This is a genomic window from Azospirillum sp., from assembly GCF_050789165.1.
This window is the reverse complement of record NZ_JBOZRT010000034.1, coordinates 54,913-96,813: the sequence shown is the minus strand read 5'-3', so window position 1 is coordinate 96,813 and position 41,901 is coordinate 54,913. Positions and strand designations below refer to the sequence as shown.

General features: G+C 70.8%; 44 protein-coding genes (1 of these 44 only partly in view). 24 read left to right on the top strand and 20 right to left on the bottom strand.

The annotated features are described in order from the left end of the window. Nucleotides 1-169: FAD-dependent oxidoreductase (locus ACRWK7_RS07905; protein WP_431855662.1), on the bottom strand; the 169-nt coding region annotated here is incomplete at its 3' end. A 275-nt stretch (nucleotides 170-444) separates the two neighbouring features. On the opposite strand from ACRWK7_RS07905, the gene ACRWK7_RS07900 reads away from it, so the two are divergent. Continuing rightward, on the top strand, nucleotides 445-1,035 hold the full coding sequence (locus tag ACRWK7_RS07900) for a hypothetical protein (protein WP_431855660.1): 591 nt from the start codon (nucleotides 445-447) through the stop codon (nucleotides 1,033-1,035). Between the two features lie 18 nt (nucleotides 1,036-1,053). Here ACRWK7_RS07900 and ACRWK7_RS07895 read toward each other — a convergent pair whose 3' ends face one another. The 3 genes from ACRWK7_RS07895 to ACRWK7_RS07885 are packed head-to-tail and all read right to left on the bottom strand — an operon-like array spanning nucleotide 1,054 to nucleotide 2,380. Beyond that, nucleotides 1,054-1,257, bottom strand: coding sequence for a hypothetical protein (locus ACRWK7_RS07895; protein WP_431855659.1), 204 nt, complete (start codon nucleotides 1,255-1,257; stop codon nucleotides 1,054-1,056). A 51-nt stretch (nucleotides 1,258-1,308) separates the two neighbouring features. Then, nucleotides 1,309-1,599, bottom strand: a complete 291-nt coding sequence (locus tag ACRWK7_RS07890) for a DUF1858 domain-containing protein (RefSeq protein WP_431855658.1) — start codon at nucleotides 1,597-1,599, stop codon at nucleotides 1,309-1,311. A 55-nt stretch (nucleotides 1,600-1,654) separates the two neighbouring features. After that, complete coding sequence (locus ACRWK7_RS07885) at nucleotides 1,655-2,380, bottom strand: Crp/Fnr family transcriptional regulator (protein WP_431855657.1); 726 nt, start codon at nucleotides 2,378-2,380, stop codon at nucleotides 1,655-1,657. A 108-nt stretch (nucleotides 2,381-2,488) separates the two neighbouring features. Here ACRWK7_RS07885 and ACRWK7_RS07880 point away from each other — a divergent pair, with 108 nt between their 5' ends. After that, nucleotides 2,489-2,986: a DUF2249 domain-containing protein gene (locus ACRWK7_RS07880; protein WP_431855656.1), complete on the top strand. Its 498-nt coding sequence runs from the start codon at nucleotides 2,489-2,491 to the stop codon at nucleotides 2,984-2,986. A 17-nt stretch (nucleotides 2,987-3,003) separates the two neighbouring features. Further along, entirely contained in the window at nucleotides 3,004-4,209 is a 1,206-nt protein-coding gene (locus tag ACRWK7_RS07875; RefSeq protein ID WP_431855655.1) for an NnrS family protein, read from the top strand. Between the two features lie 201 nt (nucleotides 4,210-4,410). Here ACRWK7_RS07875 and gabT read toward each other — a convergent pair whose 3' ends face one another. After that, on the bottom strand, nucleotides 4,411-5,697 hold the full coding sequence (gene gabT / locus ACRWK7_RS07870; RefSeq protein WP_431855654.1) for a 4-aminobutyrate--2-oxoglutarate transaminase: 1,287 nt from the start codon (nucleotides 5,695-5,697) through the stop codon (nucleotides 4,411-4,413). A gap of 151 nt (nucleotides 5,698-5,848) precedes the next feature. Then, nucleotides 5,849-7,303: an NAD-dependent succinate-semialdehyde dehydrogenase gene (locus ACRWK7_RS07865; RefSeq protein WP_431855653.1), complete on the bottom strand. Its 1,455-nt coding sequence runs from the start codon at nucleotides 7,301-7,303 to the stop codon at nucleotides 5,849-5,851. A gap of 172 nt (nucleotides 7,304-7,475) precedes the next feature. On the opposite strand from ACRWK7_RS07865, the gene ACRWK7_RS07860 reads away from it, so the two are divergent. The 3 genes from ACRWK7_RS07860 to ACRWK7_RS07850 all read left to right on the top strand — a co-directional run bounded on the left by ACRWK7_RS07860 (nucleotide 7,476) and on the right by ACRWK7_RS07850 (nucleotide 8,838). Next, nucleotides 7,476-8,039 carry a cupin domain-containing protein gene (locus ACRWK7_RS07860; protein WP_109120559.1) on the top strand — a complete coding sequence of 188 codons (564 nt, stop codon included), beginning with the start codon at nucleotides 7,476-7,478 and terminating at the stop codon, nucleotides 8,037-8,039. 103 nt (nucleotides 8,040-8,142) lie between these two features. Beyond that, nucleotides 8,143-8,352 carry a hypothetical protein gene (locus ACRWK7_RS07855; protein ID WP_431855652.1) on the top strand — a complete coding sequence of 70 codons (210 nt, stop codon included), beginning with the start codon at nucleotides 8,143-8,145 and terminating at the stop codon, nucleotides 8,350-8,352. Between the two features lie 123 nt (nucleotides 8,353-8,475). Then, on the top strand, nucleotides 8,476-8,838 hold the full coding sequence (locus ACRWK7_RS07850; protein WP_431855651.1) for a hypothetical protein: 363 nt from the start codon (nucleotides 8,476-8,478) through the stop codon (nucleotides 8,836-8,838). Here the strand turns inward: ACRWK7_RS07850 and ACRWK7_RS07845 are convergent. From ACRWK7_RS07845 to ACRWK7_RS07820, 6 genes are all read right to left on the bottom strand, one after another. Next, on the bottom strand, nucleotides 8,835-9,464 hold the full coding sequence (locus ACRWK7_RS07845) for a glutathione S-transferase family protein (RefSeq protein ID WP_431855650.1): 630 nt from the start codon (nucleotides 9,462-9,464) through the stop codon (nucleotides 8,835-8,837). The two genes, ACRWK7_RS07850 and ACRWK7_RS07845, sit on opposite strands and share 4 nt — an antisense overlap. Before the next feature lie 14 nt (nucleotides 9,465-9,478). Next, a complete protein-coding gene (locus tag ACRWK7_RS07840) occupies nucleotides 9,479-10,309 on the bottom strand; it encodes an ABC transporter permease (RefSeq protein WP_431855649.1) in 831 nt (276 codons plus the stop codon). Continuing rightward, on the bottom strand, nucleotides 10,306-11,556 hold the full coding sequence (locus tag ACRWK7_RS07835) for an ABC transporter permease (protein WP_431855648.1): 1,251 nt from the start codon (nucleotides 11,554-11,556) through the stop codon (nucleotides 10,306-10,308). Before ACRWK7_RS07835 ends, ACRWK7_RS07840 begins: the two co-directional genes overlap by 4 nt. 126 nt (nucleotides 11,557-11,682) lie before the next feature. Further along, nucleotides 11,683-12,729: an ABC transporter substrate-binding protein gene (locus tag ACRWK7_RS07830; RefSeq protein ID WP_431855647.1), complete on the bottom strand. Its 1,047-nt coding sequence runs from the start codon at nucleotides 12,727-12,729 to the stop codon at nucleotides 11,683-11,685. A gap of 35 nt (nucleotides 12,730-12,764) precedes the next feature. Further along, complete coding sequence (locus tag ACRWK7_RS07825; RefSeq protein WP_431855646.1) at nucleotides 12,765-13,865, bottom strand: ABC transporter ATP-binding protein; 1,101 nt, start codon at nucleotides 13,863-13,865, stop codon at nucleotides 12,765-12,767. A gap of 284 nt (nucleotides 13,866-14,149) precedes the next feature. Next, nucleotides 14,150-15,244 (bottom strand): TRAP transporter substrate-binding protein, encoded by a 1,095-nt coding sequence (locus tag ACRWK7_RS07820; protein ID WP_431855645.1) that lies wholly within the window; start codon nucleotides 15,242-15,244, stop codon nucleotides 14,150-14,152. A 296-nt stretch (nucleotides 15,245-15,540) separates the two neighbouring features. Between ACRWK7_RS07820 and ACRWK7_RS07815 the strand changes: the two genes are divergently transcribed. From ACRWK7_RS07815 to ACRWK7_RS07795, 5 genes are all read left to right on the top strand, one after another. Then, nucleotides 15,541-16,530: an aliphatic sulfonate ABC transporter substrate-binding protein gene (locus tag ACRWK7_RS07815; protein WP_431855644.1), complete on the top strand. Its 990-nt coding sequence runs from the start codon at nucleotides 15,541-15,543 to the stop codon at nucleotides 16,528-16,530. 12 nt (nucleotides 16,531-16,542) lie between these two features. After that, on the top strand, nucleotides 16,543-17,433 hold the full coding sequence (locus ACRWK7_RS07810) for an ABC transporter permease (protein WP_431855643.1): 891 nt from the start codon (nucleotides 16,543-16,545) through the stop codon (nucleotides 17,431-17,433). A 1-nt stretch (nucleotide 17,434) separates the two neighbouring features. Next, nucleotides 17,435-18,208: an ABC transporter ATP-binding protein gene (locus tag ACRWK7_RS07805; RefSeq protein WP_431855642.1), complete on the top strand. Its 774-nt coding sequence runs from the start codon at nucleotides 17,435-17,437 to the stop codon at nucleotides 18,206-18,208. Between the two features lie 61 nt (nucleotides 18,209-18,269). Beyond that, on the top strand, nucleotides 18,270-18,782 hold the full coding sequence (locus ACRWK7_RS07800; protein ID WP_431855641.1) for an OsmC family protein: 513 nt from the start codon (nucleotides 18,270-18,272) through the stop codon (nucleotides 18,780-18,782). Between the two features lie 96 nt (nucleotides 18,783-18,878). After that, nucleotides 18,879-19,592, top strand: a complete 714-nt coding sequence (locus ACRWK7_RS07795) for a phosphatase PAP2 family protein (RefSeq protein WP_431855640.1) — start codon at nucleotides 18,879-18,881, stop codon at nucleotides 19,590-19,592. A gap of 15 nt (nucleotides 19,593-19,607) precedes the next feature. On the opposite strand, the gene ACRWK7_RS07790 is transcribed toward ACRWK7_RS07795, so the two are convergent. Further along, entirely contained in the window at nucleotides 19,608-21,281 is a 1,674-nt protein-coding gene (locus ACRWK7_RS07790; RefSeq protein WP_431855639.1) for a Na/Pi cotransporter family protein, read from the bottom strand. A 508-nt stretch (nucleotides 21,282-21,789) separates the two neighbouring features. Continuing rightward, the gene (locus tag ACRWK7_RS07785) at nucleotides 21,790-22,737 is read right to left on the bottom strand and encodes a replication protein RepA (protein WP_431855638.1); all 948 of its coding nucleotides are present in this window, start codon (nucleotides 22,735-22,737) and stop codon (nucleotides 21,790-21,792) included. A gap of 568 nt (nucleotides 22,738-23,305) precedes the next feature. On the opposite strand from ACRWK7_RS07785, the gene ACRWK7_RS07780 reads away from it, so the two are divergent. Together ACRWK7_RS07780 and ACRWK7_RS07775 are read left to right on the top strand one after the other, a co-directional pair. After that, complete coding sequence (locus tag ACRWK7_RS07780) at nucleotides 23,306-24,286, top strand: AAA family ATPase (protein ID WP_431855637.1); 981 nt, start codon at nucleotides 23,306-23,308, stop codon at nucleotides 24,284-24,286. Further along, complete coding sequence (locus tag ACRWK7_RS07775; RefSeq protein ID WP_431855636.1) at nucleotides 24,273-25,115, top strand: ParB/RepB/Spo0J family partition protein; 843 nt, start codon at nucleotides 24,273-24,275, stop codon at nucleotides 25,113-25,115. The genes ACRWK7_RS07780 and ACRWK7_RS07775 overlap by 14 nt, the downstream gene beginning before the upstream one ends. A gap of 3 nt (nucleotides 25,116-25,118) precedes the next feature. Here ACRWK7_RS07775 and ACRWK7_RS07770 read toward each other — a convergent pair whose 3' ends face one another. The 4 genes from ACRWK7_RS07770 to ACRWK7_RS07755 form a co-directional block, all read right to left on the bottom strand. After that, on the bottom strand, nucleotides 25,119-25,685 hold the full coding sequence (locus ACRWK7_RS07770; protein WP_431855635.1) for a hypothetical protein: 567 nt from the start codon (nucleotides 25,683-25,685) through the stop codon (nucleotides 25,119-25,121). A 1-nt stretch (nucleotide 25,686) separates the two neighbouring features. Next, on the bottom strand, nucleotides 25,687-26,319 hold the full coding sequence (locus ACRWK7_RS07765) for an MBL fold metallo-hydrolase (RefSeq protein ID WP_431855634.1): 633 nt from the start codon (nucleotides 26,317-26,319) through the stop codon (nucleotides 25,687-25,689). A gap of 66 nt (nucleotides 26,320-26,385) precedes the next feature. Continuing rightward, nucleotides 26,386-27,528 carry a hypothetical protein gene (locus ACRWK7_RS07760; protein WP_431855633.1) on the bottom strand — a complete coding sequence of 381 codons (1,143 nt, stop codon included), beginning with the start codon at nucleotides 27,526-27,528 and terminating at the stop codon, nucleotides 26,386-26,388. Nucleotides 27,529-27,597: 69 nt separating this feature from the next. After that, nucleotides 27,598-28,005 (bottom strand): cupin domain-containing protein, encoded by a 408-nt coding sequence (locus ACRWK7_RS07755; RefSeq protein WP_431855632.1) that lies wholly within the window; start codon nucleotides 28,003-28,005, stop codon nucleotides 27,598-27,600. 326 nt (nucleotides 28,006-28,331) lie between these two features. Here ACRWK7_RS07755 and ACRWK7_RS07750 point away from each other — a divergent pair, with 326 nt between their 5' ends. The 8 genes from ACRWK7_RS07750 (at nucleotide 28,332) to ACRWK7_RS07715 (ending at nucleotide 37,603) form a co-directional block, all read left to right on the top strand. Then, a complete protein-coding gene (locus ACRWK7_RS07750; RefSeq protein ID WP_431855631.1) occupies nucleotides 28,332-28,583 on the top strand; it encodes an acyl carrier protein in 252 nt (83 codons plus the stop codon). Beyond that, the gene (locus ACRWK7_RS07745; protein ID WP_431855630.1) at nucleotides 28,580-29,755 is read left to right on the top strand and encodes an acyl-CoA dehydrogenase family protein; all 1,176 of its coding nucleotides are present in this window, start codon (nucleotides 28,580-28,582) and stop codon (nucleotides 29,753-29,755) included. Before ACRWK7_RS07750 ends, ACRWK7_RS07745 begins: the two co-directional genes overlap by 4 nt. Further along, nucleotides 29,752-30,666, top strand: coding sequence for an amino acid--[acyl-carrier-protein] ligase (locus ACRWK7_RS07740; RefSeq protein ID WP_431855629.1), 915 nt, complete (start codon nucleotides 29,752-29,754; stop codon nucleotides 30,664-30,666). The genes ACRWK7_RS07745 and ACRWK7_RS07740 overlap by 4 nt, the downstream gene beginning before the upstream one ends. Nucleotides 30,667-30,669: 3 nt before the next feature. Beyond that, nucleotides 30,670-31,608: a DUF1839 family protein gene (locus tag ACRWK7_RS07735; protein WP_431855628.1), complete on the top strand. Its 939-nt coding sequence runs from the start codon at nucleotides 30,670-30,672 to the stop codon at nucleotides 31,606-31,608. A 4-nt stretch (nucleotides 31,609-31,612) separates the two neighbouring features. Beyond that, a complete protein-coding gene (locus tag ACRWK7_RS07730; protein WP_431855627.1) occupies nucleotides 31,613-34,066 on the top strand; it encodes a glycoside hydrolase family 2 protein in 2,454 nt (817 codons plus the stop codon). Continuing rightward, nucleotides 34,063-35,814, top strand: coding sequence for an alpha/beta fold hydrolase (locus ACRWK7_RS07725; protein WP_431855626.1), 1,752 nt, complete (start codon nucleotides 34,063-34,065; stop codon nucleotides 35,812-35,814). Before ACRWK7_RS07730 ends, ACRWK7_RS07725 begins: the two co-directional genes overlap by 4 nt. A gap of 168 nt (nucleotides 35,815-35,982) precedes the next feature. Further along, complete coding sequence (locus ACRWK7_RS07720) at nucleotides 35,983-36,411, top strand: hypothetical protein (protein WP_431855625.1); 429 nt, start codon at nucleotides 35,983-35,985, stop codon at nucleotides 36,409-36,411. A 4-nt stretch (nucleotides 36,412-36,415) separates the two neighbouring features. Continuing rightward, nucleotides 36,416-37,603, top strand: a complete 1,188-nt coding sequence (locus tag ACRWK7_RS07715) for a DNA polymerase IV (protein ID WP_431855624.1) — start codon at nucleotides 36,416-36,418, stop codon at nucleotides 37,601-37,603. A 111-nt stretch (nucleotides 37,604-37,714) separates the two neighbouring features. Here the strand turns inward: ACRWK7_RS07715 and ACRWK7_RS07710 are convergent, their stop codons facing one another. After that, entirely contained in the window at nucleotides 37,715-38,137 is a 423-nt protein-coding gene (locus tag ACRWK7_RS07710; RefSeq protein WP_431855623.1) for an organic hydroperoxide resistance protein, read from the bottom strand. Nucleotides 38,138-38,322: 185 nt separating this feature from the next. Here ACRWK7_RS07710 and ACRWK7_RS07705 point away from each other — a divergent pair, with 185 nt between their 5' ends. Next, entirely contained in the window at nucleotides 38,323-38,772 is a 450-nt protein-coding gene (locus ACRWK7_RS07705; protein ID WP_431855622.1) for a MarR family winged helix-turn-helix transcriptional regulator, read from the top strand. A 151-nt stretch (nucleotides 38,773-38,923) separates the two neighbouring features. On the opposite strand, the gene ACRWK7_RS07700 is transcribed toward ACRWK7_RS07705, so the two are convergent. Continuing rightward, nucleotides 38,924-39,811, bottom strand: a complete 888-nt coding sequence (locus ACRWK7_RS07700; RefSeq protein ID WP_431855621.1) for a LysR substrate-binding domain-containing protein — start codon at nucleotides 39,809-39,811, stop codon at nucleotides 38,924-38,926. A gap of 221 nt (nucleotides 39,812-40,032) precedes the next feature. On the opposite strand from ACRWK7_RS07700, the gene ACRWK7_RS07695 reads away from it, so the two are divergent. Together ACRWK7_RS07695 and ACRWK7_RS07690 are read left to right on the top strand one after the other, a co-directional pair. Continuing rightward, the gene (locus ACRWK7_RS07695) at nucleotides 40,033-41,226 is read left to right on the top strand and encodes an acyl-CoA dehydrogenase (protein ID WP_431855620.1); all 1,194 of its coding nucleotides are present in this window, start codon (nucleotides 40,033-40,035) and stop codon (nucleotides 41,224-41,226) included. Between the two features lie 6 nt (nucleotides 41,227-41,232). Next, on the top strand, nucleotides 41,233-41,901 hold the 5' portion of the coding sequence (locus ACRWK7_RS07690) for a CaiB/BaiF CoA transferase family protein (protein WP_431855619.1). It continues 546 nt past the right edge of the window; only the first 669 of its 1,215 coding nucleotides appear in the window; the start codon lies at nucleotides 41,233-41,235; its stop codon lies beyond the right edge, outside the window.

The window sequence follows — 41,901 nt, the reverse complement described above, 5'->3', positions numbered from 1 at the left end:
GGTAGCGCAGGCCGCCGTGGATCAGCTTCGTCGAGGCCGACGAGGTCGCCGAGGCGAGATCCCCCTGTTCGCACAGGAAGACCGAGGCGCCCCGCCCTGCCGCGTCGCGCGCGATGCCGCAGCCGTTGATGCCGCCGCCGATGACGGCCAGGTCGTAGACGGGCGCCATGGACGCCGCTCCCGTTGGTTCGATTTCGCATGAATGTATACACGCGCGAAACGCGCTTCAATGTGACAAAATCGAATGCGAAACGAAAATTGGGGGCGCCACTTAGGGATCTGACGAGCATCACGCAATCATCCGGTCCGCGCGGTCCGTCCCACACGCCCAGGGCCGCCAAGTCGTGGACATTGGGCCGCCGCGACCGTCGATATGATCGCAGTCATATGGCGGCGGCCGGCGCTCGGCTACCGTGTGGGGGCATCATTCGACAGGAGGACGCCATGCCGATCCGCACCACAGCCGCTGCCCTGACGCTCGCCGCGACCCTTGGGGTGACGGGCGTCCCCGCCCAGGTTCGCGCCCAGACCGCCGCGCCCATGGACCACGCCGCGCATCATGCCGCGATGATGGCGGCGCCGTCCGGCGCGGTGCCCACCATGCCCGGCCAGGATGCCTTCGGCACGATCCAGGAGATCGTCCGCATGCTGGAGGCCGACCCGAACACGGACTGGTCCAAGGTGGACATCGAAGCCCTGCGTCAGCACCTCATCGACATGAACGAGGTCACGCTGCACGCGAACGCCGCAGCGACGCCGGTGGAGGGTGGCGCGCGCTACGACGTCACCGGCACGGGACGCACGCTGGAGGCGATCCAGCGGATGGTCGTCGCGCACGCCCACGAGGTCGACGGCGTGAACGGATGGACGGCCAAGGCGGAGCCGACGCCGACCGGAGCCGTGCTGACCGTCACCGCGGCGGACCCGCAGCAGACCGCACGCATCCGGGGCCTGGGCTTCATCGGCATCATGGTGCAGGGCAGCCACCATCAGGCACACCACCTCGCCATGGCCAGGGGCGGGTTCAGCCACTGAGGCCGGACCGGTGTCCGGTCACCCCCTCCCCTCCCCGCACGCCGCCACCGCGGCCTTCGCCAGCTCGGCCAGCTTGCCGTCCACCTCTTCCGGGCCGAAGCCCGGCAGGTCGGCCAGCAGGTCGCGCAGGCGCATGGCGATCAGCTCGCCGGTGTGGTGCTTCTCGTACAACCGCACGTCGCCCAGCGCGTCGGCGACGCGCGTCACCAGGTCCCGGTCCATGCACCCCTCCCTATGGTCACGGGAACGGCAACAGGGCAGCGGGACGCTTCGTCACTCCGCGGGAACGGCGCGGCGGTGCGGCAGCGGCGGCGCGAAGGGGCCGGCGGGGGTCTCCTCGCCGTCGATGGCGCGGTGGAGCTCGGCCAGCAGCTCGGCGGGCGGCACGCCGTAGCAGGCGGCGGCCTCGGCCACCGTCATGAAGGGGGCCATGGCGCAGCCGGGGCAGGCCATGCGCCGGCGCAGGAAGACGGCGAGCGTCCGGGGCCAGCGCTCCAGGACGTCGCCGATGGGCACGTCGGCGCTCGGGTGCGTCGCGGCGGGGTCGTGCGGGTCGGTCATCATGGCCCGAGCCTAATCCGCACCCTGGATCCGGTCTTTGCGCGGGCGCAAATTCCGCTCAGGCCGACTCCTCGTCCGGCGCCGGCATGTCCTCGGCGATGGCGACGAGGCGGTGCGGCTGGCGGATCACCACCTGCTGGCGGCTGCTCTCGACGAGACCCTGCGCCTCCCAGGCGCTGAGGATGCGGCTGACGGTGTGCAGCGTGGTGCCGGTCATCTCGGCCACGTCCTGGCGGGTCAGCGGGAAAGAGATCTCCACCCCGCCCTCCACCCGCCGCCCGGCCTGCCGCACGAGGCGCAGCAGCGCGTGCGCGACGCGGCGCTCGACACGCTCGGTGGAGACCTCGCGCAGGCGGTTCTGCACCTCCTGCAGCCGCGCGCCGACGATGCCCAGCGCGTTCAGCGCGATGCGCGGGTAGCGCTGCATCAGGTCGGTCATGACGGCGTTCGTCCAGGTGATCTCGACGCAGTCGGCCATGGCGACGGCGTCCACCGGAAAGTTCGCGCTGGTGAAGGTGGCGACGGTGCCGAAGGTCTCGCCGGGGCCAATGAAGCGCACCACCACCTGCTGCCCGTCGGCGCCGGTCTGCACCATCTTGATGCGGCCGTCGATCAGCGCGTGGCAGGTGTCGGCGGGATCGCCCTGCTTGAAGGCGGTGGCGCCCTTCGGCACGCGGCGGGTCTGCGCGAAGCGGATCACCTCGGCGAGGTCGGCCGCCTCCAGCCCGGCGAACAGCCGCATGCCGTGCAGCACGGCTGGATCGGGGGCGCGTGGTCCGGCCATGGTGACTCCGGCGGTTGGCGGCGAGTTTGTGCTGGAACAAAGACGCCTCGACGGCGCCACGGTACCCCTGGGGCATCCTTCCCGCAACCGAGAGCGCAGCGGCCCCCAATGCAGACCACCGCCGAGATCGTCATCGACGTCCAGTCCATCCCGCCCTACGAGCGCCACCCGCTGATCTTCCAGGCGGTGCAGCGGCTGAACGCCGGCCAGTCCTTCACGCTGGTCAACGACCACGACCCGCGCCCGCTGCACATGCAGCTGCAGATGCACTTCGGCGACGGTTTCGACTGGGAGTACCTGGAGCGCGGCCCGGAAGAGTGGCGCGTGCGCATCTCCAAGCCGGCCGGCGCCGCCGATGCGACGTCGCATAGCGTCCGCATCGAGCGCGGCGGCGCCGTCGCCATCGCCCCGGCCGGTTCCGAGCCCGGCCCGACGCCGGAAGGCGCCCTGGTCGTCGAGGTCACCGACTGCCCGCCGGGCACCACCCGGGACGAGGTGCTGGACCTGATGCAGGGCGTGGTGCCGCCGCCGGGCATGTACCGCCTCGCCTTCGAGCGCCTGCTGGCCCGCCGCGGCGGCTCGTGCTGCGGCGGCATGTGCGGCTGAGTTCCAGGAGAGTCCCCATGAGCACGAACGTCTTCGATGAGCAGCGGGTGAAGGCACCGCCGGTGCTGTTCTCCTACGGGTTCCGTCCCTTCTTCCTGCTGGCGGGCCTGTCCGCCGCGGCGCTGGTCCCGCTGTGGGTGTGCGTCGCCACCGGGGCGTTCGGCCTGGGCGGCAGCATTCCGCCCTCGGGTTGGCACGCGCACGAGATGCTCTTCGGCTTCGCCGTCGCGGCCATCGCCGGCTTCCTGCTGACCGCGATCCCCAGCTGGACCGGCTCGGTCGCGATCAAGGGCAAGCCGCTGATGGCGCTGGTGGCGCTCTACCTCGCCGGCCGCGTCGCGTCGCTGCCGGCGCTGGCGGATTCAGGGTGGGCGGCGCTGATCGACCTCGCCTTCCTGCCGGCGCTGGGGGCGTTTGTGGCCGCCCCGCTGATCAAGGCGGGCAAGGCGCGCAACACCGCCTTCCTGCTGCTGCTGGGGCTGCTCACGCTCGCCAACGCGCTGTTCCGGCTGGAGTGGCTGGGCGTCACCCAGGCGACCGCGCAGCTCGGCATCGCCCTGGCGATCGGCATCGTTCTGCAGATGGTCACGGTGGTCGCCGGCCGCATTGTGCCGAGCTTCACGCAGAACGCGCTGCGCCAGAAAGAACCGACCCTCGTCATCACCCCCCTGCCCCACCTGGACCGCGCGGTGCTGGTGCTGACCGCGCTGCTGATCCCGGCCGACCTGCTGCTGCCGGGCAGCGTCGCCACCGGCGCCCTGGCGCTGGCGGCGGCGGTGGCGCACGGCGTGCGGCTGTCGCGCTGGAAGGGGCTGCACACGCTGTCGCAGCCGGTGCTGTGGATCCTGCACGTCGGCTACGTCTGGATCCCGGTGGCGCTGGCGCTGAAGGGCCTGGAGTACGCCTTCGGGCTGCCGCTGGGCCGGGCGTGGCTGCACGCGCTGACCGCCGGCGCCTTCACCACCATGATCCTGGCGGTGATGAGCCGCGCCGCGCTCGGCCACACCGGCCGCATGATCGTGGTGTCGCGCACCACGGTGGCGGCCTACGTGCTGGTGCTGCTGGGCGCCACGGCGCGGACGCTGCTGCCCATGGTGCCGGACGGCGCCTGGACGCCGGTGCTGCATTCCGCCGGCGCGCTGTGGACGCTGGGCTTCGCGCTGTTCCTCTGGGTCTATGTGCCGGTCCTGACCGGGCCGCGCGCCGACGGCCGGCCGGGCTGACCGACGCGGCACGGTCAAAAAAATGCGGGCCGCCGGATTGCCCTCCGGCGGCCCGTCAGTCGTGCCTGACAAGGTCCTGAAGCGTGCCCGCGCGGACGCGGGCTGCCGTCAAGACACTGAACGATTAGCGCGGCCTTTGCATTAAGCTCTTTTGCGTATGACAAGAGGACAAAGTGTCGCGCGTCAGGAGGTCGCTCCTCTTCAGGCGGCGACCAGCTCCTCCAGCGCCTTCTCGATGATGTCCAGGCCCTCGTCCACCAGCGCGTCCGACGCGGTGAGCGGCACCAGGATGCGGATGACGTTGCCGTAGGTGCCGCAGGACAGCAGCACGAGGCCCTTGTCCGCCGCCTTCATCACCAGGGCCTTGGTCAGCTCCGGCGCCGGCTCCTTGGTGCCGCGGTCCTTGACCAGCTCCATGGCCACCATGGCGCCCAGGCCGCGGATGTCGCCGATGACGTTCAGCGTGTTGCGCTTGGCCATCGCCTCGAAGCGGTCGGTGATGCGCTTGCCCAGCGTGACCGAGCGCTCCACCAGCTTCTCCTCCTCGATGACGTCCAGCACGGCGAGCGCCGCGGTGGTCGCCAGCGGGTTGCCGGCGTAGGTGCCGCCCAGGCCGCCGACCACCGGCGCGTCCATCATCTCGGCGCGGCCGGTCAGCGCCGACAGCGGGAAGCCGCCGGCCAGGCTCTTGGCCATGGTCATCAGGTCGGGGACGACGCCGGCGTGCTCGACCGCGAACATCTTGCCGGTGCGGGCGAAGCCGGTCTGGATCTCGTCCACCACCAGCAGGATGCCGTGCTGGTCGCAGATCCGGCGCAGTTCGGCCAGCAGCTCCGGCGGGGCGACGTTGAAGCCGCCCTCGCCCTGCACCGGCTCGATGAAGATGGCGGCGACGCGGCTGGGCTCGACGTCCGACTTGAACAGGGTGTCCAGCGCCTTGAGGCTGTCGGCCACCGAGATGCCGCGGTACGCGTTGGGGAACGGCACGTGGTAGACGTCGCTGGGGAACGGCCCGAAGCCGGTCTTGTACGGCGCCACCTTGCCGGTCAGCGCCATCGCCATCAGCGTGCGGCCGTGGAAGCCGCCGGCGAACGCGATCACCGCCGGGCGGCCGGTGTAGGCGCGCGCGACCTTGACGGCGTTCTCCACCGCCTCGGCGCCGGTGGTGAAGAAGGCGGTCTTCTTGGCGTGGTCGCCCGGGGTCAGGGTGTTCAGCCGCTCGGCCAGCGCCACGAAGGACTCGTAGGGCGTGACCATGGCGCAGGTGTGGGTGAAGCTGTCGAGCTGCTTCTTCACCGCCTCGACCACCTTCGGGTGGCGGTGGCCGGTGTTCAGCACGGCGATGCCGCCGGCGAAGTCGATGAAGCGGCGGCCCTCGACGTCCCACATCTCGGCGTTCTCGGCGCGCTCGACGTAGACCGGCAGCATCGCCGAGATGCCGCGCGGAACGGCGGCGTCGCGGCGGGCGTGAAGCGACTGGTTGCTCATTTCCCCTGAACCCCTTCAAGCGGATTGGATGTCTTGAACGTGCGCGCGGCGGGCCCCCGTCCTAACCTCCCCCCATCTTCGACGGGAGGAGGAATGAAGCCCTCCCCCGCGTCAGTGGGGGAGGGTTGGGTGGGGGCCCGATGCCGGCGCCTCACAGCCCCATGCACAGGTACTTGATCTCGAGGAAGTCCTCGATGCCGTACTTGGAGCCTTCGCGGCCGATGCCGCTTTCCTTGACGCCGCCGAACGGCGCCACCTCGTTGGAGATGATGCCCTCGTTGATGCCGACGATGCCGTACTCCAGCCCCTCGGCGACGCGCCAGACGCGGCCGATGTCGCGGCTGTAGAAGTAGGCGGCGAGGCCGAACTCGGTGTCGTTTGCCATGCGGATCGCGTCGGCCTCGGTCTCGAAGCGGAACAGCGGCGCCACCGGGCCGAAGATCTCCTCGCGGGCGACGCGCATGTCCGTGGTGATGCCGGTCAGCACGGTCGGCTCGAAGAACAGCTCGCCCGCCGCGTGGCGCTTGCCGCCGGTCAGAACCTTGGCCCCCTTGGCCAGCGCGTCGCCCAGCAGTTCCTCGACCTTCGCCACGCCGGCGGCGTTGATCATCGGGCCCTGGGTGATGCCGGCCTCCAGGCCGTTGCCGACCTTGATGCCCTGCGCCGCCTTGGCGAGCTTCTCGGCGAAGGCGTCGTAGACGCTGCTCTGCACAAGAATACGATTTGCGCAGACGCAGGTCTGGCCGGAGTTGCGGTACTTCGACGCCATGGCGCCGGTCACCGCCGCGTCCAGGTCGGCGTCGTCGAAGACGATGAACGGCGCGTTGCCGCCCAGCTCCAGCGACACCTTCTTCACGGTGTCGGCCGACTGCCGCATCAGGATCTTGCCGACCTCGGTCGAGCCGGTGAAGGACAGCTTGCGCACCAGCGGGCTGCCGGTCAGCTCGCCGCCGATGGCGACGGGGTCGGAGCCGGTGACGATGTTCAGGATGCCCGCCGGGATGCCGGCGCGCTCCGCCAGCTCGGCCAACGCCAGGGCGGACAGCGGCGTGTCCTCGGCCGGCTTGATCACCACCGGGCAGCCGGCGGCCAGCGCCGGGGCGACCTTGCGGGTGATCATGGCGTTCGGGAAGTTCCACGGCGTGATGGCGGCCACCACGCCGATCGGCTCCTTCAGCACGACGAGGCGGGTGCCGTGCTTGTGCGTCGGGATGACGTCGCCGTAGACGCGCTTGCCCTCCTCGGCGAACCACTCGATGAAGGAGGCGCCGTAGGCGACCTCGCCGCGCGCTTCGGTCAGCGGCTTGCCCTGCTCGGCCGTCATCAGGACGGCCAGGTCCTCCTGGTTCGCCATGATCAGCTCGAACCAGCGGCGCAGGATCGCGGCGCGCTCCTTGGCGGTCTTGCCACGCCACGCCGGCCAGGCATCGGCGGCGGCGCGGATCGCGGCCCGCGTCTCCTCGGCGCCCAGGTCGGCCACCTGGGCCAGTTCGGCGCCGGTCGCCGGGTTGTACACGGGGAAGGTCTTGCGGGCGTGGCCGTCGGTCCAGGCGCCGTTGATGTAGGCCTGGGTGCGCAGCAGGGACGCGTCTTTCAAGGCGAGCATGGGGCGGACCGTGCGAATGGTTGGGGTGTCGGACGAAGCCTACCCGTGTTTAAGAAGTTAAACAACCCCACACCGCGTGTCGAGTTTCTGATGACAGTTTCTGGTGACGCGGTGCGCCGATTCCGCTATCTCCTAAGATGGAGAGTTGTGGCTAAGCCGGGAGCCGGCCTTGATGGATTTCGACGTCGGCGCGCGCCTGAAGCAGGTGCGCGAGCTGAACGGGCTGTCGCAGCGCCAGCTGGCGCAGCGCGCCGGGGTGACCAACGGCACCATTTCCCTGATCGAGCAGAACCGCTGCAGCCCATCGATCTCCTCGATGCGCAAGGTGCTGCAAGGCATCCCGATGACGCTGGCGGAGTTCTTCTCCACCGACCTGCCGCCGCAGGAGCAGATCTTCTTCAAGAAGGAGGAGTTGATCGAGCTGTCGAGCATGCTGAGCGGCCGCATCGGCCAGGTGTCGTTCCGGCAGGTCGGCGACCTGCGCGGCCGGAACCTGCAGGTGCTGCATGAGCGCTATGCGCCGGGCGCCGACACCGGGCGCAGCATGCTCCAGCACGAGTCCGAGGAGGGCGGCATCGTGCTGCGCGGCCAGATCGAGCTGACCGTCGGCGAGCGCAAGGAAATCCTTGGTCCCGGCGACGCCTACCTGTTCGACAGCCGGATCCCGCACCGCTTTCGCAACCTCGGCGACGAGGAATGCGAGATCGTCAGCGCCTGCACCCCGCCCTACCTGTAATTGAGCACCGGCAATTGTTCATATGACTTACGGTTAATGTCTTGTTAGCAATGTGAGCGCAGGGTGCGCCGCACTGCAACAACCGCATGTGCAAGGCGCCGCAATGGCCAACGTCACCGTTATGCTGTCGGACAAGGGCTCGTACCGCGAGGTCGAGATGGACACTCTGCCGCGCAACGTCCGCGCCGCGATCACCGACCTGACCGCCAAGTCGCCGCAGACCTCCGTCACCGTGGACCAGCTGGGCGCGCTCTACCGCATCCGCCTGCCCGCGCCGGCCAACGTCTGCCTGGACGTGCTGTCCGTCGCCTGACGCGGCAACGCACCAGCCGACAGGCAATCGGGGCCACGCCGCACGGCGTGGCCTTTTTGCTGTGTGCGAACAACGCATGTGGCATGCTTGGGCGCAACGGTCCCGACAGCGGCAGGCATCGACATGGGCAGGGTTCTTCGGTTCGGCGCGATCATTCTGGTGTGCGGCGCGCTCGCCGTGGCGGCGCCGGCCCGCGCGCAGGCCGATGAGCCGATGACCGACGCGGAGATGGCCAGCGTCGGGTGCGTGACGGCCGCCGCCTCCGCGGGCTTCGCCACGATCACCGCCGGCGGCGTCGCGCTGGCGGCGAACGGGGTGGGAGCGGCCAGCACCGCCGTGGTCGTTCCGGTCCTGGTGGCGACCATGGCCGGCGCCTGCACCCTGGGTTCCATGGCCGCGCCGGCCGTCGTCTGGGCGAAGCGGCACGGCCACACCGTCACCAGCAGCCTGACGGCGCTCCTGCCGAGCTTCGCGAGCCGGCCTTAGCCGCCCGGCGGCGCGAACGCCTGCTGGATCTCCCGGAACGGCTCCAGCGCCTCGCAGCGCGCGGAATGGGCCGACAGGGCCGGCCAGCGCGCCGCGTCGAACACGCTCGGGTGCGCCTCGCCGGTGAAGCGCAGCGCGCAGCCGACGGCGATGTCGGCGTGGTTGATCGTCTCGCCGAACCACCAGGGCGTGGCGCGGGCGGCACGGTCGGCCTCCAGCGCGTCGAGGACGCCGGCGATCTGGGTGGCGCAGCGCTCCGTCCAGGTCTGCGACGTCTCGCTGTGCAGGGCGCGCTCGTAGAACAGGCTGACCGCCTTGTCGCCCAGCCCGGTGCCCAGCGCGCAGACCTTCAGCGCCCGACGCCGCTCCGGCCCGCCGCGGGCGATCAGCGCCTTCTCCGGGCCGACCAGCTCGTCGAGATGGTCGAGGATCGCGCCGCTCTCGATCAGCGCCTCGCCGTCGTCGAGCACCAGCGTCGGCACCCGGCGCAGCGGGTTGTATCGCGCCACCTTGTCGGCGTCGGCGAAGGTCGACCAGGGGCGGTGCTCGAACGGCAGCCCGTACAGCCGCAGCGCCACGCCGACCCGGCGCACGAAGGGGGAATCGTACTGGCCGATCAGGATCACCGCGCGACCTCCCGTCAGTGCACCGCCGCCTTCAGCTTCTCGCCGCGCCGCCGCAGCCACTCCAGGCAGGACAGCAGCGCCACCGAGAAGATGGTGAGGATCACCGCCGCGGCGGTGATGGTGGGCGAGATGTTCTCGCGGATGCCGGCGAACATCTCGCGCGGCAGTGTACGCTGTTCCGGCCCGGCGAGGAACAGCACCGTCACCACCTCGTCGAACGAGGTCGCGAAGGCGAACAGCGCGCCCGACGCAACGCCCGGCAGGATCAGCGGCAGCACCACCTTGAAGAAGGTCAGGAGCGGCGGCGCGCCCAGCGAGGCGGCGGCGCGCGACAGGTTGGTGTCGAAGCTCTGCAGCGTCGCGCTGACGGTGATGACGACGAAGGGCGTGGCCAGCGCCGTGTGCGACAGGATCAGGCCGGCGTAGTTGCCGGTCAGGCCCAGCGGCGCGAAGAAGAAGTAGACGCCGACCGCGGTGATCACCACCGGCACCACCATCGGCGACAGCACGATGGCCATGACCAGCGATTTCCAGCGGCTCTTCCACGACGCCAGCCCCAGCGCCGCCAGCGTGCCGAGGATCATCGACAGCACGGTGGAGGCGATGCCGATGATGAAGCTGTTCTTCAGGGACAGCATCCACTTGTCCGAGGTGAACAGGTCCTGGTACCAGCGCATCGACACGCCCGGCAGCGGGTAGGTCAGGTAGGTGGACGAGCTGAAGGACAGCGGCACGATGGCGAGGATGGGCGCCATCAGGAAGACGAACACCAGCGTCGCGGCGACGATGGTTCCGGTCCAGCCCAGCCGTTGGCTGAGCGTGCGGGGGGCGTGGTTGTCGCTCAATTCTTGACCCCTCCGGTGGTCGCGGTGCCGTGCACCAGCTTTCCGTAGACGACGGCCAGCACCAGCGTGGCGGACAGCAGGACCGCGCCCAGCGCCGACGCCAGGCCCCAGTTCACCGTCTCGGTGGTGTAGAAGGCGATGAAGTAGCTGATCATCTGGTCGCCGGCCCCGCCGACCAGCGCCGGCGTGATGTAGTAGCCGATGGCCAGGATGAAGACGAGCAACCCGCCCGCGCCGATGCCCGGCAGCGTCTGCGGCAGGTAGATCCGCACGAACGCCACCGCCGGCGGCGCCCCCAGGCTGGCCGCCGCGCGCATGTAGGCCGGCGAGATCGCCTTCATGACGCTGTACAGCGGCAGGATCATGAAGGGCAGCAGCACGTGCGTCATGGCGATGAAGACGCCGGTGCGGTTGAAGATCAGCCGCACCGGGTGGTCGAGGATGCCCAGCCAGCGCAGCCCGTCGTTGATCAGCCCCTGGTCCTGGAGCAGCACGATCCAGGCGCAGGTGCGCACCAGCAGCGACGTCCAGAACGGCAGCAGCACGAAGATCATCAGGAGGTTCGACTGCTTCGGCGGCAGCGACGCCAGCAGGTAGGCGACCGGGAAGCCGAGGAGCAGGCAGGTCAGCGTCACGCCCAGGCCGATGCCGAAGGTGCGCAGGAAGATGCCCTGGTAGATCGACTGCTCCTCCGGCGCCGAGACGATGGAGCCGTCGAGGTTGCGCTGCAGATCGAGCGCCGCCAGCAGGTAATAGTCGGTGACCGGCCCGCCGGCGCCCTTGATGGCCGACCAGGTGGCGCGCTCGCCCCAGGCCGGGTCGATGCCGGTCAGGGCGGCCTTCGCCTCGCCGGCGGCGGGCTGCTCCTTCAGCGCGCGGCCGGTCTTGGTCAGCAGCGTGCGGTAGCCGTTGACCACGTAGTTCAGCCGCTTCGCCGCCACCGCCAGCGTGCGGTCGGCGGTGGCGCGGCGGATGTCGGAGGCGAGCGCGGCGTAGGCCGTCTCGCCCGGCAGATCCTTGCCGTCCCAGGTCTTCAGCGCGGCGACGGTCTGCGGCAGGGTCTTGCCGACCTCCCAGTCATCGACGCTGCGCCACAGCATGCCGCCGAGGGGCACCAGGAAGGTGAACAGCAGGAAGACGAGCAAGGGCACCACGAGGCCCAGCGCCTTCAGCTGCCGCGCCCGCTCCGCCCGGCGGAGCCGGCGCTTCAACGGGATCTCCGCCCCGGTGGCGACAAATGCGGCCATGTCTCTCATCCCTCGGGAAGTGGTGCCCCCTCCCTAACCCTCCCCCGCTTCGCGGTGGAGGGGATAGAGGCACCCTCTCCCGCGCAGCGGGGGAGGGATGGGGAGGGGGCCCGCGTTAGCGCGTCGTTACTTCGCCGCCCACTTGTTGAAGCGCTCGGTCAGGCGGTCGATGTTCTCCAGCCAGAAGCTGGTGTTGATCTCGATCGCGTTGGCGAGGTTCTGCGGCGCGGTCGGCAGGTCGGTCAGCAGCGCCTTGTCCACCTTGGCGGCGGCGCCCTTGTTCGACGTGCCGTAGGCGATGTGCTGCGGCAGCTTGGCCTGGTTCTCGGCCTTGCCGACGAAGTCGAGGAACTTGTAGGCGGCGTCCTGGTTCGGGCTGCCCTTCAGGATCACCCAGCTGTCGATGGTGTACAGCGCGCCGTTCCACACCATGCCGAAGTTCTTCTTCTCGGCCTTGTTGGCGGCGTCGATGCGGCCGTTGTAGACCGAGGTCATCGCCACCTCGCCCGAGGCCAGCAACTGCGGCGGCTGCGCGCCGGCCTTCCACCAGACGATGTCGTTCTTGATGCTGTCCAGCTTCTTGAAGGCGCGCTCGACGCCCTGGTCGGTGCCCAGCACCTTGTAGACGTCCTTCGGCGCCACGCCGTCGGCCATCAGCGCGATCTCCAGCGTGGTCTTCGGGCCCTGGCGCAGGCCGCGCTTGCCCGCATACTTCTTGGTGTCGAAGAAGTCGGCCCAGCTCTTCGGCGTGTCCTTGATCTTGTCCTTGTCGTAGCCGAGCACGAAGTCATAGACGATCGCGCCGACGCCGCAGGGGTTGACGGTCTCCGGCAGGTAGGACTGCTCGCCGCCGATCTTGCCGTACTGGATCTGCTCGAACAGGCCTTCCTCGCAGCCGAGCGCCAGCTCCTCGCTCTCCACCTGCACGACGTCCCAGGTGGCGTTGCCGCCCTGCACCTTGGCGCGCAGCACGCCGATGCCGCCGTCCCAGGACTCGTCGTTCATCTTGACGCCGGTGGCCTGGGTGAACGGCCCGAAATAGACCTTCTTCTGCGCCTCCTGGTAGGCGCCGCCCCAGGACACGACGGTGAGGTCGCGGGCGCTGGCCGCCGAGGCCAGCGCGATGCCGGCGGTCAACGTGGCGACAAAGCCGAAGGACTTCCACATGCGCATCTTCCCTGTTCCTCTTCTCTGGTTGGACCGGTGGTTCACGCTGGGTCGAGGGCGCGCGCGTCCTCGGGGCGGAAGGCGATGGTGACCGGCAGGCCGGGGGTCAGCCCGGCGTGGTTGCCGCCGCTGAGCTTCACCATGAATTCCTCGTTGTCGGCGACCGTCAGCACGGTCAGCGCGTGGTCGCCGAGATAGATCGTGTGCTGCACGGTGGCCGGCAGGTGGTTGGGGTGGCCGGCGTCCTCGTTGCCCTTGAGGATGTGCACGCGCTCCGGCCGGATCGAGACGGAGGTGCGCTCGCCGGGCTGCGCGACGCCCACCGCGGACGCCACCACCCGATCGCCGGTGGCGAGGCGGACGCTGGCGAAGCCCTGTTCGATATTCTCAACGGTACCGTGCAGCATGTTGTTCTCGCCGATGAAATTGGCGACGAAGCTGTTCACCGGCCGTTCGTACAGCGCGTCGGGCTTGTCGATCTGCTGGATGACGCCGTCGTTGAACACGGCGATGCGGTCGGACATGGTCAGCGCCTCGCTCTGGTCGTGCGTGACGTAGACCACGGTGATCCCGGTCGATTCGTGGATCTGCTTGATCTCCAGCTGCATGTGCTCGCGCAGCCGCTTGTCGAGCGCCCCCAGCGGCTCGTCCATCAGCACCAGCTGCGGGCTGAACACCAGCGCGCGCGCCAGCGCCACGCGCTGCTGCTGGCCGCCGGACAGCTGGCCGGGCCGGCGCTTCGCCAGGCTCTCCAGCTTGATCATCGACAGCGCCCTGGAAACCCGCGCCTTCTGCTCGTCCTTCGGCATCTTGCGCACGGACAGCGGGAAGGCGAGGTTCTCCTCCACCGTCATGTGCGGGAACAGCGCGTAGTTCTGGAACACCATGCCGATGTCGCGCTGGTGCGGCGGCACGTTCTTAATCGGGCGGCCGTCCAGCACGATCTCGCCGTGCGTCGGCACCTCGAACCCGGCCAGCATCATCAGCGTGGTCGTCTTGCCCGAGCCCGACGGGCCCAGCAGCGTCACGAACTCGCCCCGCTTGATGTCGAGGTCGAGGCTCTTCACCACGAGGTGCTCACCGTCGTAGGTCTTCTGCACCCCGGTGAAGCGGACCAGCGTGTCCTTCTTCGTGTCGACCATGCCGCCGTCCATCGCTTCCTGTCCTCCCCTGGTCCCCCGAAGCGCCCGGCGGCGCCGTGGGGTCTCGAACCTGGGCTGGACCGTACCACGTGTTTAAGAAATTAGACAAGCCGTTGCGCACACCATCATATCTATGACCGGATTGCTGCGCCCGTGTGCAGAAATCCCGGTCGTGACCACCGCGTGGGCGGCCCTTTGCCCAATCGGCGGTCCGTCCGCTCCGCCGACCATCGGACCGGCGCCGCTTTCCCCGCGCGCCGCGCGCCCGACTCGGGGTTCCCGAGTCACACCTTGCGCCGCGCCGCCGCACCGTAGACGAAGCTGTCGAAGCTGCTCTCGGCGACGCGGAACCACAGGTACTCCTCGTCGCGGAACGACGCCCAGGCGTCGTAGACGCGCTTGAAGCGCGGATTCCTGGCGGCGATCTCGTCGTACAGCGCGAAGGCGGCCTCGTAGCAGGCCTCCATCACCTCGCGCGGGAAGGGCTTGAGCACCGCGCCCGCCGCCACCAGCCGGCGCAGCGCCGCGGCGTTCAGCGCGTCGTACTTGCCCAGCATCCAGCCCTGCGCCTCAGCGCACGCCTGCTCCAGCGCCGCCTGGAACGGCCGCGGCAGCGCCGCCCAGGCGTCGAGGTTGACGAACAGCGCGATCTGCGCCGCCCCCTCCCACCAGCCGGGATAATAATAGTACTTCGCCACCCGGTGCAGGCCGAGCCGCTCGTCGTCGTACGGCCCGACGAACTCCGCCGCGTCGATGGCGCCCAGTTCCAGCGCCGCCCGGATGTCGCCGCCGCCCATGGCCACCGGCTGCACGCCCAGCGTCGCGAGGATCCGCCCGGCCAGGCCGCCGATGCGCATGCGGATGCCCTTCAGGTCCTCGACGGTGCGGATCTCCTTGCGGAACCAGCCGCCCATCTGCGCGCCGGTGCTGCCGGCCGGCAGCATGGTGACGTTGTAACCACGGTAGAAGTCGCGCATCAGCTCCAGCCCGCCGCCGTGCGTCATCCACGCCGCCTGCTGGCGCGTGTTCAGCCCGAACGGCATGCCGGTGTCGAAGCAGAAGGTCGGGTCCTTGTCGATGTAGAAGTAGGCGGCCGACTGCCCGCAGGGCACGGCGCCGCCCTGCACGGCGTCCAGCACCTGGAGCGCCGGCACGACGGCGTTCGGCGGAGAGGGCTGGATGCGGAAGCGGCCCTCGGTCACCTCGGCGACGCGCGCCGCGATCCTCTCGACGGCGCCGTACACGGTGTCGAGGCTGCGGGGATAGCTGGAGGCGAGCTGCCATTCGACCTCGGGCAACCCCTGCGCCATGGCCGGCGCCGCGAGCGCCGCCGCGCCCAGCCCAGTCCCGGCCGCCGTCAGGAAGCTGCGCCTCTTCATGCCCCCTCCCCCGCCTTGTTCCCGCGGTTTCGAACCATTAAGCGGCCGGCCGGAGGGGGTGCGCAAGGCGAATTTTGCGCACCGTCCTGTTTCACATAATTTATAAGTTTAACAGTCCGTATTGACGAAATACCGTGCCGTCGGCTACAAGGGAATCACGCGCCGATTTGAGCCAACAGCTTGCGGGCGCGCTACAAATGCAGCTAAAGCGCGTGGGCCACCCGCCCCGGTCGCCAAAGGCTGCGGCGGGTGAAATTTTGCCCGCCTCCATAAAAACGAATGAATGGAGGTCGCACGTGCTTCAGTCCCTGTCCCGCCGCCGCATCCTCACCGCGGGCCTCGCCGCCGGCCTCGCCGCGGCGCTGCTCCCGGCCGCGGCGCGCGCCGCCGACACGGTCCGCGAGATCCGCCTCGACTACGCCTACTACAACCCGGTCAGCCTGGTGCTGAAGGAGAAGGGCATCCTGGAGGAGGAGCTGAAGAAGGACGGCATTTCCGTCCGCTGGGTGCTCAGCCTCGGCTCCAACAAGGCGCTGGAGTTCCTCAACGCCGGCAGCCTGGATTTCGGCTCCACCGCGGGCGCGGCGGCGCTGATCGCCAAGATCAACGGCAACCCCATCAAGTCGGTCTACGTCTATTCGAAGCCGGAGTGGACGGCGCTGGTCACCGGCCCGAACACCGGCATCGCCAAGGTCGCCGACCTGAAGGGCAAGCGCGTCGCCGTCACCCGCGGCACCGACCCGCACATCTTCCTGGTGCGCACCCTGGCCGAGCACGGGCTGACCGACAAGGACGTGAAGCTGGTTCTGCTGCAGCACCAGGACGGCCGCCTGGCGCTGGAGAAGGGCGACGTCGACGCCTGGGCCGGCCTCGACCCGATGATGGCGCAGGCCGAGCTGGACCAGGGGGCCAAGCTGTTCTTCCGCAACCCCGACGCCAACACCTGGGGCGTGCTGAACGTCCGCGAGGAGTTCGCCAGGGCCAACCCGGAGCTGGTCGGCCGCGTGCTGCGCGCCTACGAGAAGGCCCGCGCCATCGCGCTGAAGGACGCGGGCGCCCTGAAGGCGGCCATCGCGGCCGCCGCCAAGCTGTCCGAGCCGGTCGCGGCGCGGCAGCTGGAACGCACCGACCTCACCCACTCCGCCATCGGCGAGCCGCAGGCCAAGACCATCCTGGAGGCGGGCCTCGCGTTGCAGCAGGCCGGCGTGCTGGGCGCCGACGTGGACGTGAAGGGCGCGGTCGCCGCGCTGATCGACCCGTCCTTCGCCAAGGCGCTGACGCAGTAAGGGGTGCGGGACGTGACCCTGGCTTCCGAAGCGGACCGCGTCGGGCCCCCACCCACCCCTCCCCCATCTTCGACGGGGGAGGGCTCATACTCCCTCCCCCGTGCGCAGGGAGGGCTGGGGTGGGGGCCCGGGGCCCGACGCCTCTCCAACGCCGTCCTCGGCCTCCTCGTCCCCCTCGCCCTGGCGCTCGGCTGGGAACTCGCCGTCGCGCAGGGCTGGGGCAACGGCCGCCTGCTGCCGCCACCCAGCCGCATCCTCGCCACCCTGTGGAGCCTCGCCAAGTCGGGCGAGCTGACCACCCACGTGCTCGCCACGCTGGGCCGCGTCGCGCTGGGGTTCCTGTTCGGCGTGCTGGCGGGGACGGTGCTGGGCGCGCTGACCGGCTACCTGAGCTGGGCGCGCCGGCTGCTCGACCCGATGCTGCAGGCGCTGCGCTCGATCCCGTCGATCGCCTGGGTGCCGCTGTTCATCCTGTGGTTCGGCATCTTCGAGACGTCGAAGGTGATCCTGATCGCGGTGGGCGTCTTCTTCCCGATCTACCTCGCCCTGTCCGGCGCCATCCTCGATGTCGACCGCAAGCTGGTGGAGGTCGGCCGCATCTTCCGCCTGTCCGGCGTCGAGCTGGTCTGGCGCGTGCTGCTGCCCGCCACGCTGCCCAGCTACGTGCTGGCGCTGCGCGCCGGCCTGGGCTTGGGCTGGATGTTCGTGGTCGCCGCCGAGTTCATGGGGGCCAGCGAGGGGCTGGGCTTCCTGCTGACCGACGGGCAGATGACCGGGCAGCCGCAGACCATCCTCGCCTCCATCGTCGCCTTCGCGGTGCTCGGCAAGCTCTCCGACGGGCTGCTGGCGTCGCTGTCCCGCCCGCTGCTGCGCTGGCAGGATTCCTTCAAGCCGGGGGCCTGAGATGCTGCGCATCGACAACCTGAGCAAACGCTACCCGAACGGCACCCTGGCGCTCGACGGCATCGGACTGGAGGTGGCGCCCGGCGAGATCGTCGGCGTGGTCGGCGGCTCCGGCTGCGGCAAGAGCACGCTGCTGCGCCTGATCGCCGGGCTGGAGGATGCCTCGGCCGGCGGCGTGTCCCTCAACGGCACGCCCATCGCCGCCCCGCGCGAGGAGATCGGCTTCGTCTTCCAGGAGCCGCGGCTGATGCCCTGGCTCTCGATCCACGCCAACGTCGCCTTCGGCATCCGCCACCTGCCGAAGGCCGAGCAGCAGGCCCGCGCGCAAGAGGCGCTGGCCCGCGTCGGCCTCGCCGACTTCGCCAACGCCTGGCCGCGCGAGCTGTCCGGCGGCATGGCGCAGCGGGCGGCGCTGGCGCGCGCCCTGGTCGGCCGCCCGTCGGTGCTGCTGCTGGACGAGCCGTTCTCGGCGCTCGACGCGCTGACCCGCTACGATTTGCAGGAACACCTGCTGGAGCTGTGGTCCTACGACCGCCCGACCATGATCCTGGTGACGCACGACATCGAGGAGGCGCTGATGCTCTCCGACCGAATCGTCGTCATGCAGCCGCGGCCGGGGCGGGTGCTGACCGTCGCCACCCCGCCCCTGCCCCGCCCGCGCGAGCGCACCGACCCGCTGTTCGAGGACTGGAAGCACCGCCTGCTCGCCGAGCTGAGCCGCGCCTTCCGCCACCGGCGCCAGGGCGAGGAGGCCTTCCCCGCCGCAGCCATATGAGGGATGCGACGTCGCATAGACGCCGCTACAGTACGCCGACCAAAAACACCGAGGAAACGCCATGGACGCCGATTCCCTGCGCGCGCTGCAAGCGCCGCTCAAGGACAAGTACAAGCAGGATCCGAACGCCGCCGTCGTCACCCTGAAGGCCAACGGCGACCTGTCGGGCGACGGCATCGCCTGCAAGGTCGACACCGGCCGCGCGCTGGTGGAGGCCGGCCTGCACCCCGCCACCGGCGGCCCGGGCACGCAGGCGTGCTCCGGCGACATGCTGCTGGAGGCGCTGGTCGCCTGCGCCGGCGTGACGCTGAAGGCGGTGGCCACCGCGCTCGCCTTCAACCTGCGCGGCGGCACCGTGTCGGCCGAGGGCGACCTGGACTTCCGCGGCACGCTGGGCGTCGCCAAGGACGCGCCGGTCGGCTTCCGCGAGATCCGCCTGCGCTTCGACCTCGACACCGACGAGCCGCAGGAGCGCATCGACGCGCTCACCAAGCTGACCGAGCGCTACTGCGTCGTCTACCAGACGCTGGCCAACCCGCCGCCGCTGGCGCTCAAGATTACGAACGCAGGCTAAGCATTTCGGGGGATGGGCCGCCGCCGGGCGGAGTAACGCCCATCCCCCACCCGTTCTTCCGCGCTTCTCTCTGTTGCAAGGCCGTGACACCAGCGGTTGAGCGGGGACGCCGTGGCCTTCGACCTGACGATCATCCATGCCCTGAACGGGTTCGCGGGCGCCAGCCCGACCATCGACCGGGCCATCTACGTGGTGGCCTCCAGCCACCTGCTGAAGGGCGGCGTGCTGCTGGCGCTGCTGTGGTGGTGCTGGGCGCGGCGCACCGGCCAGCCGCTGGGATCCGACCTCTACGCCGTGCGCACGCTGGCCGGTGCGCTGGTCGCCATCGCCGTCGGCCGGCTGATGCAGAACGAGCTGCCGATGCGCCTGCGCCCGGCGCACGACCCGGCGGTCGACATGTACGTCCCGCCCTACGTGAAGATCGAGACGCTGGACGGCTGGAGTTCCTTCCCCAGCGACCACGCGGTGCTGTTCTTCGCGCTGGCCACCGCGGTGTGGTGGAGCAGCCGGCCGCTCGGCCTGCTCGCCTATCTGTGGACGCTGGTGGTGATCTGCCTGCCGCGGGTCTACCTCGGCCTGCACTTCCCGACCGACATCCTGGGCGGTGCCGTGGTGGGCGTGCTGGTTATGGTCGCGGCGCTGCGGGTGCCGCTGCCGGCCTTCCTGCCCGCCTGGATGGGGCGCCTGCAGGCGGCGCGGCCGGGGCTGGTGTACTCCGCCACCTTCCTGGTGACGTTGCAGATGGCGACGCTGTTCGAGGATTCACGCCGGCTGCTCAGCGGCGTGGCGCAGGTGCTGCTGGGGAAGTGAGGGGGGAACCCCCATTCACGCGTCCTTCTCCACCGGCATCAGCCCGCCTTCCTTCAGGCGGGTCTCGCTCAGCTCGCCGGCGCGCTTGAGGATGGGGTAGGCGACCGACGCGGCGTGCGCGTTGATGCGCTTCAGATCGCGCAGCAGGTCAAGGGTCAGCGCGCTGGTTTCGATGCTGGCGGTCCGCCCCTCGCGCACGCGGGTCAGGTGGGCCTCGGCCGAGGCGCGTTCCTGGGAGCGGATGGCGTCCTTCTCGGCGATGAGCTGCCGGGCCAGCCGCAGGTCCTCCGACAGGAAGATTCCCAGCGCGGTGCGCAGGTTGCCCAGCGTGCGCCGGTGCAGCGCCTCGATGGCCTGGAAATCCTCCGGCGGGAAGCGCAGGCCCAGGCGCGTCTTCTTCGCCGCCATCTCGACCAGGCTCTTGTCGACGATGTCGCCGATGTGCTCGAGGTTGATGGCGAAGGCCATGATCTCGCCGACGCGCCGGCTGTCCTCCTCCTCCAGCTGCCCGCGGCCGACCTTGATGAGGTAGAGCTTGATGGCGGTGTGCAGCGCGTCGACCGCGTCGTCGGTGCGGCTGACCTGGGCGATCAGGCGCTCGTCGTCGTGGCGCAGCACGTCCAGCGTCCGCCGCAGCATTCCCTCCACAAGATCCCCCAGCCGCAGCGTCTCGCGCACCGCGCAGGCGATCGCCACGGTCGGGGCCTCCAGAACGGACTCGTCCAGGTGGCGCGGCCGGCCGGGGTCCTCGGCGTCGGTACGGTCGGGCAGCATCCGCCCGGTCAGCCGCGCCACCGGCCCGACCAGCGGGATGAACAGCGCCGCCAGCGCCCCGTTGAACCCGGCGTGCAGCAGCACCGCGGCGTGGGCGTTCGCCGCGCCGGGCAGCAGCTCCACGAAGGGCAGCGCCGCAAGCGCCCCGCCGGCCCGCATCAGCAGGTTGCCGAGCGGCACCCGCCGTCCCGCCGGCGTCTCGCGCGCCGTGGCCACCAGCGGCGGCGCGGCCCCGCCCAGGTTGGCGCCCAGCACCAACGCCGCCGTGCCCGCCATGTCCAGCAGCCCGCCGCCGGCCAGCGAGGCGATCAGCAGCACCACCGCGAGGCTGGAGTGCAGCAGCGCCGTCAGCCCCGCCGCCACCAGCAGCGCCAGCGCCGGTTCTCCGGTCAGTGCGCCGAGCACGGCGTGGATCAGTTCGGACTCGCGCACCGGCACCGTCGCCTCGCCCAGCAGGCGCAGGGCGAGCAGCATCAACCCCAACCCGACCAGCGTCCGCCCGGCGGCGCGGCGTTGCCGGCTGCCCTCCCCCACCGCGAACAGCGCCGAGCCCAACAGCAGCAGCGCCGGGGCCAGCCAGCGCACGTCCAGCCACAGCAGCCCGGCCACCACGCTGGTGCCGACGTCGGCGCCGAGCATGACGGCCAGCGCCATGGCGGTGGTCATCAGCCCCTGCCCGCTCATGGCCGAGGCCATCAGGGCGGTCGCCGTGCTGCTCTGCAGGCCCAGCGTCACGCCGAAGCCGGCCAGGAAGGCGACGGCGCGGTTGCGCGTCCCCTGCCCCACCCAGCGCCGCAGCGAGGCGCCGCACGCGCGGAACACGCCGGTGCGCACCAGCCGCAGTCCCCACAGCAGCAGGGCCACGGCTCCCAGGATGTCGATGAGGACGAGCGTCGGAGAGTGCGGAGTCATCATTCTGTAACAATGGCCCCGGCGGCCGGATCCCCCAAGCCCGGATGAGGGCGGACACGTATTCTTGTGGCAGGAGTCGGAGGAGCGGAACCCCTGGCGCGTAATCTTGTGGAAGCCGAGTCGCCCTGGATCCCCGGACAACGTCAACCACGTGGTTGGGGTGAGTCGAAGGCGAAGCCCAACATGTTGGCGGTCCTAGGCCGGCTGGGCTTCGCTGCGCTCAACCCGACCCCCGCCCCTCCGCCGGATTCCGATTCGTAGTCTTGTGGCAGTGCGTAGTCTTGTGGAGCGGCAGGTGGCCTGCCGAGAGCCTCCCGCTGTGCGTACTCTTGTGGAACCCCTTGATGGCGACTCGCTTTTTTGCACTTTCCACCAGACAGCGCACCGTCCGCCCGGCCCCATAAACGACAACGGCGGCCTGGGAGGGTGTCCCTGGGCCGCCGTGCGTATTCTTGTAGAAGTGACTGATCTTGAAGCGTTTTTGCCCGCGTAATCTGGTGGCAGCCCGCCCTTACATGCCGATCAGGGCCGCCTGACGGCGATCCGAGGCCACCGGCGGCAGCGACGGGTGCATCGTCAGGCCCTCGCGGCCGACCTCCACCTTGGCTTCCGGATAGACGTTCAGCGCCACACGCAGCGTCTCCGGGAAGCGGGTCTTGAAGTGCCGCAGCTCGTCGTAGCCGGCGCCGAACTGCGCGTACAGCGACTGCCAGGAGATCCGCGTCGCCTCGTTCAGCGAATGCAGGCGGTAGGCGAGCCAGATATAGACGTCGATGGCCATGGACTTGCTGGAAATCTCGCGAATCGCCGACTCCAGGACCGGCACCGGATGCTCGCGCAGCGACTTGAAGAAGCTTTCCGAGAGCAGCACGCGCTCTTCCCACAGCGAGCCCTGGCGGTCGTCGTCGGCGGTGAAGGTCAGGCCGCCCACGACGATGGAATCCTTGGCGAATTTGCTGCCGCGTCCCTTGGTTTCCAGGTCGTCCCAGAAGAAGGTCAGGTGGCAGGCGGACAGCCGGTTGCACTGTTCCTTGACGTCCCGGTAGGATTGCCCGCCGGTCGAGACGTTCATGCGGCTCATCCAGTCGCGCATGGAGGCGCCCAGCTCCACCTCGCGGCTGCTGGACTGCAACGCCTTGGTCTGCAGGTACAGGAGGATCAGCCGCGCCCGCGAGCCGTACGGCACGCCGTACATCTTCTCCTTGCCGCCGAGCAGCAGGACGCCCGGCTGAACCACCAGCGTCACCCGGTGGCCGTCGCGCCGCCACGTCTGGTCGTCGGCCAAGCGTTTGTGCGGCAACGCGGTCAGGCAGAAGCCGCTGTAGGTGATGCCCATCGCTCGCGATTCATCGGCCAGCACCGACGCGGCGGCATCCACCAGGGGACGCTGTTCGCGGGGCACGAGTTCGCGGGCACGGTCCTTGCCGTGCTGGATGATGAGCTGGTGGATTTCGGCCATAGGACTCTCCAGACCGTTACGCAGGCTGAACGATCGAGCAACAATCTGGGTCTGTTGACGGATCCCGTCAACACGTATTCTTGTGGAGGGGTCTAGTTGGTATTAGTTGATTCTAACTATTTGTATGTGCCACCAGACTACGCAGGAAAACCCGATTCGCGGCCACCAGAATACGCAGATTCCGCACGAGATTACGTGGGATAAATCGGTCCGGCTGTGGATGAGGAGTGCTGAAGAGGCGCGAATCGGACCGACTCCGGCGGCCGGTCGACAGCTTATCGGAATCGGTGCGAGGACTCCAGACGAGGGCGCGACCACTCCCGGAGTCGGTGATCGATTCGAGGGCGCAATGAGTCCGGCGGGGCACTCCGGGCGACTCGACAGCCGGCGCGACAAGAATACGTATGTTGTCCTTCCCATTATGTGGTGGGGGCGGACGGTGGGGAACACCACGATCTCGCGGTTTCATGCGACGTCGCATATCGCCACAGGGGCGTCAACGCGCTGTTGACATGCGCTGTCAACAGGGGCACGGTCGCGCCGAGAGGCATCGGGCCCGAGGGGACTCATGACCGGCGAGGAATTGCAGGGAATCCGGGAGACGCGCGGCGTCACCCAGCAGGAGTTCGCGGCATGGCTGAACGAGCAGCTGGGCCGCAAGTACGACCGCGCGCGCATCAGCCGCTGGGAAAGCGGGGCGGAGCGCATCCCACCGCGCGTCGAGCTGTTCATCAAGACCGGGTCGGAAGGCGCGCCGAAGACCCCGCAGCGCGAGCGCCGGGCCATCACCGTGGCGGTGGCGAACCAGAAGGGCGGCGTCGGCAAGACGACCACCGCGGTCAACCTCGCCTACGCGCTGGCCCGCGAGGGCGAGAAGGTGCTGCTGATCGACGCCGACCCGCAGGCGAGCGCCACCATCTTCCTTGGCCAGGACCCGCGGGGGCTGGAGCAGCGCAAGGCCACCGTCTACTACGCGCTCCTGAAGGAGCAGGACCTCGCCGCCATCGTCATCCCCGGCTTCTTCGACCTGGTGCCCTCCTCCATCACGCTGGCGGCGGCCGACACCGAGCTGATGGCGGAGCCCTTCGCCTCCTCCGTCCTGCGCGAGAAGATCGAGGGGATCCGCACCGGCTACGACTTCGTGGTCATCGACTGCCCGCCGAACCTGTCGCTGCTGACGGTCAACGCGCTGTCGGCCGCCGACCGCGTCATCATCCCGGTGAAGACCGAATTCCTCGACATCATGGGCATCCCGCTGCTGTTGGACACGGTGGAGAAGATCCGCCGGCGCGGCAACACGCAGCTCACGGTGCTCGGCATCCTGCCCACCATGTTCAACGCGCGCTACACGCAGGACAACGAGACGCTGAAGGAACTGCGCGAGACGCTCGGCTCGAAGACGCGGATCTTCGCGCCGATCAACCGCTCCACCGGGTACGGGCAGTCGGCCGCCGCCGGCAAGCCGACGCTGGAGGTGCTGCCCGACACGCCGGGCGTGCAGGGTTATGTGGATCTGGCAAGGGAGCTGATTGGCCATGGCGAAGCCTGATAAGACCCGCAACTTCGGCATGTTCCGCGGCGCCATGGAGACGCAGGCGAAGGACGCGCTGTTCGGCACCAGCGTCGACTTCCCCAAGCTGGTCGAGATCGACCTGGGGCGGATCGCCCGCAACCCGGACCAGCCGCGCAAGCACTTCGACCCCGACGAGATGGAGGCGCTGGCGGAGTCCATCCAGCGCTATGGTCTGAAGCAGCCGATCCTGGTGCAGGAGACCGGCGGCGGGGCCTTCGCCCTGGTGGCCGGCGAGCGCCGCTACCGCGCCCACGAGATGCTGGGCAAGGACACCATCTTCGCCATCATCACGTCGGGCGATTCCGACGAGCTGGCGCTGGTGGAGAACGTGCAGCGCGTCGACCTCGACGCGGTCGAGCTGGCGATGGCGCTGGCCCGCCTGATGGAGCGGCACGGCTACACCCAGGAGGAGCTGGGCGGCATCATCGGCAAGAGCCAGAGCTACGTCAGCCACACCCTGCGCCTCAACGCGCTGCCCGACGCCATCAAGCAGGAATATGCGACGTCGCATAGGGACGTCTCGCGCTCGGTGCTGGTGGAGATCGCCTGGGTCAAGGACGAGGCGGAGCAGCTGGCGCTGTGGCAGCGCGTCAAGGCCGGCGAGGGCACGGTGAAGGCCGCCCGCACCCGCAAGGCCCGCACACCGGCTTCCGAGACCAACACGCTGGCGACCTTCTTCAACGCCGTGCGCCTGATCCGCCGCCAGGCCACCGACGTGGAGGCGCACCGCGGTCGCCTCGACGACGAGCAGCGTTCGGAGCTGCGCGAACTGCGCCGGCAGATCGACGAGTTGTTGGGAGAGTAAGCGTCAGCCGCGCCCGGCCAGCCGCCGCTTCACCATATGCACGCGCCGGGCGAAGCCGCCCTGCCCGGCCGTGGCGCGCCAGCGGCGGAAGGCCCCGCGCATCCGGCGGGCCAGCGCCGGGATGCCGGTGCGCTCGAACCCCGCGTGCACCAGCCGGTGCACCCAGATGGCGAAGTCGTAGCAACGGGCGAACCAGCGGATCGACAGCAGCTTGTCCCGGCCGATGAGGAACAGCCGCGCCGCGTAGGCGGTGCCGGCCACCTTGGCGCCGATCAGGACGCCCAGGCCCCCGGCGACGTGCCCGGAGCCGATCAGCCACAGCGCCGCCAGCTTCACCGGGAACAGCGCCGCCACCGGCACGCCGAACAGCGCCAGCAGCGTCCAGCGGTCCCGCCCCGCCACCCACGTCTCCAGCCGGGCCAGCGGCGCCCAGCGCGCCAGCCGCGCCGCCACGGCCTGGAGCTGGTCCCAGAACAGCTCCTCGAACAGCACGACCACCGCCGCCAGCACCAGCAGCGGGCTGAGCAGTGCGCGGCGCAGGCGGCGGCGTAAGGCGGTGGGCTCGCTCATGTCAGTCGGTGAGGAAAGGGTTGTACAGCCGCTCCTCGCCGAAGGTCGACATCGGGCCGTGGCCGGGGATGAAGGCCACGTCGTCGCCCAGCGGGAACAGCTTCTCCTTGATGGCGCGGATCAGGTCGCCGTGGTTCCCCTTGGGGAAATCGGTGCGGCCGATCGAGCCGGCGAACAGCACGTCGCCGACCACCGCCAGCTTCGACGGCGCGTGGTGGAACACCACGTGACCGGGGGTGTGGCCGGGGCAGTGCAGGACGTCCAGCGTCTCGCCGCCCACCGTCACCGTGTCGCCGTCCACCAGCCAGCGGTCGGGCGTGAAGGTCGGCGTCGGCGGGAAGCCGAACATCTGGCACTGCTGCGGCATCCCCTGGATCCAGAAGTCGTCGTCGCGGTGCGGCCCCTCGATGGGCAGGCCCAGCTTCTCGGCCAGCGGGTGCACGGCGCCGACGTGGTCGAGGTGGCCGTGCGTCACCAGGATCTTCTCCAGGCGGACGCCGTGCTGCTCGACCGCGCGCATGATGCGGGCGATGTCGCCGCCGGGATCGACGACCGCGCCCTGCATGGTCGCTTCCGACCACAGGATGCTGCAGTTCTGCTGGAAAGGCGTCACCGGAACGATGGCGTACTTCATGCCGATCCCTATCAAGGAAGCCGTGGGGTGCCCGACCTTACGGCGCCCCCGTCCCGTGGACAAGGCTCAGGGCATGAGGTCGACGGCGACGTAGACGCGGTCGAGCGCGCGCTGCGTCACCTCGCGCACCACGCCGGCTTCCACCAGTTCATCGACGATCAGCTGCGCGCCGCGGAACGTGGTGGCGAGCCGGCGTTGCAGGCGCCGCACCGTGAAGGCCGGGTGTTCGAACAACCCGTCCAACACCTCCGGCAGGCGGGAGTTACGCCGCCGCGTCCCGGCGTTCTGCCGCCACGCGGCGGCCATGGCGTCCAGTTCGTCGGCGCGGCGGCGTTCGGCGTGCGCGGCCGCGGTCAGCGCCCCGGCCAGCCAGATCCGCCAGTCGAGGTCCGCCCCGCCGGCGGCCAGCCGCGCCGCCGTGCGCTCGGCCAGCAAAACCGGCGCCGCCGGCAGCCACACCTCCGGCACCCGCGCCGCGCGGGCGAGCAGCGCCGGGGCGGCCAGTCGGGCCAGCGGCACCGCCCACGGCGCCACGCGCGCCACCGGCGCCGGCCGCAGCAGGTAACCCAGCGCCTCGATGCCGCCGACCAGTCCGGGCTCGCCCAGCAGGCCCTCGACGCGGTCGAGCAGCGCGCCGGCCTGCCGTTCCTCGTGTGGCGGGAGGCGATCGGCGGCGCGGCCCGACACGCCGTCCTGGGTGGCGCACCACAGCCGCTCCAGCCACGCCACCGTCCACGGTTCCGGCAACGGCGTCAGCGGTGCGGGCGCGTCCTCGGCGAACGGTGCGTCACCATCGTCGGGCGCTTCCAGCTCCGCCACCGCGCGCCACGCCGCGGAGGCGGCGCCGAGCGGCCCATCGTTCGGCTTGGCCGGCCCGGCCGGCGCGGTGAGTTCGAAGGGCGGCGGCGGGGCCGGCCGGCGCACCTTGCCCTGCGCCAGCCGCACGCCGCTCCACAGCGCGTGCGCGGCGATCCCGGTGGCGCGGCGCGCCGGCGGCACCAGTTCGGGCGCCACGGTGGCGACCAGGAAGTCGGTGGGATCGACGGCCGCGCCATCCAGCCGGGCGGCGGCCACCGCGTCGCGCCGCGCGGCGTCGGCCCACAGCCGCTCGCGCCGCGCCGGATCGCGCACCGCTTCGGCGAGGCGGCCGACGGCGCGCTCCAGCTCCAGCAGGGCGGAGACCAGGGGAAGCGGAACGGTGGCGGTCATGCGGCGGCTCCCCCGAAGGCGGCGCGCCGATGATACCGAAGAACGTGTTCGCTTTACAGCTTCAAGGGGTTAGACGGGCAGCAGGCCGCGCACCATCGACTTCAGCCGCCCCAGCGCGCTGGGGTGCTTCTGCACCGCGTAGTATTTGCGGATCGTCTGCTTGATGTCCCAGGTGCCGGTGAAGCCCTTGGGGATCACGAAGGCGTCGCCCTGTGCGTATTCTTGTGCGGTGCCGCCCTGCGGGGTGATGACGACGCGGCCGGACAGCAGGATGCAGAACTCGTCGTAGGGCCAGTCCTTCATGGCGACGACGCCCTCCGTGCACTGCCAGACCCCGCAGGCGAAGCGGGCGGCGTCGAAGACCGGGACGTACGCCTCGTCCGGCGCCCCGGCGACGATGGTGCCGAAGACGGCCGGCTTGGGCGTGGCGTCGCGGTCGATGGCCTCGCGCTCCATACGCAGCAGACGGTTCTGCACGGTGCTCCTCCTGGTTGTTTGGGATGCAACGGCGCTTGGCGCGTCCGTGCTCCCGCCCCTGTCCGGCCGCACCGGCACCCCTATCCTCTCATCCGCAATTGCAGGCAACGGCGAGCCGTTCCGTACCCGAAGGAATAGCCAAGTCCTTGGCGTGTATTACGCACGGAGGCATCCCCAAAAGCTCGGGGGGCACCTGAATGAACTTTGAACAACCCGAGGTCGATAATGTTAACTCGCGGTGACAGTTCGGAAAATGGGAGGCGAACTTCATGCGCGCGACGGCATGGACGGCACTCGGCGACGAGGCAGCCGGGGAAGCGGCATCCATGGACACAACCATTCGGGAGATCCTGGCGGACAGCGGCTGGCTGGCGGTCGATGTCGCCACCCTGTCGGACGAGGACGATCTGTACGCCGCCGGCCTGACCTCGCACGGGTCGGTCAACCTGATGCTGGCGCTGGAGGAGCGCTTCGACATCGAGTTTCCGGAGCAACTGCTGCGCCGCCGCACCTTCGAGAGCATCGCCGCCATCCGCGAGGCCGTGACGGGCCTGCGCAACGGGACGGCCGCCGCATGAGCCCGCTGGTCCAGCGGGCGCGCGAGGTCGGCACCCAGGTCGCGGCGAGCCACGCCGACGCCGTCGACCGCGACGCCCGCTTTCCCGCCGAGGCGTTCGCGGCGCTGAAGGCCGCCCGCCTCTTAGGCGCCATGGTGCCGCGCGACTTCGGCGGCGAGGGCGCCACCCTGGCCGACATCGCCGCGGTCTGCCACGAGCTGGCGCAGCACTGCCCGTCCACGGGCATGATCTACGCCATGCACCAGATCCAGGTCGCCTGCGTCGTCCAGCACGGCCAGCAGAGCGCCTGGCACCGCACCCTTCTGGAGCGTCTGGCGGCCGAGCAGCTCCTGCTCGCCTCCGCCACCACCGAGGCCGGCATCGGCGGCGACGTGCGCAGCTCGTCCTGCGCGGTGGAGGCCAGCGGCGGCCGCTTCCGGCTGGAGAAGAACGCCTCCGTCATCTCCTACGGCGAGGCGGCGGACGGCATCCTGGTGACGGCGCGGCGCACGCCGGACTCGCCGGCGTCGGATCAGGTGATCGTCGCCGTGCTGAAGGACGACTGCCGGCTGGAGCAGACGGTGGGCTGGGACACGCTGGGCATGCGCGGCACCTGCTCCATGGGCTACCGGCTGAGCGCGGAGGCCGGGACCGAGCAGATCCTACCCCTGCCCTACGCCGACATCTCGGCCCGCACCATGCTGCCGACCACGCACATCCTGTGGGCCAGCATGTGGCTGGGCATCGCCACCGACGCGGTCGGCCGCGCCCGCGCCTTCGTGCGCGCCGAGGCGCGCAAGAAGCCCGGCTCCACCCCGCCCGGCGCGCTGCGGCTGGCCGAGGCGACGACCATGCTGAACCAGATGCGCGCCAGCATCGTCGGCGCCGTGCGCCAGTACGAGGAGGCCCAGTACCAGGAAACAGCGGGCGACGCCGACCGCCTGACCTCCATGGGCTTCGCGGTCGCCATGAACACGCTGAAGGTGGGCGCCGCGCAGACGCTGGTGCGCATCGTCGAGCAGGCGCTGCTGGTCTGCGGCCTCAACGGCTACCGCAACGACAGCGAGTACAGCGTGGCGCGCCACCTGCGCGACGCCCACTCGGCGCCGCTGATGATCAGCAACGACCGGATCCTCGGCAACACCGCCAATCTGCTTCTCGTCCACAAGGATACGATGGGGCTGTTCGGATGAGCACGGAAAACCAGACCGCCTTCCGCGACGCCCTGGTCGCCCACGGCCTGCTGATCCCCATGGGGGTGGATGGCCTGTACGGCCGCAGCGGCGTGTTCGAGGACGTGGTGGAACGCTTCGACGCGCTGATCACCCAGTGGGGCAAGGACGACGGCGCGGAGGTCATGCGCTTCCCGCCCGCGCTCAACCGCCGCCACTTCGAGAAGAGCGAGTACCTCAACAGCTTCCCGCAGCTGGCCGGCACCGTCCACAGCTTCGAGGGGAGCGACCGCGACCACCAGACCCTGCTGCAGCAGTTGCACGCGGGCGAGGACTGGACCGGGATGCAGCGCCCGACCGACGTGGTGCTGACGCCGGCCGCCTGCTACCCGGTCTACCCGACCATCGCGGCGCGCGGCACGCTGCCGGAGCGCGGGCGGGTCGTGGACGTCTACTCCACCTGCTTCCGCCACGAACCGTCGCTCGACCCGGCGCGCATGCAGCTGTTCCGGATGCGCGAGTACGTGCGCATCGGCACTCCGGACCAAGTCATGGCCTTCCGCCAGAGCTGGCTGGAGCGCGGCAAGCTGCTGATGGAATCGCTCGGCGTGCCGCTGGCCATCGACCTCGCCAACGACCCGTTCTTCGGCCGCGCGGGCCGTATGCTGGCCGCCAACCAGCGCGACCAGGGCCTGAAGTTCGAGCTGCTGATCCCGATCACCAGCGAGGAGAAGCCGACCGCCTGCCTGTCCTTCAACTACCACCAGGACCATTTCGGCCTGCTGTGGGAGATCCGCACGCCGGACGGCGAGCTGGCGCACACGGCGTGCGTCGGTTTCGGCATGGAGCGGGTGGCGCTGGCGCTGTTCCGCCACCACGGCTTCGACCCGGCGGAGTGGCCGCAGGCCGTGCGCGCCGTGCTGTGGGGGTAGCGCATGCATCCCCTGCACACCGGTGAGCGTATCTGGCCGGAGACCAACTGCTACGTCGACCTGTGGATCGAGCTGCTGCACGCCCAGGGGCACGAGCCCCTGGCGGCGCTGGGCTTCACCGTGGCGCAGGACTTCGAGGGCGACCAGTTCACCTTCTTCAAGGTCCCGCCGGAGGATCTGCGGATCCTGTTCGGGCTGGAGGTGCAGGAGCTGGCGATCTACGACACCGTCGAGGCGCACGCGGCCGAGCAGCTGAAGCGCGGCAACCCGGTTCTGGTGGAGGTGGACGGCTTCTACCTGCCGGACACCCGCGGCACCTCGTACCGCAGCCAGCACGTCAAGACCACCGTCGCCATCGCCGGGCTGGATGCGGACGCCCGGCGCCTCGACTATTTCCACAACGCCGGCCGCTTCACGCTGGAGGGGGAGGACTTCGACGGCGTGTTCCGCCGCTTGGCCCACCTGAGCGGCAGCCCGGACGTGCTGTTCCCCTACGTCGAGTTCGTCCGCCCCGGCGGCCCGGCGTTGCAGGGCCGGGCGCTGCTGGACGGCGCGCTGGGCCTGCTCGCCCACCATCTGGGCCGCCGGCCGGCGCGCAACCCGGTCGCCGCCTACCGCGCGGAGTTCCCGGCGCACCTGGAGCGGCTGGCCGCGCGGTCCATGGACTATTTCCATCTCTACGCCTTCAACCTGCTGCGCCAACTGGGCGCCAACGCCGAGCTGCTGGGCAGCCACCTGCGCTGGCTGGAGGGGCAGGGCGAGGGCGGCCTGTCGGCCATGGCGGACGCCGCGACGACTCTGGCGGAGACGGCGAAGGCGTTGCAGTTCCAGCTCGCCCGCGCCGTGCACCGGAAGAAGTTCGGCGACTACACGCCGCTTCTCGACGCGCTGGAGCGCGGCTGGGACGACAGCGTCGGAGCCCTGGCGCGGCGCTGCAGGTGAGCCCATGGCGCGCGTGCTCTCGGTCACCGGCCGCACCACGGTTGCCCTCGACGCGGGGTGGGAGCTGACGCTCACCGCCCCCGGCGCCGCTGCGGCCCCGGCCGAGCTGGAGGGAGCGCGCGACTGGATCCCGGCGCCGGTGCCCGGCACGGCGGCGCAGGCGCTGCGCGACGCCGGGCGCTGGAGCCTCGACGATCCGAAGCCGCTGCACGGCCACGACGTCTGGTACCGCACCCGCCTGACCGCCGAGGGCGAGCGCACGCTGGTCCTGCACGGCCTCGCCACGCTGGCCGAGGTGTGGCTGAACGGCGAGCGGATCCTGACCTCCGACAGCATGTTCGTCGCGCACGCGGTTCCCGTCCGGCTGAGCGGGAACGACGAGCTGTGCCTCGCCTTCCGCGCGCTTGCCCCGGCGCTGCAGGGGCGGCGGGGCCGGGCGCGCTGGCGCCCCCGGATGATCGAGCACCAGGCGTTGCGCGGCATCCGCACGACGCTGCTCGGCCACATGCCCGGATGGTGCCCGCCGGTGCACGCGGTGGGACCCTGGCGACCGATCGAGCTGGTCGCGGAGACCGGCCCGCTGCGCGTCCGCGCCGCCGACCTGCGCAGCACGGTGTGCGACCGCGACGGCACGGTGGCGTTGACCCTGTCGGTGGACTGGCGCGGCGCCTCGGGCGCGCCGGCGTGGGTCGAGGCGGCGGGCGTCCGCGCGCCGCTGGCCTGGACCGACCCGCACACGCTGACCGGCACCGTCACCGTGCCCGATCCCGACCTCTGGTGGCCGCACACCCACGGCACGCCCGCGCTGCACGCCGTGCGCGCCGGGGTGGGGGAGGCGGTGGTGGACCTCGGCCGTACCGGCTTCCGCACCATCGCGCGCGAGCCGGGCAGCCGCTTCGCGCTGCGCGTCAACGGCGAGCGGGTGTTCTGCCGCGGCGCCTGCTGGAGCACCGCCGACATCGTGTCGCTGCCCGGCAGCCGCGCGGCCTACGGACCGTGGCTGTCCCTGGCGGTCGAGGCCGGCATGAACATGCTGCGCGTCGGCGGCACCATGGCCTACGAGAGCCCGGCCTTCTTCGAGCTGTGCGACGAGCTGGGCCTGCTGGTCTGGCAGGACTTCATGTTCGCCAACTTCGACTACCCGGCCGACGAGGCGTTCCTGGGTGCTGCGCGGCAGGAGGCGGCGCAGCTGCTCGACCGCGTGCAGGCCTCGCCGTCGCTGGCGGTGCTCTGCGGCGGCAGCGAGGCGATGCAGCAGGCGGCCATGCTCGGCCTGCCGTGCTCCGCGTGGTCGCAGCCGCTGTTCGACGCGGCGCTGCCGGAGGAGGGCGCCCGCCTGCGGCCCGACGTGCCCTATGTCCCCAACTCGCCGAGCGGCGGGGCGCTGCCCTTCATCGCCAACGACGGCGTCACCCACTACTACGGCGTCGGCGCCTACATGCGCCCGCTGGAGGACGCGCGGCGCGCCGACGTTTCCTTCGCGTCGGAATGCCTGGCCTTCGCCAACGTGCCGGACGCGCCGATGCTGGCCGGGGTGCCGGCGGTGCACGACCCGCGCTGGAAGCAGCGGGTGCCGCGCGACATCGGCGCCCCCTGGGACTTCGAGGACGTGCGCGAGCACTACCTGCGCCGCCTCTACGGCGTCGATCCCCTGACGCTCCGCTACGAGGACCCCGACCGCTACCTGCGCCTGTCGCGCGCGGTGACCGGCGACGTCATGGAGGCGGTGTTCGCCGAGTGGCGGCGCGCCGGCTCGACCACCGCCGGCGGGCTGGTGTTCCTGTTCCAGGACCTGTGGCCGGGGGCGGGGTGGGGCGTGGTGGACGCGTCGGGCACGCCGAAGGCGGCGTGGCACGCGCTGAAGCGGGCCTTCCGCCCGGTGACCGTGCTGCTGACCGACGAGGGCGTCAACGGCCTCGCCGCGCATCTGCTCAACGAGACCGCCGAGCCGGTGCCGGCCGTGCTGTCGGTGACCTGCCTGCGCGACGGCGAGGTGCCGGTGGCGCGCGGCCGGGCGGAGGTGACCATCCCCGCCCGCGGCGCGCTCGCCCTGGCGGTGCCGGCGCTGCTGGACGCGTTCTTCGACGCCACCTACGCCTACCGCTTCGGCCCGCCGGCGCACGACGCCACGGTGGCGGCGCTGACCGCGCCCGACGGCGCGCCGATCGCCGACGCCGTCCATTTCCTGCGCCCGTCGGAGCGCACCGACCTTGACCTGACCGCCGAGGCGGTGCGCGACGGCGACGGCTGGCTGCTGCGCCTGCGCAGCCGCCGGCTCGCCCGCGGGGTGCACGTCGAGGACGATGGATTCCGCGCCGCCGACGGCTGGTTCCACCTGCCGCCGGGCACCGAACGCACCGTGCGGCTGTTGCCTCGTCATGACCGCGCGACCGTGCCCGACGGCGAGGTGCACGCGCTGAACGGCCGCGGTCCGGTGCGCTTCAAGGGGGTGGCATGACGCCGGCCAGGTTCGAGGGGGTGGTGTTCGAGGGCTGCTTCGGCTGGCTGCACCCGGCGGGGGGGAGGCGGGGAGTCGTGCTGTGCAGCCCGCACGGCCACGAGGAGCTGTGCGTGCACCGCAGCTGGGCCGCGCTGGCCGACCGCCTCGCCGCCGCCGGGATGCCGACGCTGCGCTTCGACTACCCCGGCACCGGCGACTCCGCGGGCAGCGACGAGGAGCCGGAGCGGGCGCGCGCCTGGCTCGACGGCATCCACGCCGCCATCCGCTTCCTGCGCGCCGCCACCGGGGTGGAGGAGGTGGCGCTGGTCGGCCTGCGCCTGGGCGGCACGCTGGCCGCCATGGCGGCGGCGGAGCGCGGCGGGGTGGAACGGCTGGTGCTGATGGCGCCCTGCGCCTCGGGCAAGGCCTACGCGCACGAGATGAAGGCCATGGGCCGGCTGGCCGGCGCGCCGCAGCCCCCGGAGGGCGTCGAGTTCGCCGGCTTCCGCCTGACCGCCGGCACGCTCGCCGGCATGCGCGCGCTCGACCTCGCGGCGCTGCCGGCCCGGCCGGCGCCGAAGATCCTGCTGCTGGCCCGCACCGACGTGCGCGACGGCGCCACGCTCGCCGCGCGGCTGCGCGCGCTGGGCGCGGAGGTGGAGGAGGAGCCGTTCGCCGACCTCGCCGCGCTGATGAACAGCGTGAGCCGCGCCCTGCTGCCGGCGGCCCCCCTCGACCGCGTCGCGGCGTGGCTCGGCGCCGACGCGCCGGAGGGCGCCGCGGCCTGGACTCCCCCCGATGCGTTGGCGCCGCCGGCCCGGCTGGAGCTGCCCGGCGCCGTCGAGACGCCGGTGCGCTTCGGCTCCGGCCTTTTCGGCATCCTGTGCGAGCCGGTGCTGTGCGGCGGGCCGGGGCGGCCGGCGGTGCTGCTGCTGAACAGCGGGGCGACGCACCACGTCGGCTCGGGGCGCATGTCGGTGACGCTGGCGCGGCGGCTGGCGGCGCGCGGCTACGCCTCGCTGCGCATGGACGCGGCCGGGCTGGGCGACAGTGCGCCGTGTCCGGGGCGGGGCGACAACCTGATCTACTGCTGCGACGGCCCGGACGACACGCGCGCCGCGCTCGACTGGCTGGAGGGGCGGGGTTACCCGCGCGTCGTCGCCGTCGGGCTGTGCGCCGGGGCGACGCTGGCGCTGCACACCGCGCTGGCCGACCCGCGGGTGGCCGCGCAGGCGCTGGTCAACCCCGGCCGCTTCCTGCTCTCCGCCGAGGGCTTCACCTCCGAGGCGGTGATCCAGGAGGCCGCCAAGCGCCCCCGCGACTACCTGCCGAAGGTGGCCGACCCGCGGGCGTGGCGGGCGGTGCTGCGCAGCGACCCCAAGGCCCTGCGCGTCGTCCGCACGCTGGCGGCCCGCGCGGTGGACGTGTTGCGCGACCGGTTCGGCAGCGGGGCGGCGTCCGGCGACGCGGCGCAGTGGTTCCGCCGCCTGGGCGAGCGCGGGGTATCGACGCTGCTGCTCTACAGCGCCGGCGACGTCACGCTGGGCGAGCTGGAAAGCCGCCTCGGCCGCGGCGGCCGGCGGCTGCGCGGTGTCGCCGGGGTGCGGCTGGAGACGCTGGAGGACGCCGACCACAGCCTGATGCTGCGCGCCGCGCAGGAGCGCTTCGCCGCCCGGCTGGAGGAGCACCTCGCCACCCTGTCCGCCGCCAACCAGACCGAGGAGCCGGCCGGCCGCCCCGCCCGGATGGGAGCGCCCGGTGCCTGATGGAGGATCTGTCGTCCGACACGGTGTGGCTGCTGATCGCGCTGGGGATCGGGCTGGCGTTCATCATTCTATGGGTGGTGGACCTTCTGGGACCCAGACCGTAATACTGGTGGTCTAGGCACGGCATGGGGCTTTCCCGGTGGGGTGGATTCGCCTAAACTGCGCGCCATGCCCACGACCCTGTCGCGCCGCCGCTGGCACCTCCCGATCGACTGGCCGCAGCTCAGCCACCACGTCCGCTTCGTGCGGGCGCGAGGGCGGTGCGAGCACTGCGGCCGGCCGCACGGCCACGAGGTGCGCTGCCTGCCCGACGGCCGCTGGTTCGACGTCGAGGCGCACAGCTGGCGCGACGACCGCGGCCGCCCGGCCGCCTGGCCGGACGTGGTGGACTACGCCCGCCACCGCTCGACCCGCGTGGTGATCTCCGCCTGCCACCGCGACCACGACCCGACCAACAACGACCCGTCCAACCTGATCGCGCTGTGCCGCCGCTGCCACCTGGGGCACGAGCGCGCGGTGCGCCAGGACCGTTTCCGCGTCACCATCCTGCTGCGCCGCGCGCTGGGCGACCTGTTCCAGGGCCTGTATCGGACCTGACGCCATGCCGGAGCCGACCGCCGCCCACCCAGCGGTTTGTAGGGACTGCGCCGCTGCCTTGCCTCGGCGGATGGAGCGCTGTCCGAAGTGCGACGGCCGCCGCGTCTTCGCGCACCCGGAGCTGCACGCGCTTCCCATCGGCCACATCGACTGCGACGCCTTCTACGCCACCGTGGAGAAGCGCGACCGGCCGGAGCTGGCCGACAAGCCGGTGATCGTCGGCGGCGAGCACCGCGGCGTGGTGGCGGCCTGCTGCTACGTGGCGCGGATGGCCGGCGTGCGCTCCGCCATGCCGATCCGCGAGGCGCTGGACCGCTGCCCGGACGCGGTGATCCTGCCGCCGGACATGGCGAAGTACCGGCAGGTCGGCCACCGGGCCCGCGCGCTGATGGAGGCGTTCACCCCGCTGGTCGAGCCGATCTCCATCGACGAGGCGTTCCTCGACCTCACCGGCGTCGAGGCGCGGCTGAGCATCAGCCCGGCGCAGGCGCTGGTGGAGCTGGTGCACCGGTTCGAGCGCGACCTGGGCATCACCGCGTCCATCGGGCTCAGCTACTGCAAGCTGCTGGCGAAGATCGCCTCGGACCTCGACAAGCCCCGGGGGTTCTCGGTGATCGGGCGGGCGGAGGCGGTGGATTTCCTGGCGCCCAGGCCGGTGTCGATCCTCTGGGGCGTTGGGCCGGCGCTGCGGCAGAAGCTGTGGGCCGACGGCATCCGCACCGTCGGCGACCTCGCCCAGCGCGAGGAGATCTGGCTGGCGCGGCGCTACGGCGCGATGGGCCGGCGCCTCTACCGCTTCGCGCAGGGCGAGGACACCCGCCGCGTCGAGCCGGAGAGCCCGAGCAAGAGCATCTCCGCCGAGGAGACCTTCGATTGGGACATCGGCGACCTCAAGGTCCTCAAGCACGAACTGCGCCCGATCGCCGAGAAGGTGGCGCGCCGGCTGGAGAAGGCCGGCCTGCTCGGCCGCAACGTGGTGCTGAAGCTGAAGACGGCGGATTTCCAGACGCTGACCCGCTCGCAGCGGATCGCGCCGACGCGCTCCGCCGAGGCGCTGTGGCGGGCGGGGTGCGAGCTGCTGGACCGCGAAGGCGAGGGGCGGGAGTACCGTCTGATCGGCATCGGCTGCGCCGAACTGGTCGATCCGCGCACGGACGCCCAGCCCGACCTGTTCGGCGCGCCGGAGTCTTAAAGCCCTTCTCCCTTGAGGGGAGAGGGGGTGGGGAGAGGGTGGCGCCGCGCAGCGGCCAAGTTGCTTCCCCCCTCTCCCCAAACCCCTCCCCCGCAAGGGGGGAGGGGCTTCTTACGCCACCGCCACATCGACCTCGATGTTGCCGCGGGTGGCGTGCGAGTACGGGCACACGATGTGCGCCTTCTGCGCCAGCGCCTCGGCCTCGGCGCGCTCCACGCCCGGCAGGGAGATCGTCAGCGCGACCTTCAGGCCGAAGCCGGTGCCGTCGTCGCGCGGACCGATGCCGACCGCGGCGGTCACCGACGCGTCGGCGGGGATCTTCGCCTTCTCCTTGGCGGCGACGAACTTCAGCGCGCCGAGGAAGCAGGCCGAATAGCCGGCCGCGAACAGCTGCTCCGGGTTGGTGCCCTCGCCGCCGGCGCCGCCCAGCTCCTTCGGCGTGTTCAGCGTCACGTCGAGCGTGCCGTTCGCGCTCACCGCGCGGCCGTCGCGGCCGCCGGACGCCGTCGCCTGGGTCGTGTAGAGAATGGCCATGGTCGTCTTCCCCTCGTTTGGCGCCGTCGCGGCGGCGCGGTGTCGATGCAAGGAACTTATAACGCGATTTGATCGTGCGCGATTTAATAGTGTGCATGGCTACCCCGCAACGGCGGGGCCTGTGCAGACGGCGATGCATCGCTACACTTGAGGGATTGGCCCGCCGGCCGTGCCAGGACCGTTCCATGCCCAAACCGTCGCCCAAACCGTCCGGAAGCCTGCTCTCCCTCGACCGCCAACTCTGCTTTGCGGTGTACTCGACGGCGCACGCCTTCGCGCGCCGGTACAAGCCGCTGCTCGACGCCCTCGGCCTGACCTACCCGCAGTACGTCGTCATGCTGGTGCTGTGGGAGGAGGACGGGCTGACCGTCGGCGACATCGGCACCCGGCTGCTGCTCGACTCCGCGACGCTGACGCCGCTGCTCAAGCGCCTGGAGGCGGCCGGCCTGCTGACGCGCGAGCGCGACCCGGAGGACGAGCGCCGGGTACGCATCCGCCTGACCGACGCCGGGCGGGAGCTGCGCGCGCAGGCGGAGTCCGTTCCGAGGGCCATCGGCTGCGCGACCGGCCTCGACCTCGCGGAGATGGAGCGCTTGCAGGCGGAGCTGCTGAAGCTGCGCGACGCGCTGGGCTGAGGGGCTGTGAGTTTATGCAGGCACTTTTGGCCGTCATCCCCGCCTTCGCGGGGATGACGGCCGCGAGAAGTGACCGATGCCTCTGGAGGCGACGCGGGGCCAACAAGGATCGTCTCTGAGCGAGGGGCGCATAAACTCAGAAACTCGGATCTCACACGAACCGCTCGGCGAGGTCGGTGAACGCCCGCACCAGCGGCGAGCGTTCCCCCCGCCGGTGCGCCAGCAGCAGCGTGGTGTAGGCTTCGGCCGTGTCGAGGCTGCGGTACACCACGCCCTCCACCGCCACCTGCCGCAGCTGCGCCGGCAGAATCGACACCCCCAGCCCGGCGGCGATCAGGCCGATGATGGTGAAGGCCTCGCGCGCCTCCTGCGCCACGTCGGGCTTGAAGCCGGCGGCGGCGCACAGCGCCATCACCTGCTCCAGCGTGCTGGTGCCGTAATCGGCGGGGTAGAAGACGAACGGCTCCCCGGCCAGTTCGGCCAGCGGCACCGGGTCGCGCGCCGCCAGCCGGTGGTCGTCGCGCAGCACGGCGATCAGCGGCTCGCGCAGCACGGTGTGGAAGGTGAAGGCGTCGCCGGTCGGTGTGCGCGGCTCGCGCACGAAGCCGACGTCGATGCGCCCGTCGGCCAGCGCCGCCAGCTGGCGCAAGCTTGGCAGCTCGGTCAGCGTCAGGTGCACGTCGGGGCTGGCGCGGCGGTAGGCGTCGATGATGCGCGGCACCACCGGCAGGAACGGCGAGGCGGCGGTGAAGCCGACGCGCAGCTCGCCCACCTCGCCCTTGGCCGCGCGGCGGGTCAGGACGACCGCGCTCTCGGTGCGCGCCAGGATCTCGCGCGCCTCCTTGAGCAGCAGTTGCCCCGGCTCGGTCAGCTCGACGTGGCGCTTGGTGCGCTCGAACAGCTTCGTGCCCAGCTCCGACTCCAGCGCCTGGATCGACTGGCTGAGCGGCGGCTGGCCTATCCCCAGGCGCGCAGCGGCGCGGCTGAAATGCAGCTCCTCGGCGACGGCGACGAAATGGCGGAGGTGGCGCAGGTCCATGGGCGGCCGTGGAGAGTATCCGCGCTGGGCCCCCACCCAACCCTCCCCCACTTCGCGGGGGAGGGCTCATTCCTCCCCCCGTCGAAGATGGGGGGAGGTTAGGAGGGGGACCAGCGCTATGATTTATATGGATATCATATAAAAACCCCAGCACAAATGTATTGGACCTATGACGCCCCATTCCGCACAGTCCGGTCAATGCCCTGACGATGGAGGAAACGGTGGCGAAGGCTGAGACGCGTCCCGCGTTCAACTGGGAAGATCCGCTGCTGCTGGACGACCAGCTCACCGAGGACGAGCGCATGGTGCGCGACAGCGCCCGCGCTTACTGCCAGGACAAGCTGATGTCCCGCGTGCTGGAGGCCAACCGGCACGAGAAGACCGACCCGGCGATCTTCACCGAGATGGGCGAGCTGGGCTTCCTCGGCGCCACGCTGCCGGAGAAGTACGGCTGCTCGAACGTCAACTACGTCTGCTACGGCCTGATCGCCCGCGAGGTGGAACGCGTCGACAGCGGCTACCGCTCGATGATGAGCGTGCAGTCGTCGCTGGTCATGCACCCGATCCACGCTTACGGATCGGAAGAGCAGCGCATGAAGTACCTGCCGAAGCTCGCCACCGGCGAGTGGATCGGCTGCTTCGGCCTGACCGAGCCGGACGCCGGCTCCGACCCCGCCGGCATGAAGACCCGCGCGCGCAAGGTGTCGGACGGCTACGTGCTGACCGGCTCGAAGATGTGGATCACCAACTCCCCCATCGCCGACGTGTTCGTCGTGTGGGCGAAGGACGACGCCGGCGACATCCGCGGCTTCGTCCTCGAGAAGGGCATGAAGGGCCTGTCGGCCCCGAAGATCGAGGGCAAGTTCTCCTTGCGCGCCTCGATCACCGGCGAGATCGTCATGGACGAGGTGCACGTGCCGGAGACGGCGCTGCTGCCCAACGCCAAGGGCCTCAGCGGCCCGTTCGGCTGCTTGAACCGGGCGCGCTACGGCATCGCCTGGGGCGCCATGGGCGCCGCCGAGTTCTGCTTCCACCAGGCGCGCCAGTACACGCTGGACCGCAAGCAGTTCGGCCGGCCGCTGGCGGCGAACCAGATCCCGCAGCTCAAGCTCGCCAACATGGAGACGGAGATCGCGCTGGGCCTGCAGGCGGCACTGCGCGTCGGCCGGCTGATGGACGAGGGCAACGCGGCGCCGGAGATGATCTCGCTGATCAAGCGCAACAACTGCGGCAAGGCGCTGGACATCGCCCGCGTCGCCCGCGACATGCACGGCGGCAACGGCATCTCCGACGAGTTCCACATCATCCGCCACGCCATGAACCTGGAGGCGGTCAACACCTACGAGGGCACGCACGACGTCCACTCGCTGATCCTGGGCCGGGCGATCACCGGCATCCAGGCGTTCACGGGCTGACGCGCCATGGCCGGGCCTCTCTCCCATATCAAGGTGCTCGAACTCTCCCGCGTGCTGGCCGGCCCCTGGGCGGCGCAGACGCTGGCCGACCTCGGCGCCGACGTGGTCAAGGTGGAGCGGCCCGGCGCCGGCGACGACACCCGCACCTGGGGCCCGCCCTGGGCGGGGGAGGGGGAGGACCGGCAGGCCGCCTACTTCCTCTCCACCAACCGCGGCAAGCGCTCGGTCACCATCGACTTCGAACGACCGGAGGGGCAGGAGCTGGTCCGCCGGCTCGCGGCCGAGGCCGACGTGGTGATCGAGAACTTCAAGGTCGGCGGCCTGAAGAAGTACGGGCTGGACTACGACAGCCTGAAGGCGGTCAACCCGCGGCTGGTCTACTGCTCGGTCACCGGCTTCGGGCAGACCGGGCCGTACGCGCCGCGCGCCGGCTATGACTTCATGATCCAGGGCCTGGGCGGGCTGATGAGCATCACCGGCCTGCCCGACGGCGAGCCCGGCGGCGGCCCGGTCAAGGTCGGCGTCGCGGTGACCGACGTGTTCACCGGCCTCTACGCCACCATCGGCATCATGGGCGCCCTGGCGCACCGCGACCGGACCGGCGAGGGGCAGATGGTCGACATGGCGCTCCTGGACGTGCAGGTGGCGATCCTGGCGAACCAGGGGATGAACTAT

What these genes read in the sequence shown, in the direction of transcription:
- ACRWK7_RS07900 (WP_431855660.1), top strand. Translation starts at nt 445, where the DNA reads ATGCCGATCCGCACCACAGCCGCTGCCCTGACGCTCGCCGCGACCCTT.
- ACRWK7_RS07895 (WP_431855659.1), bottom strand. Translation starts at nt 1,257, where the DNA reads ATGGACCGGGACCTGGTGACGCGCGTCGCCGACGCGCTGGGCGACGTG.
- ACRWK7_RS07890 (WP_431855658.1), bottom strand. Translation starts at nt 1,599, where the DNA reads ATGATGACCGACCCGCACGACCCCGCCGCGACGCACCCGAGCGCCGAC.
- ACRWK7_RS07885 (WP_431855657.1), bottom strand. Translation starts at nt 2,380, where the DNA reads ATGGCCGGACCACGCGCCCCCGATCCAGCCGTGCTGCACGGCATGCGG.
- ACRWK7_RS07880 (WP_431855656.1), top strand. Translation starts at nt 2,489, where the DNA reads ATGCAGACCACCGCCGAGATCGTCATCGACGTCCAGTCCATCCCGCCC.
- ACRWK7_RS07875 (WP_431855655.1), top strand. Translation starts at nt 3,004, where the DNA reads ATGAGCACGAACGTCTTCGATGAGCAGCGGGTGAAGGCACCGCCGGTG.
- gabT (WP_431855654.1), bottom strand. Translation starts at nt 5,697, where the DNA reads ATGAGCAACCAGTCGCTTCACGCCCGCCGCGACGCCGCCGTTCCGCGC.
- ACRWK7_RS07865 (WP_431855653.1), bottom strand. Translation starts at nt 7,303, where the DNA reads ATGCTCGCCTTGAAAGACGCGTCCCTGCTGCGCACCCAGGCCTACATC.
- ACRWK7_RS07860 (WP_109120559.1), top strand. Translation starts at nt 7,476, where the DNA reads ATGGATTTCGACGTCGGCGCGCGCCTGAAGCAGGTGCGCGAGCTGAAC.
- ACRWK7_RS07855 (WP_431855652.1), top strand. Translation starts at nt 8,143, where the DNA reads ATGGCCAACGTCACCGTTATGCTGTCGGACAAGGGCTCGTACCGCGAG.
- ACRWK7_RS07850 (WP_431855651.1), top strand. Translation starts at nt 8,476, where the DNA reads ATGGGCAGGGTTCTTCGGTTCGGCGCGATCATTCTGGTGTGCGGCGCG.
- ACRWK7_RS07835 (WP_431855648.1), bottom strand. Translation starts at nt 11,556, where the DNA reads ATGGCCGCATTTGTCGCCACCGGGGCGGAGATCCCGTTGAAGCGCCGG.
- ACRWK7_RS07830 (WP_431855647.1), bottom strand. Translation starts at nt 12,729, where the DNA reads ATGCGCATGTGGAAGTCCTTCGGCTTTGTCGCCACGTTGACCGCCGGC.
- ACRWK7_RS07825 (WP_431855646.1), bottom strand. Translation starts at nt 13,865, where the DNA reads ATGGTCGACACGAAGAAGGACACGCTGGTCCGCTTCACCGGGGTGCAG.
- ACRWK7_RS07820 (WP_431855645.1), bottom strand. Translation starts at nt 15,244, where the DNA reads ATGAAGAGGCGCAGCTTCCTGACGGCGGCCGGGACTGGGCTGGGCGCG.
- ACRWK7_RS07805 (WP_431855642.1), top strand. Translation starts at nt 17,435, where the DNA reads ATGCTGCGCATCGACAACCTGAGCAAACGCTACCCGAACGGCACCCTG.
- ACRWK7_RS07800 (WP_431855641.1), top strand. Translation starts at nt 18,270, where the DNA reads ATGGACGCCGATTCCCTGCGCGCGCTGCAAGCGCCGCTCAAGGACAAG.
- ACRWK7_RS07790 (WP_431855639.1), bottom strand. Translation starts at nt 21,281, where the DNA reads ATGATGACTCCGCACTCTCCGACGCTCGTCCTCATCGACATCCTGGGA.
- ACRWK7_RS07785 (WP_431855638.1), bottom strand. Translation starts at nt 22,737, where the DNA reads ATGGCCGAAATCCACCAGCTCATCATCCAGCACGGCAAGGACCGTGCC.
- ACRWK7_RS07780 (WP_431855637.1), top strand. Translation starts at nt 23,306, where the DNA reads ATGACCGGCGAGGAATTGCAGGGAATCCGGGAGACGCGCGGCGTCACC.
- ACRWK7_RS07775 (WP_431855636.1), top strand. Translation starts at nt 24,273, where the DNA reads ATGGCGAAGCCTGATAAGACCCGCAACTTCGGCATGTTCCGCGGCGCC.
- ACRWK7_RS07770 (WP_431855635.1), bottom strand. Translation starts at nt 25,685, where the DNA reads ATGAGCGAGCCCACCGCCTTACGCCGCCGCCTGCGCCGCGCACTGCTC.
- ACRWK7_RS07765 (WP_431855634.1), bottom strand. Translation starts at nt 26,319, where the DNA reads ATGAAGTACGCCATCGTTCCGGTGACGCCTTTCCAGCAGAACTGCAGC.
- ACRWK7_RS07760 (WP_431855633.1), bottom strand. Translation starts at nt 27,528, where the DNA reads ATGACCGCCACCGTTCCGCTTCCCCTGGTCTCCGCCCTGCTGGAGCTG.
- ACRWK7_RS07750 (WP_431855631.1), top strand. Translation starts at nt 28,332, where the DNA reads ATGGACACAACCATTCGGGAGATCCTGGCGGACAGCGGCTGGCTGGCG.
- ACRWK7_RS07745 (WP_431855630.1), top strand. Translation starts at nt 28,580, where the DNA reads ATGAGCCCGCTGGTCCAGCGGGCGCGCGAGGTCGGCACCCAGGTCGCG.
- ACRWK7_RS07740 (WP_431855629.1), top strand. Translation starts at nt 29,752, where the DNA reads ATGAGCACGGAAAACCAGACCGCCTTCCGCGACGCCCTGGTCGCCCAC.
- ACRWK7_RS07735 (WP_431855628.1), top strand. Translation starts at nt 30,670, where the DNA reads ATGCATCCCCTGCACACCGGTGAGCGTATCTGGCCGGAGACCAACTGC.
- ACRWK7_RS07730 (WP_431855627.1), top strand. Translation starts at nt 31,613, where the DNA reads ATGGCGCGCGTGCTCTCGGTCACCGGCCGCACCACGGTTGCCCTCGAC.
- ACRWK7_RS07725 (WP_431855626.1), top strand. Translation starts at nt 34,063, where the DNA reads ATGACGCCGGCCAGGTTCGAGGGGGTGGTGTTCGAGGGCTGCTTCGGC.
- ACRWK7_RS07720 (WP_431855625.1), top strand. Translation starts at nt 35,983, where the DNA reads ATGCCCACGACCCTGTCGCGCCGCCGCTGGCACCTCCCGATCGACTGG.
- ACRWK7_RS07715 (WP_431855624.1), top strand. Translation starts at nt 36,416, where the DNA reads ATGCCGGAGCCGACCGCCGCCCACCCAGCGGTTTGTAGGGACTGCGCC.
- ACRWK7_RS07710 (WP_431855623.1), bottom strand. Translation starts at nt 38,137, where the DNA reads ATGGCCATTCTCTACACGACCCAGGCGACGGCGTCCGGCGGCCGCGAC.
- ACRWK7_RS07705 (WP_431855622.1), top strand. Translation starts at nt 38,323, where the DNA reads ATGCCCAAACCGTCGCCCAAACCGTCCGGAAGCCTGCTCTCCCTCGAC.
- ACRWK7_RS07700 (WP_431855621.1), bottom strand. Translation starts at nt 39,811, where the DNA reads ATGGACCTGCGCCACCTCCGCCATTTCGTCGCCGTCGCCGAGGAGCTG.